The organism is Blastococcus sp. SYSU DS1024, from assembly GCF_054050795.1.
In genome coordinates this window covers 56,140-111,560 of sequence record NZ_JBJHAA010000011.1, presented here as the reverse complement: position 1 = coordinate 111,560, position 55,421 = coordinate 56,140, and the positions used below count along the sequence as shown (strand labels likewise).

The 55,421-nt window shown below is 73.9% G+C and carries 59 protein-coding genes (2 of these 59 only partly in view); 30 read left to right on the top strand and 29 right to left on the bottom strand.

The genetic code is table 11. From position 1 onward, the window contains the following. The 7 genes from ACI79S_RS12170 to ACI79S_RS12140 form a co-directional block, all read right to left on the bottom strand. On the bottom strand, positions 1-40 hold the start of the coding sequence (locus tag ACI79S_RS12170; RefSeq protein WP_456593695.1) for a YciI family protein. It extends 368 nt beyond the left edge of the window; 40 of the gene's 408 nt are visible here — the first part of the coding sequence; it begins with the start codon at positions 38-40; the stop codon falls past the left edge of the window. A gap of 114 nt (positions 41-154) precedes the next feature. Further along, positions 155-1,339 carry an NAD(P)/FAD-dependent oxidoreductase gene (locus ACI79S_RS12165; RefSeq protein WP_456593694.1) on the bottom strand — a complete coding sequence of 395 codons (1,185 nt, stop codon included), beginning with the start codon at positions 1,337-1,339 and terminating at the stop codon, positions 155-157. Between the two features lie 34 nt (positions 1,340-1,373). Next, positions 1,374-2,258 (bottom strand): RNA polymerase sigma-70 factor, encoded by an 885-nt coding sequence (locus tag ACI79S_RS12160; protein WP_456593693.1) that lies wholly within the window; start codon positions 2,256-2,258, stop codon positions 1,374-1,376. Further along, on the bottom strand, positions 2,255-2,848 hold the full coding sequence (locus tag ACI79S_RS12155; protein WP_456593692.1) for a carboxymuconolactone decarboxylase family protein: 594 nt from the start codon (positions 2,846-2,848) through the stop codon (positions 2,255-2,257). Before ACI79S_RS12155 ends, ACI79S_RS12160 begins: the two co-directional genes overlap by 4 nt. A 210-nt stretch (positions 2,849-3,058) precedes the next feature. Continuing rightward, positions 3,059-3,559 (bottom strand): hypothetical protein, encoded by a 501-nt coding sequence (locus tag ACI79S_RS12150; protein ID WP_456593691.1) that lies wholly within the window; start codon positions 3,557-3,559, stop codon positions 3,059-3,061. A gap of 124 nt (positions 3,560-3,683) precedes the next feature. Beyond that, positions 3,684-3,914, bottom strand: a complete 231-nt coding sequence (locus ACI79S_RS12145) for a hypothetical protein (protein ID WP_456593690.1) — start codon at positions 3,912-3,914, stop codon at positions 3,684-3,686. Between the two features lie 71 nt (positions 3,915-3,985). Further along, on the bottom strand, positions 3,986-4,525 hold the full coding sequence (locus ACI79S_RS12140; protein ID WP_456593689.1) for a dihydrofolate reductase family protein: 540 nt from the start codon (positions 4,523-4,525) through the stop codon (positions 3,986-3,988). A 149-nt stretch (positions 4,526-4,674) separates the two neighbouring features. Here ACI79S_RS12140 and ACI79S_RS12135 point away from each other — a divergent pair, with 149 nt between their 5' ends. From ACI79S_RS12135 to ACI79S_RS12115, 5 genes are all read left to right on the top strand, one after another. Continuing rightward, a complete protein-coding gene (locus ACI79S_RS12135; protein WP_456593688.1) occupies positions 4,675-5,127 on the top strand; it encodes a nuclear transport factor 2 family protein in 453 nt (150 codons plus the stop codon). Positions 5,128-5,290: 163 nt separating this feature from the next. After that, positions 5,291-5,632 carry a PspC domain-containing protein gene (locus ACI79S_RS12130; protein ID WP_456593687.1) on the top strand — a complete coding sequence of 114 codons (342 nt, stop codon included), beginning with the start codon at positions 5,291-5,293 and terminating at the stop codon, positions 5,630-5,632. A 106-nt stretch (positions 5,633-5,738) separates the two neighbouring features. Further along, positions 5,739-6,356, top strand: coding sequence for a hypothetical protein (locus ACI79S_RS12125; RefSeq protein WP_456593686.1), 618 nt, complete (start codon positions 5,739-5,741; stop codon positions 6,354-6,356). 85 nt (positions 6,357-6,441) lie between these two features. Then, positions 6,442-7,431, top strand: a complete 990-nt coding sequence (locus ACI79S_RS12120) for an LLM class flavin-dependent oxidoreductase (RefSeq protein ID WP_456593685.1) — start codon at positions 6,442-6,444, stop codon at positions 7,429-7,431. Positions 7,432-7,477: 46 nt separating this feature from the next. Continuing rightward, positions 7,478-8,383 carry a DUF1028 domain-containing protein gene (locus tag ACI79S_RS12115; protein ID WP_456593684.1) on the top strand — a complete coding sequence of 302 codons (906 nt, stop codon included), beginning with the start codon at positions 7,478-7,480 and terminating at the stop codon, positions 8,381-8,383. A 313-nt stretch (positions 8,384-8,696) separates the two neighbouring features. Here ACI79S_RS12115 and ACI79S_RS12110 read toward each other — a convergent pair whose 3' ends face one another. The 3 genes from ACI79S_RS12110 to ACI79S_RS12100 are packed head-to-tail and all read right to left on the bottom strand — an operon-like array spanning position 8,697 to position 12,169. Further along, the gene (locus ACI79S_RS12110) at positions 8,697-9,515 is read right to left on the bottom strand and encodes a succinate dehydrogenase/fumarate reductase iron-sulfur subunit (RefSeq protein ID WP_456593683.1); all 819 of its coding nucleotides are present in this window, start codon (positions 9,513-9,515) and stop codon (positions 8,697-8,699) included. After that, positions 9,512-11,458 (bottom strand): fumarate reductase/succinate dehydrogenase flavoprotein subunit, encoded by a 1,947-nt coding sequence (locus ACI79S_RS12105; protein ID WP_456593682.1) that lies wholly within the window; start codon positions 11,456-11,458, stop codon positions 9,512-9,514. The genes ACI79S_RS12110 and ACI79S_RS12105 overlap by 4 nt, the downstream gene beginning before the upstream one ends. A gap of 12 nt (positions 11,459-11,470) precedes the next feature. Continuing rightward, complete coding sequence (locus tag ACI79S_RS12100; protein WP_456593681.1) at positions 11,471-12,169, bottom strand: succinate dehydrogenase cytochrome b subunit; 699 nt, start codon at positions 12,167-12,169, stop codon at positions 11,471-11,473. A gap of 170 nt (positions 12,170-12,339) precedes the next feature. On the opposite strand from ACI79S_RS12100, the gene ACI79S_RS12095 reads away from it, so the two are divergent. Beyond that, positions 12,340-12,948: a sulfite oxidase-like oxidoreductase gene (locus ACI79S_RS12095; protein ID WP_456593680.1), complete on the top strand. Its 609-nt coding sequence runs from the start codon at positions 12,340-12,342 to the stop codon at positions 12,946-12,948. After that, a complete protein-coding gene (locus ACI79S_RS12090) occupies positions 12,941-13,675 on the top strand; it encodes an FAD-binding oxidoreductase (RefSeq protein ID WP_456593679.1) in 735 nt (244 codons plus the stop codon). Before ACI79S_RS12095 ends, ACI79S_RS12090 begins: the two co-directional genes overlap by 8 nt. Positions 13,676-13,719: 44 nt before the next feature. Here the strand turns inward: ACI79S_RS12090 and ACI79S_RS12085 are convergent, their stop codons facing one another. Continuing rightward, positions 13,720-15,177: a M1 family metallopeptidase gene (locus ACI79S_RS12085; RefSeq protein WP_456593678.1), complete on the bottom strand. Its 1,458-nt coding sequence runs from the start codon at positions 15,175-15,177 to the stop codon at positions 13,720-13,722. Positions 15,178-15,381: 204 nt separating this feature from the next. Between ACI79S_RS12085 and ACI79S_RS12080 the strand changes: the two genes are divergently transcribed. Then, the gene (locus tag ACI79S_RS12080) at positions 15,382-16,947 is read left to right on the top strand and encodes a succinic semialdehyde dehydrogenase (protein ID WP_456593677.1); all 1,566 of its coding nucleotides are present in this window, start codon (positions 15,382-15,384) and stop codon (positions 16,945-16,947) included. Positions 16,948-16,965: 18 nt separating this feature from the next. Here ACI79S_RS12080 and ACI79S_RS12075 read toward each other — a convergent pair whose 3' ends face one another. From ACI79S_RS12075 to ACI79S_RS12060, 4 genes are read right to left on the bottom strand one after another with little or no spacing between them, the layout of a single operon-like run. Continuing rightward, positions 16,966-17,571, bottom strand: a complete 606-nt coding sequence (locus ACI79S_RS12075) for a response regulator transcription factor (protein WP_456593676.1) — start codon at positions 17,569-17,571, stop codon at positions 16,966-16,968. Then, on the bottom strand, positions 17,568-18,770 hold the full coding sequence (locus tag ACI79S_RS12070) for a sensor histidine kinase (protein WP_456593675.1): 1,203 nt from the start codon (positions 18,768-18,770) through the stop codon (positions 17,568-17,570). The genes ACI79S_RS12075 and ACI79S_RS12070 overlap by 4 nt, the downstream gene beginning before the upstream one ends. Positions 18,771-18,816: 46 nt before the next feature. Further along, a complete protein-coding gene (locus ACI79S_RS12065) occupies positions 18,817-19,644 on the bottom strand; it encodes an ABC transporter permease (RefSeq protein ID WP_456593674.1) in 828 nt (275 codons plus the stop codon). After that, entirely contained in the window at positions 19,644-20,630 is a 987-nt protein-coding gene (locus ACI79S_RS12060) for an ABC transporter ATP-binding protein (protein WP_456593673.1), read from the bottom strand. The genes ACI79S_RS12065 and ACI79S_RS12060 overlap by 1 nt, the downstream gene beginning before the upstream one ends. Before the next feature lie 413 nt (positions 20,631-21,043). On the opposite strand from ACI79S_RS12060, the gene ACI79S_RS12055 reads away from it, so the two are divergent. The 3 genes from ACI79S_RS12055 to ACI79S_RS12045 are packed head-to-tail and all read left to right on the top strand — an operon-like array spanning position 21,044 to position 23,564. After that, on the top strand, positions 21,044-21,868 hold the full coding sequence (locus ACI79S_RS12055; protein WP_456593672.1) for a formate/nitrite transporter family protein: 825 nt from the start codon (positions 21,044-21,046) through the stop codon (positions 21,866-21,868). Positions 21,869-21,915: 47 nt separating this feature from the next. Beyond that, a complete protein-coding gene (locus tag ACI79S_RS12050; protein ID WP_456593671.1) occupies positions 21,916-22,818 on the top strand; it encodes an ABC transporter ATP-binding protein in 903 nt (300 codons plus the stop codon). Between the two features lie 8 nt (positions 22,819-22,826). Continuing rightward, complete coding sequence (locus tag ACI79S_RS12045) at positions 22,827-23,564, top strand: ABC transporter permease (RefSeq protein WP_456593670.1); 738 nt, start codon at positions 22,827-22,829, stop codon at positions 23,562-23,564. On the opposite strand, the gene ACI79S_RS12040 is transcribed toward ACI79S_RS12045, so the two are convergent. After that, entirely contained in the window at positions 23,561-24,106 is a 546-nt protein-coding gene (locus tag ACI79S_RS12040) for a DUF1990 family protein (protein ID WP_456593669.1), read from the bottom strand. The genes ACI79S_RS12045 and ACI79S_RS12040 overlap by 4 nt on opposite strands. 42 nt (positions 24,107-24,148) lie before the next feature. Next, complete coding sequence (locus ACI79S_RS12035; RefSeq protein WP_456593668.1) at positions 24,149-25,711, bottom strand: putative bifunctional diguanylate cyclase/phosphodiesterase; 1,563 nt, start codon at positions 25,709-25,711, stop codon at positions 24,149-24,151. Between the two features lie 159 nt (positions 25,712-25,870). Here ACI79S_RS12035 and ACI79S_RS12030 point away from each other — a divergent pair, with 159 nt between their 5' ends. Next, on the top strand, positions 25,871-26,728 hold the full coding sequence (locus ACI79S_RS12030) for a HipA family kinase (protein ID WP_456593667.1): 858 nt from the start codon (positions 25,871-25,873) through the stop codon (positions 26,726-26,728). Continuing rightward, on the top strand, positions 26,725-27,114 hold the full coding sequence (locus ACI79S_RS12025; RefSeq protein WP_456593666.1) for a DUF3037 domain-containing protein: 390 nt from the start codon (positions 26,725-26,727) through the stop codon (positions 27,112-27,114). Before ACI79S_RS12030 ends, ACI79S_RS12025 begins: the two co-directional genes overlap by 4 nt. Positions 27,115-27,121: 7 nt before the next feature. Here ACI79S_RS12025 and ACI79S_RS12020 read toward each other — a convergent pair whose 3' ends face one another. After that, positions 27,122-27,751: a hypothetical protein gene (locus ACI79S_RS12020; RefSeq protein WP_456593665.1), complete on the bottom strand. Its 630-nt coding sequence runs from the start codon at positions 27,749-27,751 to the stop codon at positions 27,122-27,124. A 199-nt stretch (positions 27,752-27,950) separates the two neighbouring features. Here ACI79S_RS12020 and ACI79S_RS12015 point away from each other — a divergent pair, with 199 nt between their 5' ends. Beyond that, positions 27,951-30,209, top strand: coding sequence for a PhoX family protein (locus ACI79S_RS12015; RefSeq protein WP_456593664.1), 2,259 nt, complete (start codon positions 27,951-27,953; stop codon positions 30,207-30,209). A 46-nt stretch (positions 30,210-30,255) separates the two neighbouring features. On the opposite strand, the gene ACI79S_RS12010 is transcribed toward ACI79S_RS12015, so the two are convergent. From ACI79S_RS12010 to ACI79S_RS11990, 5 genes are all read right to left on the bottom strand, one after another. Then, positions 30,256-30,546, bottom strand: coding sequence for a 4a-hydroxytetrahydrobiopterin dehydratase (locus tag ACI79S_RS12010; RefSeq protein WP_456593663.1), 291 nt, complete (start codon positions 30,544-30,546; stop codon positions 30,256-30,258). 25 nt (positions 30,547-30,571) lie between these two features. After that, on the bottom strand, positions 30,572-31,282 hold the full coding sequence (locus ACI79S_RS12005; protein ID WP_456593662.1) for a phosphoadenylyl-sulfate reductase: 711 nt from the start codon (positions 31,280-31,282) through the stop codon (positions 30,572-30,574). After that, positions 31,279-31,452 (bottom strand): hypothetical protein, encoded by a 174-nt coding sequence (locus tag ACI79S_RS12000; protein ID WP_456593661.1) that lies wholly within the window; start codon positions 31,450-31,452, stop codon positions 31,279-31,281. Before ACI79S_RS12000 ends, ACI79S_RS12005 begins: the two co-directional genes overlap by 4 nt. Beyond that, positions 31,449-33,122, bottom strand: coding sequence for a nitrite/sulfite reductase (locus ACI79S_RS11995; protein ID WP_456593660.1), 1,674 nt, complete (start codon positions 33,120-33,122; stop codon positions 31,449-31,451). The genes ACI79S_RS12000 and ACI79S_RS11995 overlap by 4 nt, the downstream gene beginning before the upstream one ends. 230 nt (positions 33,123-33,352) lie before the next feature. Continuing rightward, complete coding sequence (locus tag ACI79S_RS11990) at positions 33,353-33,889, bottom strand: RrF2 family transcriptional regulator (protein ID WP_456593659.1); 537 nt, start codon at positions 33,887-33,889, stop codon at positions 33,353-33,355. Positions 33,890-33,916: 27 nt separating this feature from the next. On the opposite strand from ACI79S_RS11990, the gene ACI79S_RS11985 reads away from it, so the two are divergent. Next, positions 33,917-34,675: a (deoxy)nucleoside triphosphate pyrophosphohydrolase gene (locus ACI79S_RS11985; protein WP_456593658.1), complete on the top strand. Its 759-nt coding sequence runs from the start codon at positions 33,917-33,919 to the stop codon at positions 34,673-34,675. A 123-nt stretch (positions 34,676-34,798) separates the two neighbouring features. Here the strand turns inward: ACI79S_RS11985 and ACI79S_RS11980 are convergent, their stop codons facing one another. Beyond that, positions 34,799-34,969, bottom strand: a complete 171-nt coding sequence (locus ACI79S_RS11980; protein ID WP_456593657.1) for a CsbD family protein — start codon at positions 34,967-34,969, stop codon at positions 34,799-34,801. Positions 34,970-35,326: 357 nt separating this feature from the next. On the opposite strand from ACI79S_RS11980, the gene ACI79S_RS11975 reads away from it, so the two are divergent. The 7 genes from ACI79S_RS11975 to ACI79S_RS11945 all read left to right on the top strand — a co-directional run bounded on the left by ACI79S_RS11975 (position 35,327) and on the right by ACI79S_RS11945 (position 42,627). Then, entirely contained in the window at positions 35,327-36,982 is a 1,656-nt protein-coding gene (locus ACI79S_RS11975; RefSeq protein WP_456593656.1) for a peptide ABC transporter substrate-binding protein, read from the top strand. 148 nt (positions 36,983-37,130) lie between these two features. Continuing rightward, positions 37,131-38,054, top strand: coding sequence for an ABC transporter permease (locus tag ACI79S_RS11970; protein WP_456593655.1), 924 nt, complete (start codon positions 37,131-37,133; stop codon positions 38,052-38,054). Continuing rightward, positions 38,047-38,988 (top strand): ABC transporter permease, encoded by a 942-nt coding sequence (locus ACI79S_RS11965; RefSeq protein WP_456593654.1) that lies wholly within the window; start codon positions 38,047-38,049, stop codon positions 38,986-38,988. Before ACI79S_RS11970 ends, ACI79S_RS11965 begins: the two co-directional genes overlap by 8 nt. Next, the gene (locus ACI79S_RS11960) at positions 38,985-40,037 is read left to right on the top strand and encodes an ABC transporter ATP-binding protein (RefSeq protein ID WP_456593653.1); all 1,053 of its coding nucleotides are present in this window, start codon (positions 38,985-38,987) and stop codon (positions 40,035-40,037) included. The genes ACI79S_RS11965 and ACI79S_RS11960 overlap by 4 nt, the downstream gene beginning before the upstream one ends. Further along, positions 40,030-41,145 carry an ABC transporter ATP-binding protein gene (locus tag ACI79S_RS11955; protein ID WP_456593652.1) on the top strand — a complete coding sequence of 372 codons (1,116 nt, stop codon included), beginning with the start codon at positions 40,030-40,032 and terminating at the stop codon, positions 41,143-41,145. The genes ACI79S_RS11960 and ACI79S_RS11955 overlap by 8 nt, the downstream gene beginning before the upstream one ends. Before the next feature lie 169 nt (positions 41,146-41,314). Beyond that, positions 41,315-42,208 carry an N-acetyl-1-D-myo-inositol-2-amino-2-deoxy-alpha-D-glucopyranoside deacetylase gene (gene mshB, locus ACI79S_RS11950; protein WP_456593651.1) on the top strand — a complete coding sequence of 298 codons (894 nt, stop codon included), beginning with the start codon at positions 41,315-41,317 and terminating at the stop codon, positions 42,206-42,208. Further along, positions 42,205-42,627 (top strand): hypothetical protein, encoded by a 423-nt coding sequence (locus ACI79S_RS11945; RefSeq protein WP_456593650.1) that lies wholly within the window; start codon positions 42,205-42,207, stop codon positions 42,625-42,627. Before mshB ends, ACI79S_RS11945 begins: the two co-directional genes overlap by 4 nt. A gap of 42 nt (positions 42,628-42,669) precedes the next feature. Here the strand turns inward: ACI79S_RS11945 and ACI79S_RS11940 are convergent, their stop codons facing one another. Continuing rightward, positions 42,670-45,528: a bifunctional diguanylate cyclase/phosphodiesterase gene (locus ACI79S_RS11940; RefSeq protein ID WP_456593649.1), complete on the bottom strand. Its 2,859-nt coding sequence runs from the start codon at positions 45,526-45,528 to the stop codon at positions 42,670-42,672. A gap of 218 nt (positions 45,529-45,746) precedes the next feature. Here ACI79S_RS11940 and fdxA point away from each other — a divergent pair, with 218 nt between their 5' ends. After that, complete coding sequence (gene fdxA, locus ACI79S_RS11935; RefSeq protein ID WP_456593648.1) at positions 45,747-46,073, top strand: ferredoxin; 327 nt, start codon at positions 45,747-45,749, stop codon at positions 46,071-46,073. Beyond that, positions 46,070-47,191: a succinyldiaminopimelate transaminase gene (gene dapC / locus ACI79S_RS11930; protein WP_456593728.1), complete on the top strand. Its 1,122-nt coding sequence runs from the start codon at positions 46,070-46,072 to the stop codon at positions 47,189-47,191. The genes fdxA and dapC overlap by 4 nt, the downstream gene beginning before the upstream one ends. A gap of 78 nt (positions 47,192-47,269) precedes the next feature. Here the strand turns inward: dapC and ACI79S_RS11925 are convergent, their stop codons facing one another. Next, complete coding sequence (locus ACI79S_RS11925) at positions 47,270-47,818, bottom strand: hypothetical protein (RefSeq protein WP_456593647.1); 549 nt, start codon at positions 47,816-47,818, stop codon at positions 47,270-47,272. 54 nt (positions 47,819-47,872) lie between these two features. After that, positions 47,873-48,586 carry a hypothetical protein gene (locus tag ACI79S_RS11920; RefSeq protein WP_456593646.1) on the bottom strand — a complete coding sequence of 238 codons (714 nt, stop codon included), beginning with the start codon at positions 48,584-48,586 and terminating at the stop codon, positions 47,873-47,875. 232 nt (positions 48,587-48,818) lie between these two features. On the opposite strand from ACI79S_RS11920, the gene ACI79S_RS11915 reads away from it, so the two are divergent. Further along, complete coding sequence (locus ACI79S_RS11915; RefSeq protein ID WP_456593645.1) at positions 48,819-49,916, top strand: alpha/beta fold hydrolase; 1,098 nt, start codon at positions 48,819-48,821, stop codon at positions 49,914-49,916. An 89-nt stretch (positions 49,917-50,005) separates the two neighbouring features. Here the strand turns inward: ACI79S_RS11915 and dapD are convergent, their stop codons facing one another. Then, positions 50,006-50,986 carry a 2,3,4,5-tetrahydropyridine-2,6-dicarboxylate N-succinyltransferase gene (dapD, locus tag ACI79S_RS11910; protein WP_456593644.1) on the bottom strand — a complete coding sequence of 327 codons (981 nt, stop codon included), beginning with the start codon at positions 50,984-50,986 and terminating at the stop codon, positions 50,006-50,008. A 73-nt stretch (positions 50,987-51,059) separates the two neighbouring features. Here dapD and dapE point away from each other — a divergent pair, with 73 nt between their 5' ends. The 5 genes from dapE (at position 51,060) to ACI79S_RS11885 (ending at position 54,790) form a co-directional block, all read left to right on the top strand. Next, positions 51,060-52,172, top strand: coding sequence for a succinyl-diaminopimelate desuccinylase (gene dapE, locus ACI79S_RS11905; protein WP_456593643.1), 1,113 nt, complete (start codon positions 51,060-51,062; stop codon positions 52,170-52,172). Then, complete coding sequence (locus ACI79S_RS11900; RefSeq protein ID WP_456593642.1) at positions 52,169-53,002, top strand: LOG family protein; 834 nt, start codon at positions 52,169-52,171, stop codon at positions 53,000-53,002. The genes dapE and ACI79S_RS11900 overlap by 4 nt, the downstream gene beginning before the upstream one ends. Before the next feature lies 1 nt (position 53,003). Then, positions 53,004-53,372: a DivIVA domain-containing protein gene (locus tag ACI79S_RS11895; protein WP_456593641.1), complete on the top strand. Its 369-nt coding sequence runs from the start codon at positions 53,004-53,006 to the stop codon at positions 53,370-53,372. Next, positions 53,365-53,817 carry an SRPBCC family protein gene (locus ACI79S_RS11890; protein ID WP_456593640.1) on the top strand — a complete coding sequence of 151 codons (453 nt, stop codon included), beginning with the start codon at positions 53,365-53,367 and terminating at the stop codon, positions 53,815-53,817. Before ACI79S_RS11895 ends, ACI79S_RS11890 begins: the two co-directional genes overlap by 8 nt. A gap of 70 nt (positions 53,818-53,887) precedes the next feature. Continuing rightward, positions 53,888-54,790, top strand: a complete 903-nt coding sequence (locus tag ACI79S_RS11885) for a DMT family transporter (protein WP_456593639.1) — start codon at positions 53,888-53,890, stop codon at positions 54,788-54,790. On the opposite strand, the gene ACI79S_RS11880 is transcribed toward ACI79S_RS11885, so the two are convergent. Then, positions 54,791-55,421 carry the 3' end of a glycosyltransferase family 39 protein gene (locus ACI79S_RS11880; RefSeq protein WP_456593638.1) on the bottom strand. Its footprint extends 872 nt past the window's final position, so 631 of the gene's 1,503 nt are visible here — the last part of the coding sequence; its start codon lies off the right edge, out of view — the gene reads right to left on this strand; it ends in the stop codon at positions 54,791-54,793.

The window sequence follows — 55,421 nt, the reverse complement described above, 5'->3', positions numbered from 1 at the left end:
GCGCGCCGCGGTAGTGCTTGAGCAGCAGGTACTTGGCCATGGTGTTCTCCCTGGTGAGGTACGGCCCATCGTGGCCGTTCGCACCCCTGGGACGGAACCGCGCCCGGATTCTCGACATGGAGCGCGGGCCCTGTCGAGAACCTTCAGGACAGGGTCAGACCCGGCCGCGGAGGATGCGGTGCCAGTAGACCTGCGGCAGCCCGTAGCGGTCGAACAGCCACTGCCAGCGGCGCGGCACGAACGGGTCGAGGAAGGGCACCGACGGCTGGGACCGGTTGTCGCGATCGACCTCGTTCAGCATCAGCTTCCGGCGGTCCACGGTGATCGGCATGACCGTGTAGCCGTTGTACTGCTGCATCGGCTTGCCCGTCTCGGCGGCCGACAGGTTCTTGCTCAGCACCTTCACCTGCTTGCGCAGCGCGCCCCCCGACGGGCGGGTGGCGAGGTCGGCGGCGTCGCCGAGACCCCAGACCGAGCCGTGCCGGCGGTGCCGCATCGTCCCGGGGTCGACGTCCACCAGGCCGGGGGAGGCATCGACGGCGAGGCCGGCGTCGGCGATCCAGTGCGGTGCCCGGTAGTGCGGGACGGCGTGCGCGAAGGCGACGTCCTCCAGCACCCGCGGGCCGCTGGGTGAGGTGACCGTCACCGATTGCAGGTCGCCGTCCACCCGCTCGATCCGTGACTCGCGCAGCACCTCGATGCCGTAGCCGGCGAACACGTCCTCCAGGTACCGGTCCGCCTCCGGGATGCCGGTCCCCGTCGCCGCCGGCAGCACGAGGCGGACCTGCAGGTCGTCCAGCACGCCGGCGCGCCGCCAGTGGTCGCACGCCATCAGCAGCGGCTTGAGCGCGGTCGGCCCGCACGACGCCGGCTCCGGGGGCACGGTGAACACCGCGGAGCCCGACCGCAGCGACGTCACGCCCGGCCACACCAGCGGGGCGCTGCCCGGCACGTACGAGGACGCGGCCCACCCCTCGGCGTAGGCCCGCTGCAGCCCCGGCGTCGCGTCCCAGTCCTCCACGAGGCCGGGGCAGAGGACGAGGGTCGAGCAGTGCAGGGTCCGGCCCCCGCGGGTGCGCACCGTCATGGCGGCGGGGTCGACGGCGTCGACGGCGTCACGGATCCACGTGCACCCGTCGGGCACGACGTCGGCCATCGGGCGCTCGAGCTCCGCCATCGACGCCTCGCCCGCGGCGACGTAGTTCAGCAGCGGCTTGTACCGGTGCACCGGGGACGGCGCCACGACGGTGACGTCCTCCACCCCGTCCCGGAGCAGCCGCGCCGCCAGTGAGATGCCGGCGTTGCCGCCGCCGACGATGAGCACGTTCGTTCCCGCCACGTCCGCTCCCGAGGATCAGGCCGCGGACCTCTGGTCAGCGCCGCAGCTCGGCCACCGTGTCGAGCCTGCCCAGTTTGTGCGGGTTCCGAACGGCGTAGAGGCGGCTGATCCGCCCTGCCTCGACGACGAGGGTGATCGCCGTGTCGAACTCGCCACCGGCGTCGATCCGAGCGGCGACCGCGCCGTTGATCAGCGGGGTCGTGATCGCGACCCCGGGCGCGAGTTCCGCGAACCGGGACAGCGCGTTCGCCACCCGCTCCCGCCCCGAGATCGGGCGCCGGGCGGCGGGCGCCAGACCACCGCTGTCCGCGACCACCACCACGTCGGATCCCAGCACGTCCAGGAGGCCCTGCAGGTCGCCGGCCCGCACCGCGGCGAGGAACCGGTCGACGACCCGCTGCTGCTCGGTGCGGCTGACCACCGTCCGCGGGCGCCGCGCGGCCACGTGCTCGCGTGCCCGGTGGGCGATCTGCCGCACCGCGGCGGGGGACTTGCCCACCGCCACGGCGATCTCGTCGTAGGGCACGGCGAACACCTCGTGCAGCACCAGGACCGCGCGCTCAGTCGGACCCAGGGTCTCCAGCACCGTCAGCATCGCCATCGAGATGCTCTCCGCGAGCTCGACGTCGTCGGCGACGTCGGGGCTGGTGAGCAGCGGCTCGGGGAGCCACTCGCCGACGTAGTCCCCGCGGCGGCGGGAGAGGGTCCGCAGCCGGTTGAGCGACTGCCGGGTGGTGATCCGCACCAGGTACGCCCGCGGATCGTGCACCGCCGCCCGGTCCACCTCCGCCCACCGCAGCCAGGTCTCCTGCACGACGTCGTCGGCGTCGGCGGCGGAGCCGAGCAGCTCGTAGGCGACCGTGAACAGCAAGCTGCGGTGGGCCAGGAAGGGGTCGTCGAACGGGTCGTCGCCGGTCATGCCGGGGCGAGCCCGTCCGTCGAGCGGCCGGCCAGCGGCGGCAGCCCGCAGGAGGCCGCGAACTCCTCCGAGCGGATGCCGAGCGCGACGTTGGTCCGCGCGCTGAGGTTCATCGCACCGATCCGGGCGGTCAGCTCGACCAGCGCCGGCGCGCCGAGGTCCGCCAGCAGCGCGGCCGACAGCTCGTCGGTCACCGCCGGCGGCGTCGCGCTCATCGCCTCGGCGTACTCCATGACGCGGCGTTCCAGCGGGGTGAAGGCGGTCGACTCCCGCCACCGCGGCACCTCGCGCGCCTTGGCCGCGTCGAGGCCGTGGTGACGGGTCAGGAAGTAGTGCAGGTCCAGGCAGAAGCTGCACCCGATGACGCCTGCCGCGGCCATGGACGCGTAGGTCGCCAGACCGCGGTCCAGCCGGTTCCACGACTCGCTCCTCCGGCCGAGCCCCATCAGGCCCCTGAAGACGGCGGGGTGGTGCCACATCACGCCGATCGACGCCGGTACGCGACCGAACATCCTCCGGCTGAACGCCTTCACCAGGCCTCCGTGGACGCCGGTGACCTCGGTCGCGGGGATCCGGGTGCTGCTCGCCATGTCTCCTCCAGGGTGTCGATCCGTCGACATGGAGACACCGGCCGCGCCGAGGGTGTGACAGGGCGACCGGGCGGGGCGTGAGCTCTCGCGGGCGTCGAGCACGCCGGCACAGTAGGGGAGACGGGTCCGCGGGGTGGTGGATCGGGCCCCTGCGGCGGCGAGGGGCGCCGGGCGGTGGCCCGGCGGCCCTCGCCGACGGGGCGCGCCCCGTCAGGTCGTGACGAGTCCGCGCACGCTCCCGGTCAGGGTCAGGGCCAGCCGGTGGGTCACGCGCAGCCCCTGGTCGGCCAGGGCGTACGTGGTCTCGATGACCTCCTCCGGCCGGACGAGGACGGCGGGCACGAAGCTGCGCACGATCGTCGTCACCCCCTGCACGAGGCCGACGACGGCGTCCTCGCTGCTGTCCGCCGCCGCGGCGAGCCGGCGGCGGGCCTGCTCCTGCTCCTGCTCGCGCAGCTCCACGAGGAGGTCGCGGCGGACGGCGAGGACCAGCTGTCGGGCCCGCTCGTCGTGGGACCCGTTGCGGGCCTCCTGCAGGACCTGGGCGGCCAGCAGTTCCCGGGCCCGGTCCTCGGCCTCGTCGCGGGTGCGGGCCAGCTCGTCGAGCTCCGACGTCGTCGGCTCGGTGCCGGGCGCGTCGTCGTCGGACTGCTTGCGGTTCTTCGGCTCGGTGGCGGACGCGGCCGGCGGCTTCGCTGCGGGCGTGGTCATGGCTTCCTCCTGGATCGTCTCCGTCCGGACACCACCAGGCTCCGCCCGGTTGGTGACCCGCGGGAGAGCGGCGCGCACACGGCAGGGGAGCGCCCCGGTAACAGTCGCACCACGGCCCCCGGGATCAGCCGGCGAGGCGGGCGCACTCCTCGCAGCGGGCGGCCCCGTGCTGCACCGGCCAGTCCTGCGCGGCGGTCGCGCGCACCAGCTGGCCGCAGAGCGACGCCTCCAGCCCGTCGACCACCGGCTTGGCGACGGCGTGGACGACGTCGTCGGCCCCCCCGCGGCCGGCCGCGTCGACATCACGCCCGATCCACCCGACCCGGATGCCGATCACGAAGAGGCTCGCCGTCATGGCGCCAGGGTGGGCACCCGAGATGTCCGGCGGGTGACGTCCTCCCGAACAGCGGACGGCGACGCGGCGTCTCAGCCCTCGGCGGCCGGCCGGTAGACCACGTGCAGCACCCCGGTCGGCAGCGCCTCGGAGGACACCAGCTCCAGCGGCGTGCGGCCCAGCTCGTCGGTCCAGCGCCGCTCGCCGGAGACGACGACCGGGTCCACCAGCAGCACCAGCTCGTCGAGCAGGCCGGCTGCCAGCAGCGACCGCACCGTGGTGAGGCTCCCCGACATGCCGATGGTGCCCTCGGTGCCGTCCTTGAGCGCCCGCACGTCGTCCAGGCTCCGCAGCACCGTCGTCCCGTCCCAGTCGGAGCCCTCCAGCGTCGTCGACAGCACGTACTTCCGGACGGGGTTGATGAAGTCGGCGAACTCGTCGCTGTCGTTGCCCGGCCAGTACTGCGCCCACTGGTCGTGCAGCACGCGGCCCATGAGGTAGGCCTCGCAGCGGCCCAGGTGCCGGTCCATCGCCTGGCCCATCGCTTCGTCGAAGTACGGGCCGTGCCACAGGTCGGGGCGCTCGGCGGAGCCGTCGACGGTGGTGAACAGAGCAGCGGCGATGCGTCCCACGGGGGTCTCCTTCGGTGCAGCGGTCGTCGAGAACCTAGACGGGGAAGACCCGCCGATCTCATCGGTCGGCGTGCGGGTCACCGCCTCCGACCGGCAGGCTGGCACCCGGTGGCCGGCCGGCGGCCACCGCTGCGCCGAGGAGGTACCGCGTGCCCCGCCCCCCGTTCCCGCCGTTCACCCTGGAGACCGCCCGGCAGAAGGTGCGCGCCGCGGAGGAGGCGTGGAACACCCGCGACCCGGAGCGGGTGGCGCAGGCCTACACCGAGGACACGGTGTGGCGGAACCGCGCCGAGTTCCTCCGTGGCCGCGACGAGGTCGTGGAGTTCCTGACCCGCAAGTGGCAGCGCGAGCTGGACTACGCGCTGCGCAAGGAGCTGTGGGCCTTCAGCGACGACCGCATCGCGGTGCGGTTCCAGTACGAGTGGCAGGACGCCGACGGCGGCACCTGGCGCTCCTACGGCAACGAGAACTGGGAGTTCGCCGAGGACGGCCTCATGCGCCGGCGGGAGGCCAGCATCAACGACGTCCCCATCGCCCTCGAGGAGCGCTGGATCCTCGGCCCGCGGGAGGACGGCGACACGACCCCGCTCCCGCTCCGCTGAGGCGGGGTCAGGGCTCGGTCGTCACCGTGGAGGGCACGCCGCTGCGGTCGTAGGTGGCATCCCACCGGGGCATCGCCACCGGGGCGACCCTGAGCGTGGAACCAGGGGCGGTTCCGGGTGTCACCGGATGTCCGCCGGGCGGTGCGGGCGGCACGCTCGTGGCATGACGAACTCGGTTCCCCTCCCTCCCCCCGCGGACACCCCCGGCGCGGAGCAGCAGCCCTCCCCGGGACGGCCGGAGCTCCGGCGCAGCACCACCGACAAGATGGCCGGTGGGGTGTGCGGCGGCCTGGCCGACTACACCGGCATCGACGCCGTCCTCTGGCGGGTGGGCTTCGTGGGCCTCACCGTCGCCGGTGGCGCCGGCATCCTGGTCTACCTGCTGCTGTGGGTGCTCATGCCGTCGGGCCCGGCCCGCAGCGACGAGATCCCCAGCCCCCTGGAGCGGCAGGTGCAGCGGCTGCACGACACCCTCACCGGTCGGCGGTCGGCATCCCCGCGGTGAGCTCCGCCCACCCGTGGGCCGACCCGGCGGTCGGCGCCGGCCCGCGGGGGGTGCCCATCCGACAGGATGGGCCGACCGCAGCCCCCCGACGCGCAAGGAGCGCCCCGTGACCGTCCCCTCCGGGCACCCGCCGGCCCCCATGGTCGTCCCGCAGTTCTTCGTCCGGCAGCGGGTCACGATGATGGTCAACCGCTACGAGGTGCTGGCGGCCAACCCGGACGGCAGCGAGGGACGGCTCCTCGCCCTGGCCGAGCAGAAGCGGATGAGGCTGCGCGAGGAGGTCGTCTTCTTCGCCGACGCGGGCAAGAGCCGGCGGGTGTTCTCGTTCAAGGCCCGGCAGCGCCTCGACGTCGGCGCCGAGCACGACGTCCTCGACGAGCACGGGCAGCCCATCGGCTACTTCAGGAAGGACTTCGGGGCCAGCCTGCTGCGCTCCACCTGGCACGTCTCCGCGCCGGGCGTCGAGGCGGTCGGCCAGGAGCGCAACCGGTTCATCGCGGTGCTGCGCCGGGTGTGGAACTTCATCCCGTTCCTGGAGAACATCCCGGTGCCCTTCCTCTTCCACTTCGACTTCACCGACAGCCGGACGGGTGCGGTCGTGATGAGCAGCCAGAAGCGGATCGCGCTGCGCGACCACTACACGGTGACCGTCCCCGATCACCGCCTGGACTTCCGGGTGGCGGCGGCGATGGCCGTGGCCCTGGACGCGCTGCAGAGCCGCTGACCGGACCGGGAGGCAGCGGGCGGGAAGCCGTGGTGGGCCGGCGGCGTTGCGCTGGGCAACCGACGTGAAAGGCCTCGTACCGCACATGAGCACCACCCTGTCCGTCCTCGACCTGGCACCCATCCCGCGCGGGGAGACCGCGAGCAGCGCCATCGCCGCGAGCGTGGCCCTCGCGCAGCGCGCGGAGGAGCACGGGTACGCGCGCGTCTGGTACGCCGAGCACCACAACATGCCCTCGATCGCCTCGTCGGCCACCAGCGTGCTGATCGCGCACGTCGGCGCGCAGACCAGCAGCATCCGGCTGGGCGCGGGCGGCGTCATGCTGCCCAACCACTCGCCGCTGACGATCGCCGAGCAGTTCGGCACGCTCGACGCGATGTACCCGGGCCGCATCGACCTGGGGCTGGGCCGCGCCCCGGGCAGCGACCAGAACACCATGTACGCGCTGCGCCGGGACCCGCGCTCGGCCGACAGCTTCCCGCAGGACGTGCTCGAGCTGCAGGCCTACCTGGCCGGTGAGAGCCGGGTGCCCGGCGTCGACGCCATCCCCGGCAAGGGGTCGCGCGTGCCGCTGTACGTGCTGGGCTCCTCGATGTTCGGCGCCACGCTCGCCGCCGCCCTGGGGCTGCCCTACGCCTTCGCCTCGCACTTCGCGCCGGCCATGCTCGAGCCCGCCGTCGCCGCGTACCGGCGGGAGTTCAAGCCCTCGGAGCAGCTCGCGGAGCCCCACGTCATCGCCGGCGTCAACGTGGTGGCCGCCGACAGCACCGCCGCCGCCCAGGAGCAGCTGCAGGCCGTGCGCCGGAACCTGGCCGTCGGCCTGTTCGGCCGTAGCCGGGCGCTCACCGACGAGCAGGCCGACCAGCTGCTCGCCCAGGGCGCCGGCCAGCACGTCACCACCATGCTCACCCACACCGCCGTCGGCACCCCGGCCGAGGTGCGCGACCACCTCGAGGGCTTCGTGAAGCTCGCCGACGCCGACGAGCTGATCGTCGCCCACCAGTCGGCGTCCCTCGACGGACGGCTGCGGTCGGTGGAGCTGCTGGCCCAGGCCGTGGGGGACCGCGCACTGTGATGCACCGGTGTTTCGGGTCCCGGGGAGCCGCGGGTAGGCCGCCGCGGTGACCTACTCGATCGTGGCCCGTGACCCCGAGACCGGGGAGATGGGCGTCGCCACCCAGTCGCAGGCCTTCGCGGTCGGCAACAGCGTTCCTTTCGCCCTCCCGGGGCACGGGGTCATCGCCACGCAGTCGATGGCCGAGCCCATGTACGGCGCCGTCGGTCTCGACCTCCTGCGGGGCGGGTTCACCGCCCAGGAGGTCCTGACGGCGCTCAGCAGCGTCGACCCGCAGCCCGAGCGCCGTCAGGTCGCCGTCCTCGGTCTCGCCGGCGACTTCGCCGTGTACACGGGCACCAGCTGCGTGGATGCCGCCGGTCACCTCATCGGCGAGAACTGCCTCGCGCTGGCCAACATGGCGAGCTCGCCCGCGGTGTGGGAGGCGATGGTGGAACGGTTCGAGGGCTCCGCCGGCCCGCTCGCGCAGCGCCTGCTCAACGCCCTCGTGGCGGGGGAAGAGGCCGGTGGTGACTTCCGAGGGAGGCGGTCGGCCGCCATCATGGTCGTCCGCGCGACCACGACCGGTCGTCCCTGGCACGACATGGTGGTCGACCTGCGGGTCGACGACTCCCCGGACCCGCTGGGGGCCCTGGCCGAGCTGACCGTGACCCGTGCCCGCTACCAGGACGTCGTCCGTGCCTTCCAGCAGGCGATCGACGGGGATCCCGTCACCGCCGACCGGGAGCTGGAGCTGCTGCGCCCCATGGACCCGGTCACCGAGCCCGACCAGCTGATGTGGCGGGCCGTCGTCGCGGCCCTCGCCGGGCGGGAGGACGACGCCCGGGGCATGCTGGTCGACCTCGCCGCCTCCGCGCCGCAGTTCATCGAAGCGGCCAGCCGCTTCGGCAAGGCAGGGTTGATGCCGGCCGACGTCGTCGACCGGATCATCCCGCCGGTGCCTCCCGCCTGACGCTCCCGGCGCCCCCGGACCGGCTGCTCCAGCCTGGCCTACGCGCCGCGCTACCGGTGACCGAGCTGAAGCCGGACCGCGCGTGCCGCCGGCGCCCTGGACGGATGGTTCCCGCGCGCTGACGACGACGTGGGCCGAGCCGCCCCGCCCGACGTCTGGCCGCGCCGTGGTGCGGCCAGACGTCGGGTGAGCAGGTGGGAGCCGGCGCCGGGGATGTGGCAGCGCGCCGGCGCCCCGAGCACGCGACAGCCCCTCCCCGGTGGCCGGGGAGGGGCTGTCGCGTGCGACCGCACCGCGTCGGGTGCGGCCCGGATCAGCTCTTCGGCCGTGCCCCGGCGCGCAGGGCGCCGAGCAGGTCGTGGTTGAGCCGGGAGATGGTCTCCATCGAGATGCCCTTGGGGCAGGCGGCCGAGCACTCACCGATGTTGGTGCAGCCACCGAAACCCTCGCGGTCCTGCTGGGCCACCATGTTGACCACCCGGTCGTTGCGCTCGGGCTGCCCCTGCGGGAGCAGGCCGAGGTGGGTGACCTTCGCGGCGGTGAACAGCATCGAGGAGGCGTTCGGGCAGGCCGCCACGCAGGCGCCGCAGCCGATGCAGGTCGCGGCGTCGAACGCGGCGTCCGAGTCGGCCTTCGGCACCGGGGTGGCGTGCGCCTCCGGAGCGGTCCCGGTGGGGACGCTGATGTAGCCGCCCGACTGGATGATCCGGTCGAACGCGCGCCGGTCGACGGCGAGGTCCTTGATCACCGGGAACGCGGTGGCCCGCCACGGCTCGATGTCGATCGTGTCGCCGTCGGCGAACGACCGCATGTGCAGCTGGCACGTCGTGGTCTGCTGCGGCCCGTGCGCCTGGCCGTTGATCATCACGCCGCACATGCCGCAGATGCCCTCGCGGCAGTCGTGGTCGAAGGCGACCGGGTCGTCGCCCTGCATGATCAGCTGCTCGTTGAGCACGTCGAGCATCTCGAGGAACGACATGTCGGGGGAGATGTCGGTGATCTTGTAGGTCACCATCTTGCCCTTGACCGTCGGCCCCTGCTGGCGCCAGATGCGCAGGGTCAGGTTCATGCCGCGCTTCTCCGCGCCGGGGGTGCCGGCGCCGGCGCGCGTGGCACCGTGTGTGGCTGTCACTTGTAGCTCCGCTGGGCGAGGTGGACGTACTCGTACTCGAGGTCTTCCCGGTGCAGCACCGGGGGCTGGCCCTCCGGCGTCCACTCCCAGGCTGCGACGTAGGCGAAGTTCTCGTCGTCGCGCAGCGCCTCCCCGTCGGGGGTCTGGCTCTCCGCCCGGAAGTGCCCACCGCAGCTCTCGCGGCGGTGCAGCGCGTCGATGCACATCAGCTCGGCGAGCTCGATGAAGTCGGCGACCCGGCCGGCGTGCTCAAGCGTCTGGTTGAACGAGTGCCAGTCGCCGGTGACCTTGAGGTTGGTCCAGAACTCCTGGCGGATCTCCTGGATGCGGTCGATGGCCTTGCGCAGGCCCTCGTCCGTGCGCTCCATGCCGCAGAGGTCCCACATCAGCTGGCCGACCTCGCGGTGGAAGGACGCCGGGGTGCGGTTGCCGTTGATGCTGAGCAGCTTCTGCACCTGCTCCTGCACGCCGGTCAGCGCCTCGACGGCGGCCGGGTGGCTCTCGTCGACCTTCTCGAACGGGCCGTCGGCGAGGTAGCTGCTGATCGTCGACGGGAGCACGAAGTAGCCGTCGGCCAGGCCCTGCATCAGCGCCGAGGCGCCGAGCCGGTTCGCGCCGTGGTCGGAGAAGTTGGCCTCACCGATCACGAACATGCCCGGGATCGTCGACTGCAGGTCGTAGTCGACCCACAGACCGCCCATCGTGTAGTGGACGGCGGGGTAGATCCGCATGGGGACCGAGTAGGGGTCCTCGCCCGTGATCTGGGCGTACATGTCGAAGAGGTTCCCGTACTTTGCCTCGACCGCCGGGCGGCCCAGCCGCTCGATCGCCTCGGCGAAGTCCAGGTAGACGCCCAGGCCGCCGGGGCCGACGCCGCGGCCCTCGTCGCACACGTTCTTGGCCTGGCGCGAGGCGATGTCGCGGGGCACCAGGTTGCCGAACGAGGGGTAGAGGCGCTCGAGGTAGTAGTCGCGGTCGGACTCGGGGATGTCCCGCGGGTCGCGGTCGTCGCCGCGCTCCTTGGGCACCCAGACGCGGCCGTCGTTGCGCAGCGACTCCGACATCAGGGTCAGCTTGGACTGGTAGTCGCCCTTGACCGGGATGCAGGTCGGGTGGATCTGCGTGTAGCAGGGGTTGGCGAAGTACGCGCCCCGCTTGTGCGCCCGCCAGATCGCCGTGGTGTTGGAGCCCTTGGCGTTCGTGGACAGGTAGAAGACGTTGCCGTAGCCACCGCTGGCGATGACGACGGCGTCGGCGAAGTGGGTGCTGATCTCGCCGCTGACCAGGTCGCGGGCGACGATGCCGCGGGCGCGGCCGTCGACCACGATCAGGTCGAGCATCTCGGTGCGCGCGTTCTGCTCGACGGTGCCGGCCGCGATCTGCCGCTCGAGGGCCTGGTAGGCGCCGTAGAGCAGCTGCTGGCCCGTCTGGCCGCGGGCGTAGAAGGTGCGCGAGACCTGGGTGCCACCGAAGGAGCGGTTGTCGAGCAGGCCGCCGTACTCGCGGGCGAAGGGCACGCCCTGCGCGACGCACTGGTCGATGATGTTGACGCTGACCTCGGCCAGGCGGTGCACGTTGTTCTCGCGCGAGCGGAAGTCGCCGCCCTTGACCGTGTCGTAGAACAGCCGGTGCACGCTGTCGCCGTCGTTGCGGTAGTTCTTGGCGGCGTTGATCCCGCCCTGCGCGGCGACGCTGTGCGCGCGGCGCGGGCTGTCCTGGTACCAGAACGACTTCACCTTGTAGCCGGCCTCGCCCAGCGTGGCGGCGGCGGAGCCGCCGGCCAGGCCGGTGCCGACGACGATGATCGTCATCTTGCGGCGGTTGGCCGGGTTGACCAGGCGGCCGCGGAACTTGCGCTCGCTCCAGCGCTCGCCGATCGGGACGTCGGTGGGGGCCTTGGTGTCGGCGATCGGCTCGCCGACGGTGAACAGCTCGAGAGGCATCTGGGGAGCTCCTTAGTCGATGAGCCCGAAGAGGACGGAGAACGGCACGAGCAGGAAGCCGAGGGTGATGACCGTCGCGAACGCCACGGCGAAGAGGCTGACGGTCTTCTCGCGACGGCGGTTGCTCTGGCCCAGGGTCTGCGTGGCGCTCCAGATGCCGTGCCGCAGATGCATGCCCAGCAGGATCACCGAGATGGCGTAGAAGATCGTGACGAACGGGTTCTGGAAGCTGGCGACGAGCCGCTCGTACGGCGTGCTGTCGAAGCCCTCGGCGTTCACCGCGCCGAGGGTGAGGTCGAGGACGTGGTAGATGATGAAGGCGCCGATGATCACGCCGCCCCAGCGCATCGTCCGGGAGGCGTAGCTCTGGGCGGTGGCCTTCTTGGTGACGTAGCCCTGGGGGCGGGCCCGCTTGGCCTGGCGCCACAGCGAGACGGCGGCCCAGAAGTGCGCCACCACCGCGACCAGCAGCACGATCCGGATGGTCCAGAGCGCTGTCTGGCCCGGCAGCGCCGGGTTGCCGACCGTCCGGATCCAGCCCGAGTACGAGTTGAACGCCTCGGCGCCGGAGAAGGCCTTCAAGTTCCCGATCACGTGCGCGATCAGGTACAGCACCATGATGAGGCCACTGACCGCCATCACGGCCTTCTTGAAGACCGAGTTGGTCTTCGCAACCTTCGGGGTCCTGCGCTGCGCGTGCTCCACCGTCACCACAAGTCCCCACGCTAGGACTACACGGTGCTTGCCACCAAGCCAACACGAGGTGACACGGCTCATGTAAGGCGACCCTCACCGCGGGTCGGGAGGCGGTTCCCGGCATCCCTGCACGTCGGGGGCGGGGGGCGGTGGTCCTGCAGCCTCCGGTGGGGGATCGTGTGCTCGTGCCCACCTCCACGCGTGGATTCCTCGGCCGCCGTCGCGAGCGCGACCCGCGGCTGCCCCCCGGCCAGTACGACGTCGGCGCCGACTGGCCGGTGCTCACCGCCGAACCGACCCCGCGCATCTCCCCGGAGACCTGGAGCATCACCGTCGACGGGAAGGTGGAGTCGCCGACGACGTGGTCGTGGGAAGAGGCGCACCGGCTGCCGCCGTCGGAGTACCGCGGCGACATCCACTGCGTCACGACGTGGTCGAAGTTCGACACCCGGTTCTCCGGGATCAGCGTCGACACGCTGCTGGAGGCCGCCCGGCCGACCGCCGAGGCGCAGTTCGTGATGGCGACGTCGAAGACGGGCTACACGACGAACCTGCCGCTGGCCGACGTCACCGGGGGGAAGGCGTGGCTGGTCTGGGACTTCGACGGCCGTCCGCTGACCCCGGAGCACGGCGGTCCCGTCCGGCTGCTGGTCCCGCACCTGTACTTCTGGAAGAGCGCCAAGTGGATCAGCAAGCTGACGCTGCTGGCCCGCGACCAGCCCGGCTTCTGGGAGCAGAACGGCTACCACGACCGCGGGGACCCGTGGCGGCAGCAGCGGTACCAGGGTGACTGAGCCGGAGCCCGTCGTCCTGGGCGCGGGCGTCGCAGGTGCACCCAGCGGGGGCTGGCGGACGGCGACCGTGGCGGGGGTGCGCCGGCCCGTTCCCCGGTCGGTCCAGCTCCGGCTCGACGTCGCCGACCGGGTGGACCACCTGCCCGGGCAGCACTACGTCGTCCGGTTGACCGCGCCGGACGGGTACACCGCGCAGCGCTCGTACTCGGTGGCCTCCGCGCCCGGCGACCCGCTGGTCGAGCTGTTCGTCGAACGGCTGGACGACGGCGAGGTCTCCACCCACCTGGCCGACGTCGTCGAGCCCGGCGACGTGCTCGAGGTGCGCGGCCCCATCGGTGGCTGGTTCGTGTGGGACACGGAGAGCCCGGCGCTGCTGGTCGCCGGCGGCAGCGGTGTCGTCCCGTTCGTGTCGATGCTGCGCACCGCCCGGGCGCTCGGGCGCGCCGACCTGCTCCGGATGGCGGTCTCGGTCCGGACGCTGGAGCTGCTGCCCTACGCCGACGAGCTGGTCGCCGCCGGCGCGCTGGTCGTCACCACGCGGGAACCGCACGGCATCCGGCCCGCCGGCCGGCTCACCGCCGCCGACCTCGTGCCGCTGTGGGAGCCGGGCCAGACAGCCTTCGTCTGCGGCTCCGCCGCGTTCGCCGGTGCGGCCACCCGGCTGCTCGAGACCTTGGGCATCCCGGCGGCCGACGTCCGCGTGGAGCAGTTCGGCCCGAGCGGCTGAGGAACCCCGGCCGGGTCCCCCAGCCGCTCGGGACGGCGGCCGGGTCAGCCGGTGGCGGTCGGGTTCCCCGGGGTGAACAGCCACTGCCGGAACAACTCGTCGAGCTGCTGACCGGAGACCTTCTCCGCGAGCGCGAGGAACTCCTCGGTGGTGACCGTGCCGCCGGCCTGCGACGCGACCCACTCCCGGACGATCGCGAAGAACGCCTCGTCGCCCACCTCGGTCCGCAGCGCCTGGAGGGTCATCGCGCCGCGGTAGTAGACCGCGATGTCGAAGAGGTTCTCCGTCGCCGGCCCCGGGTCGCCGATGGTGAGCTCCCAGAACTCCGGCGGGGCGCCCGCGGCGATGGCGTCGAACTCCTGCTGCGGGGTGGACAGCCCCTCGCGCTCGAGCCAGAGCCACTCGGCGTAGGTGGCGAACCCCTCGTTGAGCCAGATGTGCTGCCACGCGTCGATGCGCAGGAGGTCGCCGGTCCACTGGTGGGCCAGTTCGTGCACCACCACGAGGTCGCCGTTCAGGGGATCGGTGAAGAACACCGGTGCGTAGACCGACCGGGTCTGCGTCTCCAGCGCGAACTGGAACTCCGGGTGGTCGTCGACGATGCCGCCGGCGGCGCGGAACGGGTACTCGCCGAAGATGCCCGAGAGGAAGTCGACGATCTCCGGCTGCCGGGCCAGCGACCCCTCGGCCACCTCCCCGACGGTCGGGCCCTCGGTCTCCGGGACGAGGTCGAGGGCGAACAGGTCGGGGTCGAGCGCGTCCCAGTAACGGATGCCGTCGGCGCGGTACTGGCGCAGGTCGAACTCGCCGATCGCCAGCGTCACCAGGTAGGTGGCCATCGGCTCCTGCGCGCGCCAGTCCCAGGTGGTCCACCCGTGGGCGGTGCGGCTGCCGCGCAGGATGCCGTTGGAGACGGCCTCCAGGCCCGCGGGGACCGTGGCCCGGACGGTGACCGAGGCGGCGTCCCGGGGGTGGTCGTTGGCCGGGAACCAGGTGGCCGCGACGTCGGGCTGGCCGGCCACGATCGCGCCGTCGTCGGTGTGCATGAAGCCGGAGGTGCCGAGCGCGCCGGTGAGGGTCTGCGGCACGCCGTCGTAGGTGACGGTGGTGGCGAACTTCTGCCCCGCCCGGGGGGCCTTGTCCGGGGTGACGACGAGCTCGCCGCCCTCGCGCACCCAGGTCGCGTCCTGGGAGCCCACCCGCACCGACCGCACCTCCATGCCCTCGAGGTCGAGGTTGAAGCGCGAGAGGTCCTGGAGAGCCCGGGCCGTGATCGTCGCGACTCCGCTGAGGACGTCGGTCGCGGGGTCGTAGCGGATGTCCAGGTCGTAGTGCACGACGTCGTACCCGCCGTTCCCGTCCAGCGGGAAGTAGGGGTCCCCGATGCCGGGGGCGCCGGGGGACCCCGTGCCGGGCGGGTCGTCGCCGGCCGAGGCGGTTCCGGCGCCGAGGCCGAGGGCCACCACGGTCGTCATGGTCAGGATCGAGAGTTTCCGGGACATGGCTGCTCCTCCGAGCCGTCGCGGGTCTCCTGTGCGCGGAGACGGCGACGGTAACGGCTCGGTGCGGGCGCGATTCTCCACGCTGACCGGCCGTCGCACCCCCGCCGCGTGGGACCACCGGGCGGACACACGCGGTCGCTCGCTGCGACCGGCGGAACCGGATCAGCGGTCGTCGGGGCCCGGCCGGCCGGGTAGAAGTGGGGGATGACGACGACCGCACCGCACCCGTCCCTGGACCCTGCGCTGGTCAGCCGGCTCGCCGCCCTCGTCACCGCGGCGCCCGGCCGCTCGCGGCAGGCGTCGTACGCGCCGTTCACCGGCGAGGTCGTGGGCCAGGTGCCCACCTGCACGGCGGAGGACGTGCGGGAGGCGCAGCGCCGCGCGCGGGCCGCGCAGGGCGAGTGGGCGCGGCGGCCGATGGCCGAGCGCGCCGCGGTGATGCTGCGCTACCACGACCTGGTCCTGGACCGGCAGAAGCAGATCCTCGACATCGCGCAGGTCGAGACCGGGAAGGCCCGCGTCAGCGCCTTCGAGGAGCTGGCCGACGTCGCCATGACCGCGCGGTACTACGCGCGCACCGCGGCCGCGCACCTGCGCCCCACCCGGCGCCAGGGCGCGCTGCCGGTGCTCACCCGCACCGTGGAGCACCACCACCCGAAGGGCCTGGTCGGCGTGATCAGCCCGTGGAACTACCCGCTCACCCTCGCCGTCTCCGATGCGATCCCGGCGCTCCTGGCCGGCAACGGGGTCGTGCTCAAGCCCGACGCGCAGACGCCGTTCACCGCGCTGATCGCCGTCGAGCTGCTCCACGAGGCCGGGCTGCCCCGGGAGCTGTTCCAGGTGGTCACCGGGGCCGGTCGCGAGCTCGGCGCGCCGCTGATCGAGGGCGTCGACTACCTGATGTTCACCGGGTCCACCGCGACGGGGCGGATCGTCGCCGAGCAGTGCGCCCGCCGGCTGATCGGCTTCTCCGCGGAGCTCGGCGGCAAGAACCCGATGATCGTGCTCGCCGACGCCGACCTGGAGAAGACCGTCGAGGGCGCGGTGCGGGCCTGCTTCGCCAACTCCGGCCAGCTCTGCATCTCGGTCGAGCGGATGTACGTGGAGGACGCCGTCCACGACCGGTTCGTCGCCGCGTTCGTCGAGCGGGTGGCGCGCATGCGGCTGGCTCCCGGCCTGACGTGGGACGCCGAGATGGGCTCGCTGGTGAGCGCCCAGCAGCTCGACGTCGTCGCCCGGCACGTCCGCGACGCCGTCGCCAAGGGCGCGCAGGTGCTCGCCGGCGGGCGGCCGCGCCCGGACCTCGGCCCGCTGTTCTACGAGCCCACCGTGCTCGCGGGCGTGACGGACGAGATGGAGCTGGCGCGCGAGGAGACCTTCGGGCCGGTCGTCGCGATCACCCGGGTGCGCGACGCCGACGAGGCGGTCCGGCTGGCCAACGACACCTGCTACGGCCTGAACGCCAGCATCTGGACGACCGCGGCGCGGGGCGCGGAGCTCGCCACCCGCATCCAGGCCGGGACGGTGAACGTCAACGAGGCCTATGCCGCGGCGTGGGCCTCCCACGACGCCCCGATGGGCGGGATGAAGGACTCGGGCGTCGGTCGGCGGCACGGCCGGGAGGGCATCCTCAAGTACACCGAGAGCCAGACCGTCGCCGTCCAGCGAGGGCTGCCGGTGGGGCCGGTGCCGGGGCTGCCGCTGGAGCGCTACGCGACGGTGATGACCGCCGGGCTCCGGGCGCTCAAGCGCATGCCGTTCCGGAAGTGAGCCCGTCGCCGCCCGGCGTCAGATCCAGCCGTGCCGGCGGGCCTCGGCGACGGCGGCGTGCCGGTTCGGCGCCCGCAGTTTCGCGGCGGCGGCGGAGAGGTGGTTGCGGACCGTGCCGGGGGAGAGGTGGGCCCGCGCGGCGATCTCCTCCACCGGCGCGCCACCGGCGGCGAGCTCCAGGATGTCGGCCTCCCGCGGGGTCAGCGGGCTGTCCCCGGCGCTGATCGCCTCCGCGGCCAGCTCGGGGTCGACGTACCGGCCGCCGGTGTGCACCGTCCGGACGACGGTGGTCAGCACCCCGGCGTTCACCGTCTTGGGGAGGAACCCGCGCACCCCCGCCTCCAGCGCGCGCTTGAGGTGGCCCGGCCGCCCGTGACCGGTGACGATCACCAGCCCGCAGCCGGGCAGGAGGGCGGCGAGGTCGGCGGCCAGCGAGATGCCGTCGCGGTCGGGCAGCTGCAGGTCCAGCACGGCGACGTCGGGAGCGTGTGCCCGCGCCATCGCCAGCGCCTCGCCGGCGGAGGCCGCCTCCGCGACGACGTCGAGGTCGTCCTCCAGCGCCAGCAACGCGGCCAGCGCCGAGCGGATCAGGTTCTCGTCGTCGGCGAGCAGTACGCGGATCACCGGCGTGCCACCACCGGCACCGTGGCCTCCAGCGCGAAACCGCCGTCCGCCGGCCGCGCCCGGAGGCGGCCGCCGAGGGCGGTCAGCCGTTCGGCGAGCCCGGTGAGGCCGTTGCCCCACTCCGTCCCCGGCGCGTCCGCACCGTCGTTGACCACGGTCAGCCCTGCCTCCTGCTCGGTGACGGTCACGGTGATCGTGCACCGCGACGCACGGCTGTGCCGCAGCACGTTGGTCACCGCCTCGCGCACCACCCAGGCGAGCGCGCTCTGCAGCTGCTCGGGCAGCGCCGTCCCGGCGTCCTCGCCCGCCACGCTGCAGGCGACGCCGGCCGCCCGGAGCACCGAGCGGGCACCCGCCAGCTCGCCGCCGAGGTTCGCCGAACGGTAGCCCCGGACGACCTCCCGCACCTCCCGCAGCGACCCTTCGGCGATGCGGCTGATGTCGTCGAGCTCCTCGGCGGCCCCGGGCTGACCACGCCGGACGAGCGCGCCGGCCAGCTGGCTCTTCACCGCGATGGTCGACAGGTCGCGGCCCATCACGTCGTGCAGGTCGCGGGCGAACCGCAGCCGTTCCTCGGCCACCGCCAGCTGGAGGTGGACCTCCCGGCTGCGGGCCATCTCGCGCACCACGTCCAGCACCCAGACCGAGAACCGGAAGGCGGCGATGACCCCGACGACCGCGATGGTGAGCACCACGCCCTGCACCGCCGCGGCCGGGGCCGCCGTGCCGGCGAGGTGGGCCGCGAACCCGCTGAGCACCCCGACGGTGACCGCGTGCGGCAGCAGCCGGCGCGTCGGCCAGACCGTCGAGCAGGTGGTCAGGACGATCCCCAGCGGCACCGCCACCGACCACGGCACGGCCGGGTCGGGGTCGTCGCCGCCGAAGGCCCACACCCCCGCGGCCGCCATGACCCCGGCCGCGACGAACGAGCCGACGAGGGCGGCGGCCGGCAGCGCGTCGCCGTCGCCGTGCGCGGCGAGGCCGAGCCGGGTCAGCACCACCCCGCCGGCGGTCGTACCGAGGGCTCCGGCGAGGTACAGCCCCGCCGCGAGGCCGGGGACGGGATCGACGGCGCTGCCCAGCATGGCGACGGCGATCAGCGGGACGGCGGCGATCAGCGAGTAGAAGGACCACCGCGTGTACAGCTCGATGCGCTCCGGGTCCGAGCGGTCGCCCCACCAGCGGATCACGGTCGGCACCCGGCCATCGTGCCCGAGCCGCCTGCGCCGCCCGTGTCCGCCGGGCTCACCGGCGCGGCGCCCAGCGGAACCCGCGCCGGGCGAGCACCGCCCCCACGACCAGCCAACCGGTGAGGACGGCCAGCGGCAGGAGGGCGGAACCCCATGCGCCGGCCAGGTCGACCGCCTCACCGGTCCAGGTCCGGCCGGCCAGCCCGAGCTGGCTGAGCTCGACGACCGGGGTGACCGGGAGCAACCGCGCCACCGTGGCGACGTCGTCGGGCAGCGCCGACAGCGGGAAGAACAGCCCGGACAAGGCGGAGGACACCATGAGCACGGGCAGCGCCGTGATCTGGGCGCTCTCGGCGGTGCGGGTGAAGGCGGTGCTGGCCGCGGCCAGCAGCACCATCACGGCCGCGCCCCCGACGAGGGCGAGCAGCGGCAGGACGACGTCGACCGGGGCCGCCCACTCGCCGAGGACGGCGATCCCGGCCGCGACGAGGGCGACCTGGGCGGCGGTGACCAGCAGGGTCGGGGCCGCGATGCCGAGGACCACCTCCCCGCCGGTCAGCTCCCCGGTGCGCATGCGCTGCAGGATCAGCTCCTCGCGCCGCGCCACGAAGGTGGTGAGCAGGTTGTAGTACGTGAGGAAGACCAGCAGCACCCCGACGGCGGTGACCACCAGTCGTGGGCCGACGGCGACGGCGTCGTCGCCGAGCCCCATGACGGGGACGGCGGCGACCAGCAGGAGGGGCAGCAGCACGGAGTTGACGACCGCGGTGCGATTCCGCCCGAGCAGGCGGGTCTCGGCGGCGGCGAGGGCGAGCGTGCGCCGGAGCCGGCTGGGCCCGGTGGGGGTCGTCGTGGGCGAGGCGGCGGTCGTGGGGACGGGCATCAGGCGCTCCTGCTCTCGGTGGCGGATCGGTCGGTGGCCTGGGGGGCGCCGTCGGCGACGGCCAGGAACGCCTGCTCCAGAGAGGCCGACCGGGCCTGCAGGCCCGTCAGCTCGACGTCGTGGTCGGCGGCCCAGGCCAGCAGGGCGGTCAGCGCCGCCTGCAGGTCGCGGGTGTGCAGCTCGACCCGGGGAGCGGGGGCGACCAGCCGGGTACCGGGCAGCGGCGGCAGCGGGGGAGCGGCCGGCGGCAGCGAGAACCGGATGACGGCCGGCTGGGTGGCGGCGATCTCCTCCGGGGTGCCCTCCAGCTCGATCCGGCCGGCGCGCAGGATGGCGATCCGGTCGGCCAGCTCCTCGGCCTCCTCGAGGTGGTGGGTGGTGAGGACGACGGCCGTCCCGCCCCGCACCATCTCCTGCACCAGCGACCACACCGTCCGCCGGCTCTCCGGGTCCAGGCCGGTGGTGGGCTCGTCGAGCACCAGAACCCGCGGCCGGCCCAGCAGGGCGAGGGCGAGGTCGAGGCGCCGGCGCTCACCGCCGGAGAGGCTGCGCACCCGGACGTCCGCCCGGGCGGTCATGCCCACCTGCGCGAGCGCCTCGTCGACCGGGCGCGGGGACGTCAGGGTGCGCGCCCAGGTGGACACCGTCTCGCCGACGGTGAGATCGCCCGGCAGGCCGCTGCTCTGCAGCAGCACCCCGAGGTGCGGGCGGACCGCCGCGGGCTCGCGGCGGGGGTCGGCGCCCAGGATCCGCACGGTCCCCTCGTCGGGCGTGGCCAGCCCCTCCAGCACCTCCAGCGCGGACGTCTTGCCCGCCCCGTTGACGCCGAGCAGCGCGAACACCTCGCCGGGGCGCACCTCGAAGGAGATGCCCCGGACGGCTTCGAAGTCGCCGTAGCGGCGCCGCAGGTCGGTGACCTCCACCGCCGGTGGCGCGTCCCGCCGCGGTCCTGGCCGGGCGCGGGGGGAGTCGTCGACGGTGGTCATGCGGAACCTCCTCGGCGCGCCCCGCCGGCCGCCGTCGGGCCGGTCCTCCGGGTCGCACCCCTCACGCTGCCGCCCGGGCGGGCGCGGCACAGGTGCCGTCGTTCACGACCTGCGCCGCCGTCCGCACGCCCGACCCGTGACGCGTGTCATGGGTCGGGACCGCTCGGACCGAGGACGGCCCGGGCCGCGAGGAAGCCCGGGGCGTGCTCGGCGACGTCGAGCTCGTCGACAGGCCCAGATCAGCGGAACCGCGCAGCCAGGCGCTCGTCGGGTGTGGTCATCACCGGACCGTGGCCACGCCGCCGATGACCGGCGATGAGCACCATCACGTGTGGGGGCGGGACCGCTCCGGGTAGGGGCGCGCCAACGCGCCGCCCGGTTCCCGGCCCCGGTGTCGGGCAGAAGGAGTGACCGTGGATCAGCAGGACCAGAAGCGCGCCGAGCTGGGGGTGACGGACGCCCCCGCCGAGGACGAGATCGCCGAGGCGTTCGACAAGATCGTCAGCGAGGGCGCCCAGCGGCTGCACCGCCGGTGGCGGGAGGTGCTGGCGACCGGGATGGCGGGCGGCCTCGAGGTGGCCGTCGGCGTGCTCGCCCTGCTCGCGGTGCTCGAGGCGACCGGCAGCGAGCTGCTGGGCGGCCTCGCGTTCAGCGTCGGCTTCATCGCGCTCATGCTGGGCCGCAGCGAGCTGTTCACCGAAGGGTTCCTGGTCCCGGTGACCGCGGTGTTCGCCAGTCGCGCCAGCGGCGCCCAGCTGGCGAAGCTGTGGGCGGGGACGCTGGTGGCCAACCTGGTCGGTGGCTGGCTGGTCATGTGGCTGGTCGTGCTGGGTTTCCCCGACCTCGCCGACGTCGCCGTCGAGTCCGCCGTGCACTTCGTCGAGGCGCCGCTGGACCTGCAGTCGGTCTCCCTCGCGTTCCTCGGCGGCAGCGTCATCACCCTGATGACCCGGATGCAGCACGGTGCCCACTCCGAGGGCGGGAAGATCGTCGCCTCCGTCATCGGCGGCTTCCTGCTGGCCGGCCTGATGCTCTTCCACTCGATCCTCGACTCGCTGCTCATCTTCGGTGCGTTGCACGCGGGCGCCCCGTTCGGCTACTGGGACTGGCTGGCCTGGTTCTGGTACACCGTGCTGCTCAACATGGCCGGGGGCCTGCTCGTGGTCACGATGATCCGGCTGGTGCGCAGCAAGGAGCTGATCGAGCGCGAGCGCTCGGCGGTCGCCGCGGGCCGGTAGGGGCGCGCCGGCACCGGCTGCCGGCCGGCGTCGGCCATCCTGGCCGCGTGATCGAGCTGACCGGCCTGACCAAGCGCTACCGCGGCCGCGTGGCGGTCGACCGGCTCACCGTGACCGTCGAGCCGGGCCGGGTCACCGGGTTCCTCGGCCCCAACGGCTCGGGCAAGACGACGACGATGCGGTGCATCCTCGGGCTGGCCCGGCCCACCGCCGGGACGGCGACCGTGCGCGGGCGGCCGTACCGAGAGCTGGCCCACCCGATGCGGGAGGTCGGCGCGCTCGTCGACCCGCGTGCCCGCCACCCGGGGCGCACCGCCCACGCCCACCTGCTCGCGCTGGCGCAGAGCAATGCGCTGCCGCGCCGCCGGGTCGACGACGTCATCGCGCTGGTCGGGCTGGAACCGGTCGCCCACGAGCGGGTGCGGGGCTTCTCCCTCGGCATGGCGCAGCGGCTCGGGATCGCCGCCGCGCTGCTCGGCGATCCGCGGGTGCTGCTGCTCGACGAGCCGGTCAACGGGCTCGACCCGGAGGGCATCCGGTGGGTGCGCGAGCTGCTGCGCGACCTCGCCGACGAGGGGCGGACGGTGCTGGTCTCCAGCCACCTGATGAGCGAGATGCAGGACACCGCCGACCACCTCGTCGTCCTCGGCCGCGGCCGGCTGCTCGCCGACGTCCCGATGGCCGAGCTGCTCGGGGCGCACGTCGCGGTGCGGGTGCGGAGCCCGCAGGCCCCCGTGCTCGCCTCCGCGGTGCAGCGCGCCGGCGGCCGGGTGGAGCTGGAGATCGACGGGGCGCTGCGGATCGACGGGCTGGCCGCGGCTGCGGTGGGGGACCTGGCGCACGAGCTCGGCGTGCGGCTGCACGAGCTCAGCCCGGTCACCACCTCCCTCGAGGAGGCGTACCTGGAGCTCACCGGCGACGACGTCGAGTACCGGGCGGGCACCCCGTGAGCCGCGGCGTGCCGTTCTCCGCGGTCGTGGGCAGCGAGTGGACCAAGCTGCGGTCGACGCGCTCCACCTGGTGGTGCTCGGCGCTGTTCGTGCTGCTGGTCGGCGGCGCGGGCTGGCTCGCCGCGGCGACCACGCAGGCAGCGCCGCGGGCGGACCTCGCGGTGAGCTCGGCGCTCACCGGGTTCGGCTTCGGCCCCGTGCCGCTGGTGGTCCTCGGCGTGCTCGTGGTCAGCAGCGAGTTCCGCACCGGGCTGGTGCTGGCCACCGTGACCGCGGTGCCCCGCCGCGGCCGGCTGCTGCTCGCCAAGACCGTCGTCGTCGTCGCCTGGAGCGTGCTGCTCACCGCGGTCGTCGCGGCCCTCTGCCTGCTGGCCGCCACCCGGCTCACCGCCGTCCCCGGGGGCATCCCGCCCACCGATGCCGACGTGCTGCGCCAGCTGTGGCTGCAGGTCGCCGGGGCGGCGCTCACCGGGGTGCTCGCCGTCGGTCTGGGGGCGGCGCTGCGCTCGACGGCCGGTGCCCTCGGCGTCGCGCTGGCGCTGCTGCTGGTGCTCCCGCCGGTGCTCGCGATCGCCGGCACGGAGTTCAGCGTGCGGGTCTCGCGCTGGCTGCCGGCGTTCCGGGTGGGGGAGGACGCCTTCCTCTCCGTGGCGACCTCGTGGCAGACCGGCCTGCTCGTGGCCGGCGCCTGGGCGACGGCGGCCTGGTTGCTGGGTGCGGCGCTGCTGGTGCGCCGCGACGTCTAGTCCCGCGCGGCCCGGCGGATCGCCGACACGTACCGGGCGGTGGCCACCCGCTGGAGCGCCAGGCTCAGCGGACCGGCCAGCCGGGCGGCGGGCGAGGCCAGGCGGAAGAAGACCCGGATCGTGTAGACGACCTCCCCGTCGTCGGTGAGCCGGACGGTGAACCGTTCCTCGCCGCTCTCGGGGTGGCCGGGCAGCGTGCCGTAGGCGAAGCCCCGCTCGGTCCCCTCGGTGGCGGCACAGACGACCCGGCAGGGGATGTCGTACCCCAGCCGCGGCAGCCCCGCGGTCAGGACGACGACGGTGCCCGGTACGCCGGCCGGCCCCGAGGCGCGGATCCGCAGGCCGGCGCCGCGCTGCGCCCGCCAGTCGAGCACCGCGGCGGCCGCCCGCTCGAACGCCGCCCGCCCGGTGCCCACGACCGCGGAGTGCTCCGCGTGGTGGTAGCCGGCCGGCAGCGCGGCGCCCCCGGTGGCGCCCACCTCGGCGTAGGTGAACGGCACGTCGGCGAGCAGCGCCGGATCGGTCACGCGCAGGAAGCCCACGCCCCCAGTCTCCCGTCCACCCGCGCCCGCCGCCGGGTGCGGTCAGGAGACGCGCGGTGCCGCGAGCCGCCGCTGCAGCTCGGCGACGCGGACGGGGACCTCCGCGTCGGGCATGGGGCGGGCCAGCCAGAAACCCTGGGCGGCGTCGCAGCCCAGGCGGGCCAGCTCCGCCCAGGTCGCCCGGGTCTCCACCCCCTCGGCCACCACCCGCAACCCGAGGCTGTGCGCCAGCTCGACGGTCGAGCGCACGATCGTCCGGTCGCCGGCGTCGAGCTCCATCGTCTGGACGAAGGAGCGGTCGATCTTCAGCGTGCTCACCGGCAACCGGGTCAGGTAGGCCAGCGAGGCGTGCCCGGTGCCGTAGTCGTCCACGGACAGCTCCACGCCGAGGTCGCGCAGCCGGTGCAGCACCTCCAGCGCGCGGCCGGGGTCCTTCATCGCCGCGCTCTCGGTGATCTCCAGCTCGAGGCAGCCCGCCGGCAACCCGTGCGCGCGCAGGAGCCCGGCCACCCGGTCGACCAGGCAGGTGTCCAGCAGGCTGCGCGCCGAGAGGTTGACGCCGACGGTGAGCTCCAGGCCCTGGTCCCGCCAGCGCCGGCAGGCGGCCAGCGCCTGCTCCAGCACCGCGTCGGTGATCGGGCGGATCAGGCCGGTCTGCTCGGCCAGCGGGATGAACTCCGCCGGCGGCACCAGCCCGCGCTCGGGGTGCTGCCAGCGCACCAGCGCCTCGACGCCGAGCACCCGGCCGTCGGCGACCGCCACCCGGGGCTGGTAGTGCACGAGCAGCTCGCCGTCCCGGATGGCTCGGCGCAGCTCCCCGAAGGTGCGCAGCTGCGCCGGGGCGTCGGCGTCGAGCGCGGGCCGGTACACCGCGACGCCCAGCTGGTCGGCCTTCGCCGCGTACATCGCGACATCGGCGTGCCGGAGCAGATCCGCCGCCCGCTCGCCCTCGACGGCCACCCCGCAGCTGCCGTCCACCTCCAGCAGGAGCCCGTCGACGGGGAAGGGGCGGCGGATCGCGCGCAGCGCCCGCTGCGCCACCTGCTCGGCCTCCTCGGCCCCGCAGCCGCGCAGCAGCACGACGAACTCGTCGCCGCCCAGGCGGGCGAGCACGGTCTCCTCGCGCAGCTCCTCGGCCAGCCGGTCGGCCACCGACCGCAGCAGGGCGTCGCCGACGTGGTGGCCGAGGGCGTCGTTGACCTCCTTGAACCGGTCGAGGTCGAGCAGGAGCACCGCGATCGCCGGACCGCCGGCCCGCGCGTCGTCGACGGCCGACCCGATCTCCTCGCCCAGCGCAGCCCGGTTCAGCAGACCGGTCAGCGCGTCGTGCCGGGCCCGGTACCGGAGCTCGTCCTCGGCCTGCCGCCGGGAGAGCACCTCCGCCTTGAGCTCGTCCGAGCGGCGCTTGCCGAAGACCATCATCAGCAGGTGCGAGAACGCGAGGACGAGCACGACGTCGTCCGCGGGCCCGCCCAGGCGGTCGGGCAGGCCCCAGTGCACGCTGGCGACGGCGGCGGCCGCGGTGAGGAGGGCGACGACGGCGGCCTCCCGCAGGACGCGGGCACGCAGCGCACGGATCGCACCGGGCTGGGCGGATCGGTCCACGCGCCACCTCCTCCGGCCGGCGACCTCGCGCGGAGGATCGACCGCCCCGGCCCCGTCCTTGAGCAGCGGCGCACCCGGATCCCCCCGACGGGTGGCGCTGCCGGCCGACGCCGTGCCGCCGGGGGCGCGCAGCCGCGCCGGGCGTAGGTTGGCCGCACTGTGCTGCCCTCCGTCACCGCCACCCGCTACGTCACCCCGCTGCGCGAGGGTGGCTCGCTGCCCGGGCTCATGGAGGCCGACGACCTGGGCACCTACGTGGTGAAGTGGCGCGCGGCGGGGCAGGGCGTGAAGGTGCTGGTCGCCGAGGTCGTCTGCGCCGAGCTCGCCCGGGCGCTGGGTCTGCCGGTGCCGGCGCTGGTCACCGTCGACGTCGTCCCCGAGCTGGCCGTGGGCGAGCCCGACCACGAGGTGCAGGAGCTGCTGCAGCGGTCGGCCGGGCGCAACCTCGGGCTGGACTACCTCCCCGGCGCGCTGGACTTCGAGGCCGGCGCCGACGGCGTCGACCCGGAGCTCGCCGGCCGGGTGCTGTGGTTCGACGCGCTGATCGGCAACGTCGACCGCTCCTGGCGCAACCCGAACATGGTGTTCTGGCACGGCCGGCTGCAGCTGATCGACCACGGCGCCGCGCTCACCTTCCACCACCACTGGCCGGGGGCGGAAGCAGCCGTGGTCCGGCCCTACGACGCATCGGCGCACGCCCTGGTCGAGTGCGCCCCCGACGTGCCCGCGGCCGACACGGCGCTGGCCGGCCGGGTCACCCGCGAGCTGCTGGACCGGGTGCTGGCGCAGGTGCCCGGCGAGTGGCTCGACGACCCGCAGGCCGGTGCCGCGCCCGACGCCGTCCGGTCCCGCTACGTCGAGCAGCTGCTCGCCCGGCTGGACGCCCGCGCGGCGTGGCTGCCCGGGGTGGTCGCCGCGGCCGCCGCCGGGGGAGCGGGCCGCCGGCGGGCGCCGCGCGGGGAGAACCGGCCCGCGTGGCTGGGGCCGCCGCCGCCGGAAGGGATCAGCCAGCGATGAAGGACACCTTCGAGTACGCGGTGCTCCGCGTCGTGCCGCGCGTCGAGCGGGGCGAGTCGCTCAACGCCGGCGTGCTCGTCTACTGCCGGCAGCGCGACTACCTGGGCTCGCGGGTGCACCTCGACGTCGACCGGTTGCGCGCCCTGGACCCCACCGCCGATCCGGTGGCCATCGGCCGGGCGCTGCAGGCGGCCGCCGACGTCTGCTCGGCCGATCCGGGCGCCGGTGCGGCCGGGCGGGAGGCGCTCGGCTCCCGGTTCCGCTGGCTCACCGCACCGCGCAGCACCGTCGTCCAGCCGGGACCGGTGCACACCGGCTTGACGGCCGACCCCGACGCCGAGGCCGAGCGGCTGCTGCGCCTGCTGGTGCTCCCGGTCGAGGGCTGACCCGACCTCAGCGGCCGTCGGGCCGTCGCAGCACGACCAGCACCGGCACGGTGAGCCAGGTCAGGGCGCCGAGCAGCTTCGCCCCGTCCTCGAGCAGGTGCCGGCCCTCCGCGAACTGGTCCAGGGCGACCGAGGCGCCCAGCAGCGCCGCGCCGAGGACGACGACGGCGCAGACGAGGTCGCGTGGTGGCCGCAGGAAGGCGATGAGCAGCACGGCGGTCAGCGCGGCGTAGCCGGCGAGGATCAGCTCCTGGGGCACCCCGAGCAACGGGCCGATCGTCTCGTGCAGCAGCAGGGCGTCGTCGGCGGCCAGCACCAGGACCAGGGTGCCCAGCCCCAGCAGCCGGCCGCGCTGCGCGGGCGCGAGCCAGGCCGCGAGGAACGACAGCCCGGCGGTCGTCGCCCACACCATGCCGTTGACGATGCTGACGGCGCCGACGTACCAGGCGGCGTCGGCGGTGACCTGCCAGTCGCGGGTGAAGGTGGAGATCGGCTGGTCGACCAGGTCGGCCAGCACCGTGGTGAGGGCGAGCACCGCCGCACCGGCGGCCAGCGCGGCCACCGGCAGCCACCGGCCGGGATGGCGGCGCGGCTCCCCGGCCGCGGCGGTGGGAGCGGCGACGTCCCGTGTCTCCATGCCGACGACCCTAGGCGGTTCCGGTTCTACCGTCGCGGCCCTGCCGCGAGCCGGGCGCCGGGCCGTGAGCGGCCGTCCACCGCGCGCGACGAGAACGGTGGCCAGGAGGTCAGCGCCCATTCACCGAGCGGTCACGTCGTGGTGGCCGGCGCCCGTTTGGCTTCGCGCGCCCCACTTCCTCTCGATCAAGAGGGTTTTGATGACCGACATCCTCGAGCCGCGCAAGCGCGCGCTGCTGCCCCTGTTCTCCGGCATCCGGCACGGCAGCCGCAGCCACACGACCTGCTTCTACAAGTGCGGCAACGCCTGTGACAGCGCCGTCCCCAACCCGACGGACAACCCGACCTTCGCCGCCGTGGTCCAGCACTCGTTCAGCCGGCGCAACCTGCTGAAGGCGGCCGGCGTCAGCGCCCTGGTCGTCGCGGCCGGACCGGCTCTCCCGGCCGCGGCCCAGGCCCCTTCGTCCCGCCGCGGTGGTGGCGCCGCGGGGGCCCTGACGTTCGAGCCGGTCGAGCAGAACTTCCTCGACGAGCTGGTCGTCCCCGCCGGCTACGCCTCCAGCGTGGTCATGCGCTGGGGTGACCCGGTGCTGCCCGGGGCGCCGCCGTTCCGCATCGACCGGCAGACCCCCGAGGCCCAGGCCAAGCAGTTCGGCTACAACTGCGACTTCATCGGGTGGCTGCCCCTGGACGACCGCAACGCGCTGCTGGTGGTGAACCACGAGTACACCGACGAGCAGCTGATGTTCGCCGGTGTCGCCGACGAGGAGGGTGCGGGGGACATCCCCGACGAGCAGAAGCGCATCGCGATGATGGCGCACGGCATCTCGGTGGTGAAGGTCCGCCGGGACGGTCCGGCCGGTCAGTGGCGGGCCACGCGCGAGCGCGACCGCAACCGCCGGATCACGACCGACACCCCCTTCCTGCTGACCGGGCCGGCCGCCGGCTCCGAGTACCTGCGGACGAGTGCCGACCCCGAAGGCCGGACCGTCCTGGGCACGCTGAACAACTGCGCGGGCGGGGTCACCCCGTGGGGCACGACGCTGCACGGCGAGGAGAACTTCAACCAGTACTTCGGGACGACGGCGCCGATCAGCGAGGCCACCCAGATGGCGGCGCTGCGCCGGTACGGCGTCAGCCCCGAGGACGTCCCGACCCGCAAGTGGCACACCGTCGACCCGCGGTTCGACCTCAGCCAGGAGCCGAACGAGGTCAACCGGTTCGGCTGGGTCGTCGAGGTCGACCCCTACGACCCGACCTCGACGCCCCGGAAGCACACCGCCCTGGGGCGCTTCAAGCACGAGGGCGCCGACGTGCGGATCGCCGAGGACGGCCGGGTCGTGGCGTACTCCGGCGACGACGAGCGCTTCGAGTACATCTACAAGTTCGTGTCGACGAAGAAGTACCGGCAGGGCACCGACCGGGCGACGCGCCAGCACAACATGACCCTCCTCGAGGAGGGTGACCTCTACGTCGCCCGCTTCACCGGCGACTCCCCGGCCGCCGAGATCGACGGCAGCGGCCGGCTGCCCGCCGACGGGGAGTTCGACGGCGTGGGTCAGTGGATCCCGCTGGTCAAGGACGGCCGGTCGATGATCCCGGGCAAGGACGTCGCCTGGGTCCTGACGTTCACCCGCCAGGCCGCCGACCGGCTCGGCAAGCAGCTCGACGAGTTCGGCGACTTCCCGGACCCGGAGAACATCCAGGTCGTCGACGAGTCGAAGGTGCCGACCAAGATGGACCGGCCCGAGGACATCCAGACGAACCCGGTCAACGGCCGGGTGTACGCCGCGCTGACCAACAACTCGAACCGGACCGGGCAGAGCGGCCGCCCGGGGGCGGACGAGGCCAACCCGCTGACCCGCTCGTTCGCGTTCGTGCCCGCGGACGAGGAGGCCGGCACGCCGGCGAGGTTCGAGGAGCGGCCGGGCAACCGCAACGGGCACGTCATCGAGTGGGAAGAGGTCGGGTCCGCCACCGGGGACACGTTCAACTGGCGGATCTTCCTCCTCTGCGGCGACCCGGAGTACCCCGGCACGTACTTCGCCGGCTACGACAAGTCGCAGGTCAGCGCCATCTCGTGCCCGGACAACCTGGAGTTCGACCCGGCCGGCAACCTGTGGATCTCCACCGACGGGAACGTGCTCTCCACGCGCAACCAGGAGGCGGGCACCATCGGCGGCACGAACGACGGGCTCTTCGCCGTTCCCACCGAGGGCCCGGAGCGGGGCCACCTCAAGGCGTTCCTGACCGTTCCCATCGGCGCCGAGTGCAGCGGGCCGATGATCCCGTCGGACGGCCGGTCGGTGTTCGTCTCCGTGCAGCACCCCGGTGAGACCACCGGCTCCACGGTGGAGAACCCGTCGAGCAGGTGGCCCGACATGCAGGCCTACCGGCCGTTCCCGCGGCCGAGCGTCGCCGTCGTCTACCGCCCCGACGGTGGCCGCATCGGCAGCTGAGAGGAGCGCGAGCCCCGCACCGGTCCGGTGCGGGGCTCGCGTCGTCTCAGGGCAGGAAGGCGTCGATGCGGCGGGCCAGCTCCAGGTCCAGCTCGCTGACCCCGCCGGCGGAGTGGCTGACCAGCGTCAAGTGCAGGCGCCGGAAGCGCAGGTCGACGTCCGGGTGGTGGTCCATCTCCTCCGCGACGTCCGCGATCGCGACGATCGCGGCGACGGCGGCGCGGAAGCTCGGCAGCTCGACGGTGCGGCGGATGCCGTCGCCGTCCCCCGACCACAGCGGGAGATCGCGGAGCGCGGCGGAGAGCTCGTCAGGGGCGAGGCGGGGTGGGCGAGGCATCCGCCCATGGTGACGGGGTGTTTCTTCAGAGGTGCAGGCCGCACTCGGTCTTGGTGGAGCCGGCCCAGCGGCCGGCGCGCGGGTCCTCGCCCGGTGCGACCGGGCGGGTGCACGGCGCGCACCCGATCGAGCTGTACCCGATCTCGAACAGCGGGTTGACCGGGATGGAGTGCTCGGCGACGTAGCGGTCGACGTCCGCCTGGGTCCAGGCAGCGATCGGGTTGATCTTGACCATCTCGCGCTTGGCGTCCCAGTCGACGATCTTCGTGCCGGCGCGCGTCGGCGACTCGTCCCGCCGGACGCCCGACCCCCAGGCCACGTAGCCGGACAGGCTCTGCGCCAGCGGCTGGACCTTGCGCAGGGAGCAGCACAGGTCCGGGTCCCGGTCGTGCAGCGCGGGACCGAACTCGAGGTCCTGCTGCGCCACGGTCTGCTCCGGCCGCACGTTGACCAGCGTGATCGGCAGGACCGAGGAGATCCAGTCGCGGGTGCCGATCGTCTCGGCGAAGTGGTAACCGGTGTCGAGGAAGATCACGTGCACGCCCGGGATGGCGGTGCTGGCGAGGTGCGCGAGCAGCCCGTCGGCCATCGAGGAGGTGATGGCGAACCCGTCGCCGAAGGTGTCACCGGCCCAGCGGAGGACGGCGAGCGCCTGCTCGACCGGGTCCTCGATGCCGGCGAACCAGCCGTCGGCCGCCTGGGCCAGCAGCGGCGTCGGACGCAGCGCGATCGTCATCCCTGCACCCCCGTTGCGATCAGGCGGACCGAGAAGGCCCGCAGGCAGGCGCCGCAGCGCCACCCGGCGGCCGACTCCCCTTCGTAGGGCGTCAGCTCCTCGTCCCCGCAGTACGGGCAGTGGAACACCGGAAGCTGCCGGGTCCTTCCCGCGTCCGGATCCTCCGTCACAGCAGCCAGTCCTCCTCGGCGCGGGCGACGTAGTGGGCGAAGGACTCGCCCGGCGTCCGGCGGTCGAGGAAGCCGCGCAGCACGCGCTCGCAGTAGTCCGCGGTCTCGGCCTTCGTCACCTTGTGGCCGCGGAACTTCCGGCCGAAGGTGGCCTCCACGCCGAGGTGGCCGCCCAGGTGCACCTGGAACCCCTCGACCATCTCGCCGGTGTCGTCGCGCACCATCGAGCCCTTGAAGCCGATGTCGGCGGTCTGGAAGCGGGCGCAGCTGTTCGGGCAGCCGTTGACGTTGATGCCGATCGGCACGTCGAAGTCCGGCAGCCGCCGCTCCAGCTCGGCGTAGAGCTCCTGCGCGTGCTGCTTGGTCTCCACGATCGCCAGCTTGCAGAACTCCAGGCCGGTGCAGGCCATCGTGCCGCGGCGGAAGGCGCTGGGCCGCACCTGCAGGTCGTGCTCGGCCAGCGCCTCGATCAGCGGCTCGACGTTCTCGTCGGGCACGTCGAGGATGACCAGCTTCTGCTGCGTCGTCGTCCGGATGCGCCCCTGCCCGTACTCGTCGGCGAGGTTCGCGATCGTGGTGAGCAGCGAGCCGCTGATCCGGCCGGTGCGCAGCGCGAAGCCGACGGCGTTGCGGCCGTCCTTCTGCCGGCTGACGCCGACGTGGTCGCGCTGGTCGTGCTTGGCCGGGGCGGGCGCCGGGCCGTCGGGCAGCGCCTCCTTCAGGTACTCGTCCTGCAGCACCTGGCGGAACTTCTCCGGGCCCCAGTCGGCCATGAGGAACTTGATCCGGGCGCGGTTGCGCTGCCGGCGGTAGCCGTAGTCGCGGAAGACGGCGGTGCAGGCGGCCCAGACGTCGGTGACCTGGTCGGGCCGGACGAAGACGCCGATCCGCTGGGCGAACATCGGGTTGGTGGACAGCCCGCCGCCGACCCAGAGGTCGTAGCCCGCCTCGCCGGCCTCGTTCACGACGCCGACGAAGGAGACGTCGTCGATCTCGGGCTCGGTGCAGTGGTCGACGCAGCCGGACATCGACGTCTTCCACTTGCGGGGCAGGTTGCTGAACTCGGGGCTGCCCACGTACTTCGCGACGGTCTCGGCGATGACGTCGGTGGCGTCGACGACCTCGTCCTCGAGGATCCCGGCCAGCGGGCAGCCGAGCATCACGCGCGGCACGTCGCCGCAGGCCTCCATCGTGGAGAGACCCACCGACTCCAGCCGCCGCCAGATCTCGGGGACGTCCTCGATGCGGATCCAGTGGTACTGCACGTTCTGCCGGTCGGTGACGTCGGCGACGTCGCGACCGAACTCGGTGCTGATGCCGCCGAGGACGCGCAGCGCGTCGCTGGTCAGCTGCCCGCCGTCGATGCGCGCGCGCATCATGAAGTAGGAGTCCTCGAGCTCCTCGGGCTCCAGCACGGCGGTCTTCCCGCCGGGGATGCCCTGGGCGCGCTGGGTGTACAGGCCCATCCAGCGCATGCGGCCCCGCAGGTCACCGGGGTCGATGCCCTCGAACCCGGTCTTCGAGTAGATGTCGAGGATCCGCTGGCGCACCTCGAGGCCGTCGGAGTCCTTCTTCATCCGCTCGTTGGGGTTGAGCGGTTCGCGGTAGCCCAGCGCCCACTGGCCCTGACCGCGCTGCGGCCGGTTGCTGCTCCGGGTGGGGGTGCTCACGTGGCGTACTTCTTCCTGCGCTCGCCGACCGCCCGGCAGCCGGCCGGGGTGGGAGGCGCTGCTGGTTCGGGACGCAGCGGGACAGCTGCGCGGAGGACCTGGGTCAGCGCGCGGCGCGACAGGCGGCGCTGGAGACGAGCGCCAGGTCGATGTGCAGACGCGCGACGAGGAGGCTGCCGCGGTCGGTCATGTCGCGATCCTCCCACATCCCGGGCGACCCGGCGCGCGGCTCACCCGAGGGGGCGGGGCCGCCGCGTGCCGTCGGCCGGTGCGTCGTGGTCTCCCTCGGCCGGGACGGGCTCGCTGAACGACCGCCACGCAGCCTCGAGGGCGACCAGCTCGGCGGCGTGCGGGGGGAGCTGCCCGGCGACGACGTCGGCCACGGTCACCCCCTCGAGCACCCGGCGGTAGGCCTCGCGGGCGGCGACCCACACCTCGGCCAGGCCGGCCGCGGCACCGGGGTAGCTGACGTCCTCCGGCCGCTGGCCGTGCACCTCGGCGAGGAAGCCCTGCTCCACCCGCATCACGCGGGCGATCGAGATCTCCGACGCGGGCAGGGCCAGCCGGTACCCGCCGTCCCGGCCGCGCTGGCTGGTGACCAGGCGGGCGTGCTGCAGGTCGGCGAGGATGGCCTGCAGGAAGCGGTTCGGGATGTCCTGGGCGGTCGCGATGCGATCGCAGGTCAGCGCCTCGGGGGCCGCCGCGGCGAGCTCCACGACGGCTCGGACGGCGTAGTCGACCCGGGCGTTGATGCGCACGCTGCCCATACTGCCGCCATCTGGGAGAGTGCCTGCGTGTTCCGGCTGCGTTTCACCGCCTCGGTGGAGGCGCCGCTGACCGTGGCGTTCGACGTCGCCCGTGCCCTGGGTCGGCCCTGGCCGTTCCCGCTGGAGGAGGTCGTCTCGGTGCGGCCGGAGCGGGACGTGTTCGCCGCGCCGGTCGGGGCGCGCGGTCGGGTCACCCATGCGCGCCGCTTCTCCGCCACCGGCGCCGGCACGCTGGTCGAGGAGCAGGTCGACTGGGAGACCGGGCTGCCCGGCCCGCTCGGTGGCGTGGTCGACCGGCTCGTGCTGCGGCGCCGGGTCGCCCGCGCCATGCAGGCGCACCTGGACGCGTACGCCGCGGCGGCCGCGCTGCGGGCGCGCGAGGTCGTGCAGGTCGTCGGTGCCGCGCTGGTCGACGGCGACCGGCTGCTCGTCGCGCAGCGCTCGGGCGGGCGTTTCGACGGGTGCTGGGAGTTCCCCGGCGGCAAGGTCGAGCCGGGGGAGAGCGACCTGGCGGCGCTCGTGCGGGAGTGTGCCGAGGAGCTGGGGGTGGCGGTCGCGCCGCAGTCCTTCCTGGGGGAGGTGCTCCTGGACGGCACGGTCGGTGGCGGTGCGCCCGGGGCCTCGACGATGCGGGTGTGGTGGGCGCGGATCGCCTCCGGCCGACCGGTGGCGCGGGAGCACACCCAGCTGCGCTGGGTCGGCGCAGCCGACCTCGACGCGCTCGACTGGATCCCCGCCGACCGCCCCCTCCTCCCCGCCGTCCGGGACCTGCTCACCCGTCGCTGAACGCTGTCGGCTCCGGCTCGGAGCCCGGGGAAGAGGGTGCCCGGGACGGCGACGGGCGCCGCGCCCGGAGCGGGAGCGGCGCCCGTCGGTCGCCAGGAGCCCCCTGCGCGGGGGCGGGAGGCCTTACTTGAAGGCGTCCTTCACCTTCTCGCCGGCCTGCTTGAGGCTGCCCTTGGACTCTTCCTTCTTGCCCTCGGCCTGCAGATCGCGGTCGTCGGTGGCGTCACCGAGCGCCTGCTTCCCCTTGCCGGACAGCTCCTCGATCTTGCTGGTGGTCTTGTCCGTGCCGCTCATCGCAGTACCTCCGGTCGTCGTCGGGTGCGTGGGCGGCTTCTACCCGCCCCGGCTCGCCCCGACACGTGCGCCGGAAGCCGTCCGGCTCGACCCGCCCGGTTACGGGACAACCGCCCGCCGGACGCCCTGCGAGGCGTGGAAGTTGCGGTGAGCGCGCGGATCGTGAGCCCAGGTCACAACTCGATGACGGCCGTGGACACCCTCTCCGGGGCGTGCCTAGGGTCCACCCGTCGCAGTCCCGATCCTCCGCGGTCCGGCTGCGTCCGGCTCGAGACCATCCAGTCGCCCACCCGCCCGCGGGTCGTGGGTCGACCTGTCCGTTCCCCCCGCTCGCGCGGGTCGAGGGAGGCATTGCACGTGAAGTTGAGCAAGCGCAGAGGTGGGCTCGTCGCGGCCGGCGTCGCCGCCGCGATGATGCTGTCCGCCTGTGGTGGTAGCGACGACAACGGCGGCGGCGGCGGCACCTCCGCCGACGGCGGCGGTTCGTACAGCATCTACGTCGGCGAGCCGGAGAACGCCCTCATCCCGGGCAACACCACCGAGAGCGAGGGCCACCAGATCATCTCCGGTCTGTGGACCGGCCTGGTGGAGTACGCCGCGGACGGCGAGGTGGAGTACACCGGCGTCGCGGAGTCGATCGAGTCCGAGGACAACACCACCTGGACCGTCGAGCTCAAGGAGGGCTGGACCTTCCACGACGGCACCCCCGTGACCGCGCAGTCGTTCGTCGACGCGTGGAACTACACGGCCTACAGCCCGAACGCGCAGGGTGCCTCGTACTTCTTCTCGAACATCCTGGGCTACGACGACCTGCAGGCCCCCACCGACGACGAGGGCAACGTCACCGGTGACCCCGCCGCCCAGGAGATGAGCGGCCTCGAGGTCATCGACGAGAACACCTTCGAGGTGACCCTCGCGACCCCGTTCGCCCAGTTCCCGGTGACCGTCGGCTACAACGCCTTCTGGCCGCTGCCCGAGGCCTTCTTCGAGGACCCGGAGGGCTTCGGCCGCCAGCCGATCGGCAACGGCGCCTTCGAGGCGACCGAGGAGTTCGTCCCCGGTCAGGGCTTCACCGTCACCCGGTACGAGGACTACGCCGGTGAAGACGCGCCCGTCGCCGAGCAGGTGGAGTTCCGGGTCTACGCCGACCTGAACACCGGCTACAACGACCTCCAGGCCGGCAACCTCGACGTCCTGCCGGACCTTCCGCCGGACGCCATCGCCTCGGCCGAGGACGTGCTCGGCGACCGCTTCCTCGAGGCCCCGTCGTCCGGGTTCACCTACCTCGGGTACCCCACCTACGACGAGCGCTTCTCCGACCCGCAGGTCCGGCAGGCGCTGTCGATGGCCGTCGACCGGCAGGCGATCTCGGACGCCATCTTCGCCGGCAGCCGCGAGCCCGCCGACGCCTACGTCGCGCCCGTCGTCGACGGTTACCGCGAGGGCGTCTGCGAGTACTGCGAGCTGGACGTCGAGCAGGCCAACCAGCTCCTCGACGAGGCGGGCTTCGACCGCAGCCAGCCGATCGAGCTGTGGTTCAACGCGGGCGCCGGCCACGACGCGTGGGTGCAGGCCGTGGGCAACCAGCTGCGCGAGAACGTCGGTGTCGACTACGTCCTGCGGGGCGAGCTGGACTTCGCCGAGTACCTCCCGCTGCTGGACGAGCAGGGTGTGACCGGTCCCTTCCGCCTCGGCTGGAGCATGGACTACCCGAGCCCGCAGAACTACCTGGAGCCGCTGTACTCCACCGCGGCCCTGCCGCCGGCGGGTTCCAACGCCACGTTCTACTCGAACCCGGAGTTCGACGCGCTGATCCAGCAGGGCAACAGCGCCGAGAGCAACGAGGAGGCCATCGAGTACTACAACCAGGCCGAGGACATCCTGCTCCAGGACATGCCGATCATCCCGATGTTCTTCGACGTGGAGCAGGCCGCCCACTCGGAGAACGTCAGCGACGTCGTGATCGACGTGTTCGGCGACATCGACCTCAAGAAGGTCACGCCGCAGGGCTGAGCAAGCCGCACCGCACGGCCGCCGCCGGGGATCCCCGCCCAGACCGGGCCGGGCTCCCCGGCGGTCGGCCGCTCGGGCTCGTCCCGCATCATGGACGACGCCTCCGCGCCCGCCACATGGGCGCGGCGCGTCTCGACCGAGGAGCGACATGGGCCGCTACATCGCGCGCCGCTTTCTACTCACCATCCCCGTCCTGGTCGGGGCCTCCTTTCTGATCTTCGCGCTGGTCTACGCGCTGCCGGGCGACCCGATCCGCGCCCTGGGCGGCGACCGCCCCCTCGCCCCCGCCGTGGTCGCCCAGCTGACCGAGGAGTTCAACCTCAACGACCCGCTGTGGCTGCAGTACGTCAAGTACGTCGGCGACCTGCTGCAGGGTGACTTCGGCACCGACTTCCGCGGCCGCGAGGTGCTGGACACGATCTCCCAGCGGATGCCGGTCACCGTGCGGCTGGCGCTGGTCGCCATCGCCTTCGAGATCGGCATCGGCATCGTCGCCGGCGTGCTGGCCGGCATCCGCAAGAACGGCTTCTTCGACAACGTGGTGCTGGTGAGCACCACGCTGATCGTGTCGATCCCGATCCTGGTGCTGGCGTTCGTCGCGCAGTACACCTTCGGGCTCCAGCTGGGCCTGTTCCCGATCGCCGGCATCAACGAGGGCTGGTACAGCTACCTGCTGCCCGGCCTCGTCCTCGCCGCCGGGTCGCTGGCCTACGTGGCTCGCCTCACGCGGACGAGCATCGCCGAGAACATGCGCGCCGACTACGTGCGCACCGCGCGCGCCAAGGGCCTGCCGCGCCGCGACGTCATCGTCCGGCACACGCTGCGCAACAGCCTGATCCCCGTCGTCACCTTCATCGGCGCCGACATCGGCACCCTCATGGGCGGCGCCATCGTCACCGAGACGGTGTTCAACCTGCCGGGCATCGGCCGGGCCGTCTTCGACGCCGTGCGGGCCCAGGAGGGCGCCGTCGTCGTCGGCATCGTGACGCTCCTGGTCTTCGTCTTCATCTTCTTCAACCTGGTCGTCGACGTGCTCTACGCCGTCCTCGACCCGAGGATCCGCTATGAGTGACCCGAAGTTGACGGCCGTCGGTCACGACGAGGCCGGGGCCGGCGCCGTGACCGGGGCGCACGACGAGGAGGCGCAGGCCCGCCAGAACAGCCTCTGGAGCGACGCCTGGCGGCAGCTCAAGGGCAACTTCCTCTTCTGGATCGGCGCCGTGCTGGGCCTGCTGTTCGTCGGCATGGCGCTGCTGCCGTCGGTCTTCGCCCGCGGGGTCGACCCGCGGTCGTGCAACCTGGCCAACTCCAACGCCGAGCCGTCGGCGGAGCACTGGTTCGGCTTCGACCAGCAGGGCTGCGACTACCTGGCCAACGTCGTCTACGGGGCCCGGAACTCGCTGATCATCGGTCTGCTGGCGGTCGTGGTGATCCTGGTGCTCGGGGTGCTGGTCGGGGCCATCTCCGGCTACTACGGCGGCGTCACCGACAGCATCCTGAGCCGGATCGCGGACATCTTCTACGCGCTGCCGCTGATCCTCGGCGCGCTGGTGGTCCTGCGCAGCGGCATCCTCGGCCGGGGCGTGGTCGCGGTGGCGATCGCGCTGGCGCTCTTCGGCTGGATGACCGCCATGCGGCTGGTCCGGTCTCAGGTGATCGCGATCAAGAGCTCGGACTACGTGGCCGCCGCCCGGGCGATGGGGGCCTCCGACACCCGCATCCTGATGCGGCACATCCTGCCCAACGCCGTCGCCCCGGTGCTCGTCTACGCCACCATCACGATCGGCATCCTCATCGCCGCGGAGGCGACGCTGACCTTCCTCGGGGTGGGGCTCCAGCCGCCGGCGATCTCGTGGGGTCTGCAGATCAACACCGGGCAGAGCCTGCTGCGCACCGCGCCGCACGCCGTCCTCTTCCCGAGCCTGATCCTCACCCTGACGGTGATGGCCTTCGTCCTCATGGGTGACGCCCTGCGCGACGCCCTCGACCCGAAGCAGCGTTCATGAGCACCGCGTCCACATCCGTTCCGTCCGGCCCCGCCCGCGGTGCCGGGACACCCGTCCTCGAGGTCGACGACCTGCGGGTGGAGTTCCGCACCGAGTCCGGGGTGGTCAACGCCGTCAACGGCGTGAGCTACACGGTCTCGGCGGGGGAGACCCTCGCCATCCTGGGGGAGTCCGGCTCCGGCAAGTCCGTCTCCGCCCAGGCGATCATGGGCATCCTCGACTCCCCTCCGGCGGAGGTCACCAGCGGCCGGATCGTCTTCGAGGGGCGTGACCTGCTCACGCTGCCGGAGGAGGAGCAGCGCAAGGTCCGCGGGCCGGGGATCTCGATGATCTTCCAGGACGCGCTCTCCTCGCTGAACCCCGTGTACAGCGTCGGCTTCCAGATCGGCGAGATGTTCCGGGCCCACCGGGGCACCTCCCGCAAGGAGGCCAAGGAGCACGCGGTCGAGCTGATGGAGCGCGTCCGCATCCCGGCCGCCAGGCAGCGGGTGAACGACTACCCGCACCAGTTCTCCGGCGGCATGCGCCAGCGCGTGATGATCGCCATGGCGCTCGCGCTGGACCCGCGCATCCTCATCGCCGACGAGCCGACCACCGCGCTCGACGTCACCGTGCAGGCGCAGGTGATGGACCTGCTCAAGGACCTGCAGCGGGACACCGGGATGGGGCTCATCCTCATCACCCACGACCTCGGCGTGGTCAACGAGGTGGCCGACAACGTGGCGGTCATGTACGCCGGCCGCATCGTGGAGCGCGGCACCGTCGACGAGGTGTTCGGCAACCCCGCCCACCCCTACACCGACGGCCTGATGCGCTCCATCCCGCAGGTCGAGGTCAAGGGCGGCCGGCTCCAGCCGATCGGCGGGCAGCCGCCCAACCTGGCCGCGATCCCGTCGGGCTGCCCGTTCCACCCGCGCTGCCCCAGGCGCCGCACCGGTGCGGAGGCCGCCGCGGGCCGCGACTGCGTCGCCGACGCCCCGCCGCTGCGGCTGGTCGTCCCCGGTCGCGAGGCGGCCTGCCACTACAGCGAGGAGGTCCTCGGTGTCTGACGCCAGCTCCGGGAGCAGCGCAGCGGACCGGTCCGCGGAGGCGGACCGGCAGAGGCTGTCCGACGCGGCCGACGCGGCGGCGACCCGCCCGGCCCACCGCCCCGGTGAGGTGCTGCTGGAGGTCAAGGACCTCAAGAAGCACTTCCCCCTCACCCAGGGCATCGTCCTCAAGCGCACGGTCGGCCACGTCCGGGCCGTCGACGGGGTGAACCTGCAGCTGCGCCGCGGCGAGACGGTCGGCCTGGTGGGTGAGTCCGGCTGCGGCAAGTCGACGGTCACCAAGCTGCTCGTGTCCCTCGAGAAGCCGACCGACGGCCAGATCCTCTACAAGGGTGACGACGTCACGAAGATGAGCGGCCGCGCGCTCAAGCAGTACCGGCGCGAGGTCCAGATCATCTTCCAGGACCCCTACGCCTCGCTGAACCCGCGGATGACCGTCGGGGACATCGTGGCCGAGGGCTGGTCGGTGCACGCCGACGTCGCGCCGAAGCAGGGGCGGCTGCAGCGCACCCAGGAGCTGATGGAGCGGGTCGGGCTGAACCCCGACTTCGTCAACCGGTACCCGCACCAGTTCTCCGGTGGGCAGCGGCAGCGCATCGGCATCGCCCGGGCCCTGGCCCTGCAGCCCGAGGTGATCGTCTGCGACGAGCCGGTGAGCGCCCTGGACGTCTCGGTCCAGGCGCAGGTCGTCAACCTGCTGGAGGACCTGCAGAACGACTTCGGGCTCTCCTACCTCTTCATCGCCCACGACCTGTCCGTGGTGCGGCACATCTCCGACCGGGTCGCGGTGATGTACCTGGGCAGCATCGTGGAGGAGGGCACCGACGCCCAGGTCTACGGCTCGCCGTCCCACCCGTACACGCAGGCGCTGCTCTCCTCCGTCCCGGTGCACGAGCCGCACCTGCGCGGGCTCAAGGAGCGGATCCTGCTGCAGGGCGACGTCCCGAGCCCGGCCAACCCGCCGTCGGGCTGCCGGTTCCGCACCCGCTGCTGGAAGGCCCAGGACATCTGCGCCACCGAGCCGCCGGCCCTGGTCGACCGGGGGCAGGGCCACCCGTCGGCGTGCCACTTCGCCGAGGCGCGCGCGGTCGTCCCCACCGAGGGCTGAGCACCTCGCGCTGGGATCAGGTGACCTGATCCCAGCGCGTCCTCCCTCGCGGTGCACGGTGAGGGAGGACGCCGCACGGTGAGGGAGGACGGCGCACGGTGGGGGAGGACGGCGCTGCGGCCACCCGGCCCCCTCGCCGCGGCGACGGCCTCAGGGAGAATGGCCGACCGTGACCGCTGACCGACGACTGCTCCTCGTGCACGCGCACCCCGACGACGAGACGATCAACAACGGCGCCACGATGGCCCGCTACGTCGCCGAGGGCGCCCGCGTCACGCTGCTCACCTGCACGCTGGGGGAGGAGGGGGAGGTCCTCGTGCCGGAGCTCGCCCAGCTCGCCGCGGACCAGGCCGACCAGCTCGGCGGGTACCGCATCTGGGAGCTGCGCGCGGCGATGGCGGCGCTCGGGGTCGTGGACGTCCGCTTCCTGGGCGGACCGGGGCGGTACCGCGACTCGGGGATGATGGGCACGCCGGCCAACGACCACCCGCGCGCGTTCTGGAACGCCGACCTCGACGAGGCGGTGGCGCACGCCGTCGCCGTGGTCCGCGAGGTCCGGCCGCAGGTCCTCGTCACCTACGACGAGTTCGGCGGCTACGGCCACCCCGATCACATCCAGGCCCACCGGGTGGCGATGCGGGCGGTCGAGGCCGCGGCCGACGCCGGCTACCGCCCCGATCTCGGCCCGGCCTGGGAGGTGGCGAAGGTGTACTGGTCGGCCATGCCGCGCTCGGTGGTGCGGGAGGGCATCGAGGCCCTCGCCGCGCTCGGCGAGGCCTCGCCCTTCGAGGCGCTGGGGGACCTCGACGACGTGCCCTTCGTGGTGCCCGACGAGGTGGTCGACTGCGCCGTCGACGCCCGGGCGTACGCCGATCGCAAGGACGCCGCCATGCGCGCCCACCCGACCCAGATCACCGTCGACGGGCCGTTCTTCGCGCTGTCGAACAACCTCGGCCAGGAGGTGCTCGGCGTCGAGTACTACCGGCTGGTCAAGGGTGAGCGCGGACCCGGCGCCGGTCCGGACGGCCGGGAGGACGATCTCTTCGCCGGTCTGCCGGGGTGAGCCGCCGGTGGCCGGCCACGGTCGCTCTGGGAGTCGCGGCGGTCGTCGTCGCGGCATGGCTGGCGATCGTGGAGGTGTTCTGGCTGCCGCTGCGGGTCGGTGGCGTGCTGCTGCCCGTCTCGGTGGTCGCGGCGGTGGTGGGCAACCTGCTGCTGGTCCGCGCGGCGCTGTGGCTGAGCGGATCGAAGGTCGTCGCCGCGCTCCCCGCCGTCACCTGGCTGGTCGTCGCGCTGGCGGCGATGGTGCGCCGCCCGGAAGGGGACCTGCTGCTGGTCTCCGGGGGTGCGCTGGGCGCGGCCAGCAGCGCGTTCCTGCTGCTGGGGGTGCTCGCCGCGGCCCTCGCCGTCGGCCTGGCCCTCGGCACGCCCGTCCGGCGGACCACGGCGGCGAGACCCCCCGGTCGCGGTGGTGCCCGGTGAACCCCGGCCGCGCGTAGCGAGCCGGCACCGGTGCGCGGCGCCTCAGTTCCGCCGCGGCGTCACCGCATCGTGCGCGGCCGGCAGCGGGCGGGCGTTCAGCCAGCCCAGCACCCGCTCGGCCGGCATGGGCCGGGAGATGTGGTACCCCTGCGCGACGTCGCAGCCCCACTCGCGCAGGGCGGCGAGGGCATCGGCGTCCTCGACGCCCTCGACCACCATGCTCATCCCGAGGTCGCGGCTCAGCTGCAGCGTGCTGCGCACGATCGCCGCCGCCCGCGGGTCGGAGGTCAGGTGCGTGACGAAGCTGCGGTCGAGCTTGAGCTCGTCCACCGGCAGCGCCCGCAGGTAGGACAGCGACGAGTAGCCGGTGCCGTAGTCGTCCACCGAGAGCCGCACGCCGAGCCGGCGCAGCCCCGCCATGACCTGCTGGCTGCGGGCGGCGTCGGCCATGAGGACGTCCTCGGTGATCTCCAGGACCAGCGCGCTCGCGGGCACCGAACAGGCGTCGAGCAGCATCGCCACCTGCTCGGGGAGGGCGACGTCCTGCAGGTTGGACACCGAGAGGTTCACCGCGACCGAGAGGTCGTGGCCGTGGGTCCGCCAGGTGTGCAGGTCCCGCAGCGAGCGCTCCAGCACCCGCAGCGCCAGCCGGCGCATGAGGCCGGCCTGCTCGGCCAGCGGCAGGAAGACGTCGGGGTAGAGCAGACCGCGGTCGGGGTGCTCCCAGCGGACCAGCGCCTCGACCCCGACGACGGCGCCGGTGGGCAGGTCCAGCTGGGGCTGGTAGTGGTTGACCAGCTCATCGCCGTCGAGCGCCGATCGCAGCTGCTCCAGGGTCTCCAGCCGGTCGCGGGAGGCCGGGGTGCCGTCGGGTGCCCAGACCTCGTAGCCGTGGCGGCCGCGCTTGGCCGCGTACATGGCGGTGTCGGCCCGGGCCAGGAGCAGCGAACGGTCCCGACCGTGGTCCGGGCAGAGGGCGATGCCGATGCTGGCGTCCACGTGCAGCGACATCCCGTCGAGGACGAAGGCGTCGCGCAGCGCGACGCCCAGGCCCTCGGCGACCTCGCGGGCCCGTGCGGCGTCGGCGTCGGGCAGCAGGACGGCGAACTCGTCACCGCCCATGCGGGCCAGTAGGTCCGCGGGCCCCAGCGTCCGCTCGAGGCGGGGGCCGACCAGGCAGAGCAGGTCGTCGCCGACGCTGTGCCCGAAGCTGTCGTTGATCTCCTTGAACCGGTCGAGGTCGATCATGAGCAGGGCGCAGCGCCGGCCACGGTCGCCGTAGACGGTGGCCTCGACCGTCTCGATGAACTTGCGGCGGTTGGCCAGGCCGGTGAGCGGGTCGTGGTGCGCCTCGGTGGCCAGCTGGGCCAGGCGTTCCTGCTCGGCGGCGCGCAGCTCGGCGTTCTCCACGACCAGCGCGCCCTCGAGCGTCACCTGCCGGACGGCGTCGCGGACCGACGAGCTCCAGGTGCGGGGTGCGCCGACCGATCCGGTGACCACCAGGCCCTGGAGCCGGTCGCCGGACATCAGCGGCACGCTGATGTAGGAGCTCACCTCCAGCGCCCGCACGAGCTCCGGGTCGAGCAGGTCGGTGGTGGCGGCGTCCTCGACGAAGACGGCGGACTTCTCCTCGTTCGTGAGCCGCCACAGGGGGACGCCGCTCGCCGCCCGGCCGACCAGCCGGGTCTGCACCACCTGCTTGTGCTCCTCCGGCCAGTCGACGTGCCGGACCTCGCTGATCCGCCCGTCGCCGTCGACCAGGTAGGCCGCGCTCCGGTCGGTGCCGGCCAGTCGCTGGACGGCACGGGCGAGCACCTCGGCGGCGGCCGCCACCCCGGTCACCGCCGAACCGTCCACCAGGAGCTGCCGGACGACGCGGGCGGTCGTGAGCGACGCCGCACGGGCCTGGCTGGTGCGGGCCTGCTCGATGACGCCGCCGAGGTGCGCACCGGCGGCGGCGGCCAGCCGGCGGACGTCCTCGGAGAACGGTCGCACCTGCGTGCTGTCCAGGGTGAGGACGCCGGCCAGGTCGGGGCTGCGACCGAGCGGGACCGCGAGCGCGGAGGCGATGTGGAACGAGTCGACCCACCACCCCGAGATCAGTCCCGACTCACGGTCGGCGGTCATCGGGGTACCGGTGCGCAGCACGGTCTCGGCCAGCTCGGGGGCGACGGGCGCGTTGCGGAACTGCCGCCAGGTGGCGAGGTCCTGCCGGCCGTCGGCGTAGGCGGCCATGCGGGGGACGAGCCGACCGTCCTGCAGCAGGAAGACGCAGGCGCGCTCGACCTCGCCGAGCTCGGCGAGCTGGCGGCAGGCCGAGCCGAGCAGGTGGTCCATCGACTGCGCCTGCGCGGCCGACTCGATCAGCTTCAGGAGCACGGCGGCCTGGTCGAGCCGGCGCTGCTGGGTGCGCCGGCTCCACGCCTCGGTCAGCGCCGCGGCGATCCGCGGGGTGACCTGGCGCAGCAGGTGGGGGGCGGCGGCCGCGGCGGGCTCCACGGTCAGGACGCCGACGACCTCGCCGTCGAGCACCAGCGGCTCGCCGTGCGCGGAGCGGATGCCGACCTCGGCGAGCTCGCGGTCCTCGGCCCGCCGCCCGCCGGCGTGGGCGACGACGGCCCGGCGGCCGGTCACGACGGCGGAGAGGAAGGGGGAGTCGGCCAGCACCGCGGGGGTGCGCAGAGCCGGGTGCAGGGGAAGCGGTTCGCGGGCGGCGCAGCCGGAGTGCCGGAAGGGGACGACGAGCTCGGTCGTGGCCTCGTGCACCCACACCGACACCCGCGTCGCCCCGGAGGATGCGCGCAGCCGGAAGAGGAGGTGGACCAGGGCGGCGTGCGCGTCGAAGGGGGACGCCGGCGGCTCGAGCCGCGGCGTTGCTTCGTCCTGCGTCGTCCGGGACACGTGATCGAGATCGGCGCCCTGCTCCGGTGCTTGAGCGGGCGCCGGCGACCCACCCCGATGGGGGGAGCCCCCCGGGAGCAGCGTCGACGTGCCCCGCTCGGGGGACGTGACGGGTGGCCCGTCGAACGCGCCCCGGCGCGGGAGGTGATACTAGGAGCGCATCTGACGCGACCGGCCCCGGCCGGCGCGCCGCCCGAGAGTCCCCGGGAGGGAACCCCGTGACCTACGTCATCACCCAGGCCTGCGTCGACGTTCTCGACAAGGCGTGCATCGACGAGTGTCCGGTGGACTGCATCTACGAGGGTGACCGGATGCTCTACATCCACCCCGACGAGTGCGTCGACTGCGGGGCGTGCGAGCCGGTGTGCCCGGTGGAGGCCATCTACTACGAGGACGACGTCCCGGACAAGTGGAAGGACTTCTACAACGCCAACGTCGAGTTCTTCTCCGACCTGGGCAGCCCCGGCGGCGCCGCCAAGACCGGGAAGATCGGCAAGGACCACCCGCTGGTGGCCGCGCTCCCGCCCCAGGGCGAAGGCAGCTGACCGCTGCGGTCCCCGGCGCGCCACGGGCGCTGCCGGACTTCCCCTGGGACTCCCTGACCGGGGCGCGGGCACGTGCTGCGCTGCACCCGGGCGGAGTGGTCGACCTGTCGGTCGGCACCCCGGTCGACGGCACCCCGGCGGTCCTGCGCGAGGCGCTGGCCGGGGCGGCCGATGCCCCCGGCTACCCGACGGCGCTCGGCACCGCGCGGTTGCGCACGGCCGCCGCGGACTGGCTCCGCCGGCGGCTGGGCGTGCACGTCGCCGACCCGCTGGGCGCGCAGCCCTCGCTGATCCCGACGGTGGGCTCCAAGGAGCTCGTCGCGCTCCTCCCCACCCTGCTGGGGCTCTCCGGCGGTGCGAGCACCGTGGTCGTGCCCGAGGTCGCCTACCCGACCTACGAGGTCGGCGCGGTGCTCGCCGGCCTCGCGGTGCGCCGGAGCGACACCCCGCCGGCCGACGCGGCCGGCATCTCCCTCGTCTGGCTGAACTCGCCGGGCAACCCCCACGGCCGGGTGCTGACGGTCGACCAGCTGCGCGCGTGGGTCGCCTGGGGCCGCGCGCACGACGTGCCCGTCGTGGCCGACGAGTGCTACATCACGCTGGGCTGGGACGTGGCGCCCCGGTCGATCCTGCACCCCGACGTCGCCGGTGCGGACCACGCCGGGCTGCTGGCGGTGCACTCGCTGTCCAAGCAGTCGACGGCGGCCGGCTACCGGGGTGGCCTGCTCTCCGGCGATCCGGAGCTGGTGCGCCGCGTCTGGGAGGTGCGCCGCCACCTCGGCCTGCTGGTACCGGGGCCGGTCCAGGCCGCCATGGCCGCCGCGCTGGACGACGACGCGCACGTCGACGCCCAGCGCGAGCGGTACCGCCGACGGCGGGAGAGGCTGGCCGCGGCGGTGCGTGCGGCCGGCATGCGGATCGACCACTCCGAGGGCGGGTTGTACCTCTGGGCCACCCGTGACGAGGACTGCTGGGTCACCATCGACCGGCTGGCCGGGCTCGGGATCGTGGTCGCCCCCGGGAGCTTCTACGGCCCCGCCGGTGCCCGCCACGTCCGGCTGGCGCTGACCGCCACCGACGAGCGGATCGACGCGGCGGTACAGCGGCTGGCCGGCTGAGCCCGGCGCCTGGTGTTCACCGGCGGACCTTCGGCCGGCCGGTGAACGGGTGAGGGAGTCGCCGGCGCACCCCGGGTCTCAGGGGGGCTCCCGGTACCGGATCACCGTGCCGGCACCCACCCGCCGCGCGGCGGTGAGGCTCAGCGTGGCGCGGCGGAAGATCTCGCCGGCCCGGAGCGCGGGGTCCACCGGCGCGATGCCCGCCGCCGCGTGCACCCCCGGGATGCCCAGCGCGAGCACCGCCGAGACCAGCCGGGTGGCGGCGGTCTGCGCGGCCGCCACCGGGCCGGCGAGCACGATGCCGAAGTCCGCGGGCCCGCAGGAGGCCACCCAGTCGTCTCCGCGGATGGAGCGGGCCAGGAGCATGGTGACCTGCGCCATCGTGCCCGGCGGGGCGGGCCACCCGTCGTCACGGCGCAGCAGACCGAGCGCGATGAGGCTGGTCGGCTGGCGGGCGGCTGCCGGCAGCTCCTCGGCCAGACGCTGGAGCAGCGCCTCCCGCGAGGGCAGGAGGGCCGTCACGTCGGCGGCTGCGGCGGGGACCGCGCGGGGGAGGTCGTCGGACGCGATCGTCATGGCGAGGAAGTCGGTGCCACGGGGGCGTTCGTTGAGCGCCGCGCCTGCCACGTCCCCCCGCCGGGGGACCCGGGCCCACGCCGGGACCGGGCGCGGCGGCCGTGGTCAGGTGCAGTCGAGCGTCTCGGCCGCCAGGGCGGCCGTGAGCTGCTGCGCCATGCCCTCCCACTGCTGGTACAGCTCCGGGTACGCCGAGCGCTGCACGGCCTGGGCCATCTCGGTGAGCCGGCCCGCCTCCCAGCCGGGGACGGTCACCAGCCCGTCGTAGAACTTGCCGGCGGCGTACACCGGGTCGCGCACCTGCTCGGGCGTTCCCCAGCCCTGCGAGGGCCGCTGCTGGAAGAGGCCTAGGGAGTCGCGGTCGCCGTAGTCGAGGTTGCGCAGCCGCGACTCCTGCTGGGCGGTGGCGAGCGCGATGACGACGGCCCGGTCGGGCAGCCCGCGGTCCCGGCCGACCCGGGCGATCGTGGCCGCGTTGGCGGCCTGCTCGGCGGTGACCGTGACCGAGCCGTCGGGCACGGTGCAGGTGCCGGTCGCGGGGGGTTCCCAGTGCCGCTCGGCGCCCCAGCCGACGCCGGCCAGGAGCGCGGCGGTCACCAGCAGCGCCGGCCACCACCGGACCAGCCCGGTGGCGCCCCCGGACCGGCCGGACCGCTGGGCCGCCGGGCGGCGGACGGGAGGACGACGGCGGGGGCGACGCCCGGTGCCCCGGCGTCCGCCCCCGTGCCCGGTGGCGCGGCGGCGGGCGGCCGGCCGGGCACGGGTGGTGCTGCGCGCCCGGGCTGCGGCGTGGTGCGTCGCGGTGCGGGGGCTGGTCATCGTCCACCGACTGTAAGCGGCGTTCCTGACCGTTCCCCGGACGCGGTCACGGGCCGGCGCCGGCGAGGCGCGGGGGAAGTGGGACGAGCGCCGTGCCCGCACCGTTCGCGTGGCCGGGTCTCCGCCGGCCACCGCTGCGTCTCCCGGTCGCCGGAGGGCGTGCGCGCCGTCTCCGGGGGCTGTTCCCGCCCGGCTCGCGTCGATAGCGTGTGCCCGCCGTCGAGGAGGAGCCATGGTTGACGTCCTGTTGCCCGGGATCACCACCACGCGGGTGACCACCCCGCGACTGACCCAGAACGTCGTGCACCCGGCCGCCGTCGAGCCGGCGGCGCTCGGCGCCGCCGGCGGCGAGGTCGTCCTCTTCGTGCACGGCAACGTCAGCTCCGCGCTCTTCTGGCAGCAGACGTTGCTGACCCTGGCCGAGGAGGCGCGCGTGCGGCCGGTCGCGGTCGACCTGCGCGGCTACGGCGCCACCGATCCGCTCCCCGTGGACGCGCGCCGGGGCGTGCGCGACTGGGCCGACGACGTCGCGGCGCTGGTGGAGACCCTCGGCGTCGAGCGGGTGCACCTGGTCGGCTGGAGCATGGGCGCGGGCGTCGTGCTGCAGTACCTGCTCGACGCGCCCGCGCGGGTCGCGTCGGTGGCGCTGGTGGCCCCGGTCTCGCCGTACGGCTTCGGCGGGACGGCCGGGCCGGAGGGACGACGCCTCGCCGAGGACGGCGCGGGCTCCGGGGGCGGCGCGGCCAACCCCGAGTTCGTCGCCGCGCTCGCTGCCGGCGACACGGGCACCGGCAGCCCGACCAGTCCACGGTCGATCTTGCGGGCCTTCTACGTGGCGCCGGGGTCCCTGCCGCTGGACCCCGCGATGGAGGACGTCTTCGTCGCCTCGATGCTGTCCACCCGCACCGGTGCCGACCACTACCCGGGTGACTCCGTGCCCAGCCCGACGTGGCCGGGGGTGGCCCCGGGGGAGCGCGGCGTGCTGAACACGATGGCGCCGACGGTCATGGACGTGTCGGGTCTCGCCGAGCTGGCCGACAAGCCCCCGGTGCTGTGGATCCGGGGGGACGCCGACGCGATCGTGTCGGACACCTCGGCGTTCGACCTGGCCTACCTGGGGCAGCTGGGTGCGGTGCCCGGCTGGCCGGGAGAAGCGGTCTGCCCGCCGCAGCCGATGATCGCCCAGACCCGCGCCGTGCTGGAGCGGTACGCCGCGGCCGGGGGCACCTACCGCGAGGTCGTCCTCCCCGGGGTCGGGCACTCCCCGCACGTCGAGCGGCCGCAGGAGTTCGTGGTGGCCCTGCTGGAGCACCTCGCACCGGTTCGCTGACCCGTCGTGCCGAGTGCGGCCCGGAGGTGGAAGGACCACCCGGCCCCCCGCCGCTCGCCCGCTCGCGGCGGGCCCCTGCAGGGCGGCCGTCAGTTGGCGTGCAGCTCGGCGTTGAGCGCGCCCCAGTCGCCGTTCCGGGGCAGCGCCTCGAGCGCGCCGCTGACGCTGTTGCGCCGGAAGAGCAGCCCGTCGCGGCCGGAGAGCTCCTTGGCCTTGACGTGGGAGCCGTCGGGCAGCGTGACCCGTGAGCCGGCGGTGACGTAGCACCCGGCCTCGACGACGCAGCCGTTGCCGAGGGAGATGCCGATGCCGGCGTTGGCGCCCAGCAGGCAGCCGCTGCCGATCGAGATCACCTGGGTGCCGCCGCCCGACAGGGTGCCCATGATCGAGGCACCGCCGCCGATGTCGCTGTCGGCGCCCACGACCACGCCGGCGCTGATCCGGCCCTCCACCATCGAGGGCCCCAGCGTGCCGGCGTTGAAGTTGACGAAGCCCTCGTGCATGACGGTGGTGCCCTCGGCCAGGTGGGCACCGAGGCGGACCCGGTCGGCGTCGGCGATCCGCACGCCGGACGGGATGACGTAGTCGACCATCCGCGGGAACTTGTCGACGCCGAAGACGGTCACGTGGCCGAGGGCCGCCCGCATCCGGTGGGCGTTGAACGTCGCCGCCTCCACCGGCCCGGCGCTGGTCCAGGCCACGTTCGTGAGCAGCCCGAACACGCCGGTCATGTTCGCCTCGTGCGGCTTGATCCGGCGGGTGGACAGCAGGTGCAGCCGCAGCCACACGTCGTGGGTGTCCACCGGCGGCTGGGAGAGGTCCGCGATGACCGTGCGGACGGCGATGATCTCCACCCCGCGCGCCTCGTCGCGGCGCACCAGGCCGCCGTAGTCGGGCCCCAGCTCGCCGGAGAGCTCGAGCGCGCCCAGGCGGGTGGTGCCGGTGACCGCGCCCGCGGGGGCCTCGAGCCGCGGCTCGGGGTACCAGGTGTCCAGCACGGTGCCCGACGGCGTGACCGTGGCCAGACCGGCGGCGGATGCGGAGACGGGGGCGGATGCTGCGTCAGTCACGCCCGGAACGCTACCGAGGCGGATCCGCGGCGGGGCGGGCCGGTACGGCAGGCGGGCCCTAGGCTTCCTCGTCGTGAGCACCCTGCCGCCGCTCGACCTGTCCGCCGACGTCCTCGCGCTGACCCGCGCCCTGGTGGACGCGCCGTCGGTGTCGGGCAGCGAGTCCGCCCTGGCCGACGCGGTGGAGGCGGCCCTGCGGGCGCTGGGCGGGCTGGAGGTCGAGCGCATCGGTGACGCCGTGCTCGCCCGCACCAACCTCGGCCGGCCGACCCGGGTGGTCCTGGCCGGCCACCTGGACACCGTGCCGATCGCCGGCAACGTGCCCAGCCGGCTGGACGAGGCCACCGGTCGCCTCTACGGCTGCGGCACCAGCGACATGAAGGCCGGTGACGCGGTGATGCTGCGCCTGGCGGCGGCATTCGGCGTCCCCGGGGCGGAGCCGGCGCACGACCTCACGTTCGTCTTCTACGATAACGAGGAGGTCGAGGCGGTGAAGAACGGCCTGGGCCGGGTGGCGCGCGAACGGCGCGGCTGGCTCTACGGCGACCTCGCGATCTTGCTGGAGCCGACCGACGGCGAGATCGAGGCCGGCTGCCAGGGCACCCTGCGGGCCGTGCTGGAGACCAAGGGCCGCCGGGCGCACAGCGCACGCAGCTGGCTGGGGGAGAACGCCATCCACGGGCTGGCCGGCGCGCTCGCCGTGCTGGCCGCCTACCGGCCGCGCGAGGTGGAGATCGACGGCTGCACCTACCGCGAGGGGCTGAACGCGGTAGGCATCGCCGGCGGGGTCGCCGGGAACGTCATCCCCGACGAGTCGTCCCTCACCGTCAACTTCCGCTACGCGCCCGACCGCGACGAGGACGCCGCCGAGGCGCACGTGCGCGAGGTGTTCGCCGACGCGATCACCGGGGGCGCCACGCTCACCGTCGTCGACAACGCCGGTGGGGCGCTGCCCGGGCTCTCGGAGCCGGCCGCGGCCGCGTTCGTCGCCGCCGTGGGCCGCCCGGCGCGCGCCAAGCTGGGCTGGACCGACGTCGCCCGGTTCGCCGCTTTCGGCATCCCCGCGATCAACTACGGGCCGGGCGACCCCCAGCTCGCCCACACCCGTGAGGAGCACGTCCTGGTCGACCGGCTGCAACCGGCCGTCGACGCCCTCACCGCCTACCTCTCCGGGAGGACCGCATGACCGCCACCCCGCCGTCCGACGGCCGCCGGCCGCGGCCCACCCGCCACCGCGGCCCGATCGTGCTGCGCGGTGGCGAGCCCGACCCGCAGCGGCAGGGGTCGACCACCGACCAGCGGCTGCTCGACAAGCGCGGCCCCAGCGACTGGGTGCACACCGACCCGTGGCGGGTGCTCAGGATCCAGAGCGAGTTCGTCGAGGGCTTCGGGCTGCTGGCCGAGCTGCCGCGCGCGGTCAGCGTGTTCGGCAGCGCTCGCACGCCGCGCGACCACCCCCACTACGCCACCGGCGTCGAGCTCGGGGCCGCGCTGTCGCAGGCGGGCTACGCCGTCATCACCGGGGGCGGCCCCGGCGCCATGGAGGCGGCGAACAAGGGCGCCTCCGAGGCCGGGGGCATGTCGGTCGGGCTGGGCATCGAGCTGCCGTTCGAGCAGGAGCTCAACGAGTGGGTCGACGTCGGCATCTCGTTCCGCTACTTCTTCGTGCGCAAGACGATGTTCGTGAAGTACGCGCAGGCCTTCGTGATCCTGCCGGGCGGCTTCGGCACGCTCGACGAGCTGTTCGAGGCGCTCACCCTGGTGCAGACCCGCAAGGTCACCCGCTTCCCGGTCGTGCTCATGGGCAGCGAGTACTGGTCGGGCCTGATCGACTGGATCCGCGACACGATGATCGCCGAGGGCACGATCAGCCCCGGTGACCTCGACCTGGTCACCGTGACCGACGACGTCGCCGAGGCGGTGGCGGTCATCCAGGCCGCCGAGGCGGCGCGCCAGGCAGGGGACAACGGCGGGGGGATGCGGGCGCCCGTCGACACCCGCCCGTCCGACGCCTGACGTGCTCTCCTTCGTCCTCTTCGTGGTCGCCGTCCTGCTGGTCGGTGGCGCGCTGTTCCTGGTGGCCTCGCTGCTGATGGGACGGGGCGAGACCCAGCCCCCGGCGGACCCGGGACGGTCGCCGGTCGAGCTGCCCGACGACCGGCGCGTGGTGGCCGACGACGTCCGGGCGCTGCGGATCTCGGTGACCGCCCGCGGTTACCGGATGGTCGAGGTGGACTGGCTCCTCGACCAGCTGGCGCAGACCCTGCACGAGCGGGACGCGGAGATCGCGGCGCTCCGCGCCGAGCTGGCCGCACGCGGCCGGCAGGAGACGCCGACCGATCCCGGCGTCCATCCGCCCGGACGAGAGGGGACGCGGGATGCCTGAGCTGGTGGAGCGGGTGGCGGTCGAGGCGCCGCCCGTGCGGGTGTGGGCCGCGCTGACCGACTGGTCCCGGCAGGGCGAGTGGATGCTCGCGACCGACGTGCGGACCGTCGACGGACCGGCGCAGGGTGTCGGCGGCCGGCTGGCCGCCCGCACGGGGCTGCCGGCGCCCGGCGGGTTCCGGTTAGGGCTCCTCGACACCATGGTGATCACGGCGTGGGAGCCGCCGCGCCGGGTGGAGGTGCAGCACACCGGCCGGCTGGTGCGGGGGCCGGGCATCTTCGAGATCGAGCCGCGGGGCGAGCAGAGCACCTTCGTCTGGACCGAGCGGCTCGACCTGCCCTACGGGGTGCTCGGCCGGCTCGGCTGGACGCTGGTCAGGCCGTTCGCCCTCCTGGGGATCCGCTGGTCGCTGCGGCGCTTCGCAGCCTTCGCACGCACGTACTGACCTGCCGCGGGGCGGCGACGGCGGTCGGTGAGGATGTGCCCGTGCGCGACGGGACGACGGAGGCGGGTTCGTGAGCCGGCGGGGCTGGGCCCTGTTCCTCACCATGTCGGTGATCTGGGGCGTGCCCTACCTGCTGATCAAGGTGGCCGTCGAGGAGGTGTCGCCGGTCGTGGTGGTCTTCGCCCGCTGCGCGGTCGGTGCCGCCCTGCTGCTGCCCTGGACGATCACCCGCGGCCAGCTGCGCCCGGCGCTGCGGCACTGGAAGCCCCTGCTGCTCTTCACGGTGCTGGAGATGACCGGGCCCTGGCTGCTGCTCGCCTACGCCGAGCAGACGCTGTCCAGCTCGCTCACCGGTCTGCTGGTGGCCGGGGTGCCGTTCGTGGCCGCCCTGGCCGCCCGGCTCGCGGGGGAGGAGGAGCGGCTCACCGCGGTGCGGGTGCTCGGCATGGGCATCGGCGTGGTCGGGATCGCGGTCCTGCTCGGCCTGGACCTCGACGGGGCGCAGCTGCTGCCCCTCGTCGCCGTCGGCCTGGTGGTCGTGGGGTACGCGACGGCGCCGCTGGTGGTCAGCCGGGCCCTGCCCGAGGTGCCCGGCGTGGCCGCGAGCTCCCTCGCGCTGCTCGTGACCGCGGTGGTCTACGCGCCGTTCGCCGTCCCGCGGCTGGAGCAGGTGGCCGACGCGTCGGCGGAGGCGCAGCTGTCGCTGCTCGCCCTCGGCCTGCTCTGCACCGCGGTGGCCCTGGCGCTGTTCTTCGCGCTGATCCGGGAGGTCGGGCCGCAGCGGGCGCTGGTCATCACGTTCGTCAACCCGGTCGTGGCGGTGCTGCTCGGGGTGCTGCTGCTCGGCGAGCCGTTCACCCTCGGTCTGGCTCTGGGGTTGCCGCTGGTGCTGGTCGGGTGCGTCCTGGCGACCCGGCGCGGGAAGGCGGGGCCCGAGCCGAGCGTCGAGGCGGTGGACGCCGCCGCCCGGTAGTCAGCCCAGCCGGCGCAGCTGCGGCCAGATCTCCGACCACGGCAGCCGCCGGCCGGTGGCCAGCCAGACCATCCGGCCCTGCTCGTCGTTGACCAGCCCGACCCCGTTGTCGATCCGGCCGGCCGGGCGGACCTCCGCGAACCAACGGGCCAGGTCCTCCGGCGGCAGGCCGACCACGACAGCGGCGGTGGCCCGCTCCGGCGGCGGGCCCCACGTCCAGTAGGAGTTGTGCCCGCTGTAGGCCGGGCCCAGCTCCGGTGCGAACCGGTCGACCGCGCCGGCCTGCCCGTAGTTCCCGGTGAGGACGACGGCCACCGCCCCGGCGGGCAGCTGGGCCCGCGCCCGTGCCACGGCCGCCGCGAAGCGCGGCCAGCCGACGGTCTCCCCGGCGTCGTAGTTCACCGCCGGGACGGGCGTGGAGGCCAGCCAGCGGGCCGGCAGGACCGGCAGCATGAGGACGGCGGAGGCGACCAGGCTGAGGGCGAGCGCGGGGACGACGACGCGCCGCGCGCGGGCGCCGCCACGACGGGCCCAGGCCAGCACCGGCTCCGCGCCGGCGGCCAGGAGCAGCGGGTACAGCCCGGCGAGGTAGTACGGCTTGCCGCCGGTGACGAGGAACAGCACGGCCAGC

What these genes read in the sequence shown, in the direction of transcription:
- ACI79S_RS12160 (WP_456593693.1), bottom strand. Translation starts at nt 2,258, where the DNA reads ATGACCGGCGACGACCCGTTCGACGACCCCTTCCTGGCCCACCGCAGC.
- ACI79S_RS12155 (WP_456593692.1), bottom strand. Translation starts at nt 2,848, where the DNA reads ATGGCGAGCAGCACCCGGATCCCCGCGACCGAGGTCACCGGCGTCCAC.
- ACI79S_RS12150 (WP_456593691.1), bottom strand. Translation starts at nt 3,559, where the DNA reads ATGACCACGCCCGCAGCGAAGCCGCCGGCCGCGTCCGCCACCGAGCCG.
- ACI79S_RS12145 (WP_456593690.1), bottom strand. Translation starts at nt 3,914, where the DNA reads ATGACGGCGAGCCTCTTCGTGATCGGCATCCGGGTCGGGTGGATCGGG.
- ACI79S_RS12130 (WP_456593687.1), top strand. Translation starts at nt 5,291, where the DNA reads ATGACGAACTCGGTTCCCCTCCCTCCCCCCGCGGACACCCCCGGCGCG.
- ACI79S_RS12120 (WP_456593685.1), top strand. Translation starts at nt 6,442, where the DNA reads ATGAGCACCACCCTGTCCGTCCTCGACCTGGCACCCATCCCGCGCGGG.
- ACI79S_RS12105 (WP_456593682.1), bottom strand. Translation starts at nt 11,458, where the DNA reads ATGCCTCTCGAGCTGTTCACCGTCGGCGAGCCGATCGCCGACACCAAG.
- ACI79S_RS12085 (WP_456593678.1), bottom strand. Translation starts at nt 15,177, where the DNA reads ATGTCCCGGAAACTCTCGATCCTGACCATGACGACCGTGGTGGCCCTC.
- ACI79S_RS12080 (WP_456593677.1), top strand. Translation starts at nt 15,382, where the DNA reads ATGACGACGACCGCACCGCACCCGTCCCTGGACCCTGCGCTGGTCAGC.
- ACI79S_RS12065 (WP_456593674.1), bottom strand. Translation starts at nt 19,644, where the DNA reads ATGCCCGTCCCCACGACCGCCGCCTCGCCCACGACGACCCCCACCGGG.
- ACI79S_RS12060 (WP_456593673.1), bottom strand. Translation starts at nt 20,630, where the DNA reads ATGACCACCGTCGACGACTCCCCCCGCGCCCGGCCAGGACCGCGGCGG.
- ACI79S_RS12025 (WP_456593666.1), top strand. Translation starts at nt 26,725, where the DNA reads ATGAAGGACACCTTCGAGTACGCGGTGCTCCGCGTCGTGCCGCGCGTC.
- ACI79S_RS12020 (WP_456593665.1), bottom strand. Translation starts at nt 27,751, where the DNA reads ATGGAGACACGGGACGTCGCCGCTCCCACCGCCGCGGCCGGGGAGCCG.
- ACI79S_RS12015 (WP_456593664.1), top strand. Translation starts at nt 27,951, where the DNA reads ATGACCGACATCCTCGAGCCGCGCAAGCGCGCGCTGCTGCCCCTGTTC.
- ACI79S_RS12010 (WP_456593663.1), bottom strand. Translation starts at nt 30,546, where the DNA reads ATGCCTCGCCCACCCCGCCTCGCCCCTGACGAGCTCTCCGCCGCGCTC.
- ACI79S_RS12005 (WP_456593662.1), bottom strand. Translation starts at nt 31,282, where the DNA reads ATGACGATCGCGCTGCGTCCGACGCCGCTGCTGGCCCAGGCGGCCGAC.
- ACI79S_RS11990 (WP_456593659.1), bottom strand. Translation starts at nt 33,889, where the DNA reads ATGGGCAGCGTGCGCATCAACGCCCGGGTCGACTACGCCGTCCGAGCC.
- ACI79S_RS11980 (WP_456593657.1), bottom strand. Translation starts at nt 34,969, where the DNA reads ATGAGCGGCACGGACAAGACCACCAGCAAGATCGAGGAGCTGTCCGGC.
- ACI79S_RS11970 (WP_456593655.1), top strand. Translation starts at nt 37,131, where the DNA reads ATGGGCCGCTACATCGCGCGCCGCTTTCTACTCACCATCCCCGTCCTG.
- ACI79S_RS11965 (WP_456593654.1), top strand. Translation starts at nt 38,047, where the DNA reads ATGAGTGACCCGAAGTTGACGGCCGTCGGTCACGACGAGGCCGGGGCC.
- ACI79S_RS11960 (WP_456593653.1), top strand. Translation starts at nt 38,985, where the DNA reads ATGAGCACCGCGTCCACATCCGTTCCGTCCGGCCCCGCCCGCGGTGCC.
- ACI79S_RS11920 (WP_456593646.1), bottom strand. Translation starts at nt 48,586, where the DNA reads ATGACCAGCCCCCGCACCGCGACGCACCACGCCGCAGCCCGGGCGCGC.
- ACI79S_RS11915 (WP_456593645.1), top strand. Translation starts at nt 48,819, where the DNA reads ATGGTTGACGTCCTGTTGCCCGGGATCACCACCACGCGGGTGACCACC.
- ACI79S_RS11900 (WP_456593642.1), top strand. Translation starts at nt 52,169, where the DNA reads ATGACCGCCACCCCGCCGTCCGACGGCCGCCGGCCGCGGCCCACCCGC.
- ACI79S_RS11890 (WP_456593640.1), top strand. Translation starts at nt 53,365, where the DNA reads ATGCCTGAGCTGGTGGAGCGGGTGGCGGTCGAGGCGCCGCCCGTGCGG.